Origin of the sequence: Roseovarius tolerans (assembly GCF_028885395.1) — a bacterium.
In the GTDB taxonomy this organism is placed as follows: domain Bacteria; phylum Pseudomonadota; class Alphaproteobacteria; order Rhodobacterales; family Rhodobacteraceae; genus Roseovarius; species Roseovarius tolerans.
Genome location: NZ_CP118494.1, coordinates 283,871 through 340,059, shown reverse-complemented (window position 1 = coordinate 340,059; position 56,189 = coordinate 283,871). Strand labels below are relative to the sequence as shown.

At 62.7% G+C, this 56,189-nt stretch carries 54 protein-coding genes, 2 pseudogenes and 1 riboswitch (2 of these 57 running past the window's edge); of the genes and pseudogenes, 28 read left to right on the top strand and 28 right to left on the bottom strand.

The window, feature by feature from the left end; all coding sequences use genetic code 11:
* Positions 1 to 565, top strand: partial view of an A/G-specific adenine glycosylase gene (gene mutY, locus PVU19_RS01580; protein ID WP_050663988.1) — the 3' portion only. It extends 497 nt beyond the left edge of the window; the window shows 565 of its 1,062 coding nt (coding positions 498-1,062); its start codon lies off the left edge, out of view; it ends in the stop codon at positions 563 to 565.
* Between the two features lie 33 nt (positions 566 to 598).
* On the top strand, positions 599 to 1,738 hold the full coding sequence (locus tag PVU19_RS01575) for an alkane 1-monooxygenase (protein WP_050663989.1): 1,140 nt from the start codon (positions 599 to 601) through the stop codon (positions 1,736 to 1,738).
* A gap of 96 nt (positions 1,739 to 1,834) precedes the next feature.
* Here PVU19_RS01575 and PVU19_RS01570 read toward each other — a convergent pair whose 3' ends face one another.
* The 7 genes from PVU19_RS01570 to PVU19_RS01540 form a co-directional block, all read right to left on the bottom strand.
* A complete protein-coding gene (locus tag PVU19_RS01570; RefSeq protein WP_050663990.1) occupies positions 1,835 to 2,503 on the bottom strand; it encodes a cupin domain-containing protein in 669 nt (222 codons plus the stop codon).
* A 42-nt stretch (positions 2,504 to 2,545) separates the two neighbouring features.
* Positions 2,546 to 3,586: a fatty acid desaturase gene (locus PVU19_RS01565; RefSeq protein ID WP_050663991.1), complete on the bottom strand. Its 1,041-nt coding sequence runs from the start codon at positions 3,584 to 3,586 to the stop codon at positions 2,546 to 2,548.
* Between the two features lie 183 nt (positions 3,587 to 3,769).
* Positions 3,770 to 4,621 carry a cytochrome c1 gene (locus PVU19_RS01560; protein ID WP_050663992.1) on the bottom strand — a complete coding sequence of 284 codons (852 nt, stop codon included), beginning with the start codon at positions 4,619 to 4,621 and terminating at the stop codon, positions 3,770 to 3,772.
* 10 nt (positions 4,622 to 4,631) lie between these two features.
* Entirely contained in the window at positions 4,632 to 5,954 is a 1,323-nt protein-coding gene (petB, locus tag PVU19_RS01555; RefSeq protein ID WP_050663993.1) for a cytochrome b, read from the bottom strand.
* 12 nt (positions 5,955 to 5,966) lie between these two features.
* Positions 5,967 to 6,527 (bottom strand): ubiquinol-cytochrome c reductase iron-sulfur subunit, encoded by a 561-nt coding sequence (gene petA / locus PVU19_RS01550; RefSeq protein ID WP_050663994.1) that lies wholly within the window; start codon positions 6,525 to 6,527, stop codon positions 5,967 to 5,969.
* A 179-nt stretch (positions 6,528 to 6,706) separates the two neighbouring features.
* Positions 6,707 to 7,315: a glutathione S-transferase gene (locus PVU19_RS01545; protein WP_050663995.1), complete on the bottom strand. Its 609-nt coding sequence runs from the start codon at positions 7,313 to 7,315 to the stop codon at positions 6,707 to 6,709.
* A gap of 124 nt (positions 7,316 to 7,439) precedes the next feature.
* Positions 7,440 to 8,552, bottom strand: a complete 1,113-nt coding sequence (locus PVU19_RS01540) for an S-(hydroxymethyl)glutathione dehydrogenase/class III alcohol dehydrogenase (protein WP_274789868.1) — start codon at positions 8,550 to 8,552, stop codon at positions 7,440 to 7,442.
* A gap of 135 nt (positions 8,553 to 8,687) precedes the next feature.
* Between PVU19_RS01540 and PVU19_RS01535 the strand changes: the two genes are divergently transcribed.
* The 5 genes from PVU19_RS01535 (at position 8,688) to PVU19_RS01515 (ending at position 12,274) form a co-directional block, all read left to right on the top strand.
* Positions 8,688 to 8,960: an I78 family peptidase inhibitor gene (locus tag PVU19_RS01535; protein WP_082237955.1), complete on the top strand. Its 273-nt coding sequence runs from the start codon at positions 8,688 to 8,690 to the stop codon at positions 8,958 to 8,960.
* An 81-nt stretch (positions 8,961 to 9,041) separates the two neighbouring features.
* A complete protein-coding gene (locus tag PVU19_RS01530; RefSeq protein WP_050664221.1) occupies positions 9,042 to 10,673 on the top strand; it encodes a Y-family DNA polymerase in 1,632 nt (543 codons plus the stop codon).
* 72 nt (positions 10,674 to 10,745) lie between these two features.
* Complete coding sequence (locus PVU19_RS01525) at positions 10,746 to 11,438, top strand: ArsR/SmtB family transcription factor (RefSeq protein WP_050664222.1); 693 nt, start codon at positions 10,746 to 10,748, stop codon at positions 11,436 to 11,438.
* The gene (locus PVU19_RS01520; protein WP_050664220.1) at positions 11,431 to 11,859 is read left to right on the top strand and encodes a YqfO family protein; all 429 of its coding nucleotides are present in this window, start codon (positions 11,431 to 11,433) and stop codon (positions 11,857 to 11,859) included. The genes PVU19_RS01525 and PVU19_RS01520 overlap by 8 nt, the downstream gene beginning before the upstream one ends.
* 70 nt (positions 11,860 to 11,929) lie before the next feature.
* Positions 11,930 to 12,274, top strand: coding sequence for a DUF2794 domain-containing protein (locus PVU19_RS01515; protein ID WP_050664219.1), 345 nt, complete (start codon positions 11,930 to 11,932; stop codon positions 12,272 to 12,274).
* Between the two features lie 20 nt (positions 12,275 to 12,294).
* Here PVU19_RS01515 and PVU19_RS01510 read toward each other — a convergent pair whose 3' ends face one another.
* From PVU19_RS01510 to coxB, 9 genes are all read right to left on the bottom strand, one after another.
* Positions 12,295 to 12,882: a GNAT family N-acetyltransferase gene (locus PVU19_RS01510; protein ID WP_050664218.1), complete on the bottom strand. Its 588-nt coding sequence runs from the start codon at positions 12,880 to 12,882 to the stop codon at positions 12,295 to 12,297.
* Positions 12,882 to 14,144 (bottom strand): M16 family metallopeptidase, encoded by a 1,263-nt coding sequence (locus PVU19_RS01505; RefSeq protein WP_050664217.1) that lies wholly within the window; start codon positions 14,142 to 14,144, stop codon positions 12,882 to 12,884. The genes PVU19_RS01510 and PVU19_RS01505 overlap by 1 nt, the downstream gene beginning before the upstream one ends.
* A complete protein-coding gene (gene thrC, locus PVU19_RS01500) occupies positions 14,141 to 15,529 on the bottom strand; it encodes a threonine synthase (protein ID WP_050664216.1) in 1,389 nt (462 codons plus the stop codon). The genes PVU19_RS01505 and thrC overlap by 4 nt, the downstream gene beginning before the upstream one ends.
* A complete protein-coding gene (locus tag PVU19_RS01495) occupies positions 15,526 to 16,209 on the bottom strand; it encodes an SURF1 family protein (protein WP_050664215.1) in 684 nt (227 codons plus the stop codon). The genes thrC and PVU19_RS01495 overlap by 4 nt, the downstream gene beginning before the upstream one ends.
* A 91-nt stretch (positions 16,210 to 16,300) precedes the next feature.
* Positions 16,301 to 17,101 carry a cytochrome c oxidase subunit 3 gene (locus tag PVU19_RS01490; protein ID WP_050664214.1) on the bottom strand — a complete coding sequence of 267 codons (801 nt, stop codon included), beginning with the start codon at positions 17,099 to 17,101 and terminating at the stop codon, positions 16,301 to 16,303.
* Between the two features lie 24 nt (positions 17,102 to 17,125).
* Positions 17,126 to 17,713 carry a cytochrome c oxidase assembly protein gene (locus PVU19_RS01485; RefSeq protein WP_050664213.1) on the bottom strand — a complete coding sequence of 196 codons (588 nt, stop codon included), beginning with the start codon at positions 17,711 to 17,713 and terminating at the stop codon, positions 17,126 to 17,128.
* The gene (locus tag PVU19_RS01480; protein ID WP_050664212.1) at positions 17,713 to 17,877 is read right to left on the bottom strand and encodes a hypothetical protein; all 165 of its coding nucleotides are present in this window, start codon (positions 17,875 to 17,877) and stop codon (positions 17,713 to 17,715) included. Before PVU19_RS01480 ends, PVU19_RS01485 begins: the two co-directional genes overlap by 1 nt.
* Complete coding sequence (cyoE, locus tag PVU19_RS01475) at positions 17,874 to 18,830, bottom strand: heme o synthase (RefSeq protein ID WP_050664211.1); 957 nt, start codon at positions 18,828 to 18,830, stop codon at positions 17,874 to 17,876. The genes PVU19_RS01480 and cyoE overlap by 4 nt, the downstream gene beginning before the upstream one ends.
* An 85-nt stretch (positions 18,831 to 18,915) precedes the next feature.
* Entirely contained in the window at positions 18,916 to 19,800 is an 885-nt protein-coding gene (gene coxB / locus PVU19_RS01470; RefSeq protein WP_050664210.1) for a cytochrome c oxidase subunit II, read from the bottom strand.
* 204 nt (positions 19,801 to 20,004) lie between these two features.
* Between coxB and tldD the strand changes: the two genes are divergently transcribed.
* Together tldD and PVU19_RS01460 are read left to right on the top strand one after the other, a co-directional pair.
* On the top strand, positions 20,005 to 21,426 hold the full coding sequence (gene tldD, locus PVU19_RS01465) for a metalloprotease TldD (RefSeq protein ID WP_050664209.1): 1,422 nt from the start codon (positions 20,005 to 20,007) through the stop codon (positions 21,424 to 21,426).
* A 207-nt stretch (positions 21,427 to 21,633) separates the two neighbouring features.
* Positions 21,634 to 21,927 (top strand): annotated as a pseudogene (locus PVU19_RS01460) (transposase); the annotation flags it as partial.
* A 343-nt stretch (positions 21,928 to 22,270) separates the two neighbouring features.
* Here PVU19_RS01460 and PVU19_RS01455 read toward each other — a convergent pair.
* Positions 22,271 to 23,329 carry a sterol desaturase family protein gene (locus tag PVU19_RS01455; RefSeq protein WP_274789867.1) on the bottom strand — a complete coding sequence of 353 codons (1,059 nt, stop codon included), beginning with the start codon at positions 23,327 to 23,329 and terminating at the stop codon, positions 22,271 to 22,273.
* Positions 23,330 to 23,693: 364 nt separating this feature from the next.
* Here PVU19_RS01455 and dprA point away from each other — a divergent pair.
* The 4 genes and pseudogenes from dprA (at position 23,694) to PVU19_RS01435 (ending at position 28,999) form a co-directional block, all read left to right on the top strand.
* Positions 23,694 to 24,756, top strand: a pseudogene (dprA, locus tag PVU19_RS01450) (DNA-processing protein DprA).
* A 99-nt stretch (positions 24,757 to 24,855) separates the two neighbouring features.
* On the top strand, positions 24,856 to 27,492 hold the full coding sequence (gene topA, locus PVU19_RS01445; protein WP_050664015.1) for a type I DNA topoisomerase: 2,637 nt from the start codon (positions 24,856 to 24,858) through the stop codon (positions 27,490 to 27,492).
* A 179-nt stretch (positions 27,493 to 27,671) separates the two neighbouring features.
* Positions 27,672 to 28,367 carry a CoA transferase subunit A gene (locus tag PVU19_RS01440; RefSeq protein WP_050663998.1) on the top strand — a complete coding sequence of 232 codons (696 nt, stop codon included), beginning with the start codon at positions 27,672 to 27,674 and terminating at the stop codon, positions 28,365 to 28,367.
* A 2-nt stretch (positions 28,368 to 28,369) separates the two neighbouring features.
* Complete coding sequence (locus PVU19_RS01435; RefSeq protein ID WP_050663999.1) at positions 28,370 to 28,999, top strand: 3-oxoacid CoA-transferase subunit B; 630 nt, start codon at positions 28,370 to 28,372, stop codon at positions 28,997 to 28,999.
* A 32-nt stretch (positions 29,000 to 29,031) separates the two neighbouring features.
* Here the strand turns inward: PVU19_RS01435 and PVU19_RS01430 are convergent, their stop codons facing one another.
* The gene (locus tag PVU19_RS01430) at positions 29,032 to 29,838 is read right to left on the bottom strand and encodes a lytic transglycosylase domain-containing protein (RefSeq protein ID WP_050664000.1); all 807 of its coding nucleotides are present in this window, start codon (positions 29,836 to 29,838) and stop codon (positions 29,032 to 29,034) included.
* Positions 29,839 to 30,220: 382 nt separating this feature from the next.
* On the opposite strand from PVU19_RS01430, the gene PVU19_RS01425 reads away from it, so the two are divergent.
* The 12 genes from PVU19_RS01425 to PVU19_RS01370 all read left to right on the top strand — a co-directional run bounded on the left by PVU19_RS01425 (position 30,221) and on the right by PVU19_RS01370 (position 42,171).
* Positions 30,221 to 30,460, top strand: a complete 240-nt coding sequence (locus PVU19_RS01425) for a Flp family type IVb pilin (protein ID WP_050664001.1) — start codon at positions 30,221 to 30,223, stop codon at positions 30,458 to 30,460.
* 243 nt (positions 30,461 to 30,703) lie between these two features.
* On the top strand, positions 30,704 to 31,573 hold the full coding sequence (gene cpaB / locus PVU19_RS01420; protein WP_050664002.1) for a Flp pilus assembly protein CpaB: 870 nt from the start codon (positions 30,704 to 30,706) through the stop codon (positions 31,571 to 31,573).
* A gap of 195 nt (positions 31,574 to 31,768) precedes the next feature.
* Positions 31,769 to 33,169, top strand: coding sequence for a type II and III secretion system protein family protein (locus tag PVU19_RS01415; protein WP_050664003.1), 1,401 nt, complete (start codon positions 31,769 to 31,771; stop codon positions 33,167 to 33,169).
* A gap of 15 nt (positions 33,170 to 33,184) precedes the next feature.
* Positions 33,185 to 33,838, top strand: coding sequence for an OmpA family protein (locus PVU19_RS01410; protein ID WP_050664004.1), 654 nt, complete (start codon positions 33,185 to 33,187; stop codon positions 33,836 to 33,838).
* A gap of 251 nt (positions 33,839 to 34,089) precedes the next feature.
* Positions 34,090 to 35,328, top strand: coding sequence for a CpaE/TadZ family protein (locus PVU19_RS01405; RefSeq protein WP_050664005.1), 1,239 nt, complete (start codon positions 34,090 to 34,092; stop codon positions 35,326 to 35,328).
* Between the two features lie 15 nt (positions 35,329 to 35,343).
* The gene (locus PVU19_RS01400) at positions 35,344 to 36,783 is read left to right on the top strand and encodes a TadA family conjugal transfer-associated ATPase (protein ID WP_050664006.1); all 1,440 of its coding nucleotides are present in this window, start codon (positions 35,344 to 35,346) and stop codon (positions 36,781 to 36,783) included.
* 5 nt (positions 36,784 to 36,788) lie between these two features.
* Positions 36,789 to 37,757, top strand: a complete 969-nt coding sequence (locus PVU19_RS01395; RefSeq protein WP_050664007.1) for a type II secretion system F family protein — start codon at positions 36,789 to 36,791, stop codon at positions 37,755 to 37,757.
* A 10-nt stretch (positions 37,758 to 37,767) separates the two neighbouring features.
* Positions 37,768 to 38,751, top strand: a complete 984-nt coding sequence (locus PVU19_RS01390; protein WP_050664008.1) for a type II secretion system F family protein — start codon at positions 37,768 to 37,770, stop codon at positions 38,749 to 38,751.
* 61 nt (positions 38,752 to 38,812) lie between these two features.
* Complete coding sequence (locus PVU19_RS01385) at positions 38,813 to 39,373, top strand: tetratricopeptide repeat protein (RefSeq protein ID WP_050664009.1); 561 nt, start codon at positions 38,813 to 38,815, stop codon at positions 39,371 to 39,373.
* 29 nt (positions 39,374 to 39,402) lie between these two features.
* Complete coding sequence (locus tag PVU19_RS01380; protein ID WP_050664010.1) at positions 39,403 to 40,257, top strand: tetratricopeptide repeat protein; 855 nt, start codon at positions 39,403 to 39,405, stop codon at positions 40,255 to 40,257.
* Between the two features lie 8 nt (positions 40,258 to 40,265).
* A complete protein-coding gene (locus PVU19_RS01375) occupies positions 40,266 to 40,766 on the top strand; it encodes a prepilin peptidase (RefSeq protein ID WP_050664011.1) in 501 nt (166 codons plus the stop codon).
* A 94-nt stretch (positions 40,767 to 40,860) separates the two neighbouring features.
* Positions 40,861 to 42,171 carry an ATPase gene (locus PVU19_RS01370; RefSeq protein ID WP_050664012.1) on the top strand — a complete coding sequence of 437 codons (1,311 nt, stop codon included), beginning with the start codon at positions 40,861 to 40,863 and terminating at the stop codon, positions 42,169 to 42,171.
* Between the two features lie 6 nt (positions 42,172 to 42,177).
* Here PVU19_RS01370 and PVU19_RS01365 read toward each other — a convergent pair whose 3' ends face one another.
* Both PVU19_RS01365 and PVU19_RS01360 read right to left on the bottom strand, forming a co-directional pair.
* Positions 42,178 to 42,447, bottom strand: coding sequence for a hypothetical protein (locus PVU19_RS01365; RefSeq protein ID WP_050664013.1), 270 nt, complete (start codon positions 42,445 to 42,447; stop codon positions 42,178 to 42,180).
* A gap of 94 nt (positions 42,448 to 42,541) precedes the next feature.
* A riboswitch (cobalamin riboswitch) is annotated at positions 42,542 to 42,743 on the bottom strand.
* A 105-nt stretch (positions 42,744 to 42,848) separates the two neighbouring features.
* Positions 42,849 to 43,634: a LytTR family DNA-binding domain-containing protein gene (locus tag PVU19_RS01360; RefSeq protein WP_274789866.1), complete on the bottom strand. Its 786-nt coding sequence runs from the start codon at positions 43,632 to 43,634 to the stop codon at positions 42,849 to 42,851.
* A 216-nt stretch (positions 43,635 to 43,850) separates the two neighbouring features.
* Between PVU19_RS01360 and PVU19_RS01355 the strand changes: the two genes are divergently transcribed.
* Entirely contained in the window at positions 43,851 to 44,219 is a 369-nt protein-coding gene (locus PVU19_RS01355) for a PaaI family thioesterase (RefSeq protein WP_274789865.1), read from the top strand.
* Between the two features lie 63 nt (positions 44,220 to 44,282).
* Positions 44,283 to 45,821 (top strand): murein biosynthesis integral membrane protein MurJ, encoded by a 1,539-nt coding sequence (murJ, locus tag PVU19_RS01350; RefSeq protein ID WP_050664489.1) that lies wholly within the window; start codon positions 44,283 to 44,285, stop codon positions 45,819 to 45,821.
* An 88-nt stretch (positions 45,822 to 45,909) separates the two neighbouring features.
* Here the strand turns inward: murJ and infB are convergent, their stop codons facing one another.
* The 6 genes from infB to PVU19_RS01320 all read right to left on the bottom strand — a co-directional run bounded on the left by infB (position 45,910) and on the right by PVU19_RS01320 (position 53,189).
* Positions 45,910 to 48,414, bottom strand: coding sequence for a translation initiation factor IF-2 (gene infB, locus PVU19_RS01345; RefSeq protein WP_274789864.1), 2,505 nt, complete (start codon positions 48,412 to 48,414; stop codon positions 45,910 to 45,912).
* 6 nt (positions 48,415 to 48,420) lie between these two features.
* A complete protein-coding gene (locus PVU19_RS01340) occupies positions 48,421 to 49,044 on the bottom strand; it encodes an RNA-binding protein (protein ID WP_050664155.1) in 624 nt (207 codons plus the stop codon).
* A gap of 23 nt (positions 49,045 to 49,067) precedes the next feature.
* The gene (gene nusA / locus PVU19_RS01335; RefSeq protein ID WP_050664156.1) at positions 49,068 to 50,681 is read right to left on the bottom strand and encodes a transcription termination factor NusA; all 1,614 of its coding nucleotides are present in this window, start codon (positions 50,679 to 50,681) and stop codon (positions 49,068 to 49,070) included.
* A 4-nt stretch (positions 50,682 to 50,685) separates the two neighbouring features.
* Positions 50,686 to 51,261, bottom strand: coding sequence for a ribosome maturation factor RimP (rimP, locus tag PVU19_RS01330; protein WP_050664157.1), 576 nt, complete (start codon positions 51,259 to 51,261; stop codon positions 50,686 to 50,688).
* 134 nt (positions 51,262 to 51,395) lie between these two features.
* Positions 51,396 to 52,127 (bottom strand): glycosyltransferase family 25 protein, encoded by a 732-nt coding sequence (locus tag PVU19_RS01325; RefSeq protein ID WP_082237940.1) that lies wholly within the window; start codon positions 52,125 to 52,127, stop codon positions 51,396 to 51,398.
* A 48-nt stretch (positions 52,128 to 52,175) separates the two neighbouring features.
* Positions 52,176 to 53,189 carry a P1 family peptidase gene (locus PVU19_RS01320; RefSeq protein ID WP_050664159.1) on the bottom strand — a complete coding sequence of 338 codons (1,014 nt, stop codon included), beginning with the start codon at positions 53,187 to 53,189 and terminating at the stop codon, positions 52,176 to 52,178.
* A 152-nt stretch (positions 53,190 to 53,341) separates the two neighbouring features.
* On the opposite strand from PVU19_RS01320, the gene PVU19_RS01315 reads away from it, so the two are divergent.
* Positions 53,342 to 54,550, top strand: coding sequence for an aminopeptidase P family protein (locus tag PVU19_RS01315; RefSeq protein ID WP_050664160.1), 1,209 nt, complete (start codon positions 53,342 to 53,344; stop codon positions 54,548 to 54,550).
* Positions 54,551 to 54,590: 40 nt separating this feature from the next.
* Here the strand turns inward: PVU19_RS01315 and PVU19_RS01310 are convergent, their stop codons facing one another.
* Complete coding sequence (locus PVU19_RS01310) at positions 54,591 to 55,733, bottom strand: saccharopine dehydrogenase family protein (protein ID WP_050664161.1); 1,143 nt, start codon at positions 55,731 to 55,733, stop codon at positions 54,591 to 54,593.
* 3 nt (positions 55,734 to 55,736) lie between these two features.
* Positions 55,737 to 56,189, bottom strand: partial view of a saccharopine dehydrogenase gene (locus tag PVU19_RS01305; protein ID WP_050664162.1) — the final stretch only. Its footprint extends 603 nt past the window's final position; 453 of the gene's 1,056 nt are visible here — the last part of the coding sequence; its start codon lies beyond the right edge, outside the window; its stop codon occupies positions 55,737 to 55,739.

Genomic DNA, 56,189 nt, shown 5'->3' with positions numbered 1-56,189 from the left:
CAAGCCCGAGTTGACCGAGGCAGCAGCGCACCTGACGCCCGAGACCCGCCCCGGAGATTACGCGCAGGCGGTGATGGATCTCGGTGCAACGATCTGCACGCCGAAATCGCCCGCCTGCGGCATCTGCCCGTGGATGGCGCCCTGCGCCGCGCGCCGCGCGGGCACGGCGGCGGACCTGCCCCGCAAGACCCCTAAAAAGCCCAAGCCGACCCGGCTGGGCTACGCCTATGTCGCCCGCCGCAGCGATGGCGCCTGGCTGCTGGAGGAGCGTCCCGACAGCGGTCTCCTGGGCGGCATGCTGGGCTGGCCCGGCAGCGACTGGAACAACGCGCCGGACCCCGCACCGCCCCTGAGCGCCGATTGGCACATGATCGACGCCGAGGCGCGGCACACCTTCACCCATTTTCACCTGCGACTGAGGATTCTCGTGGCCGAGGTCCCGAACGACACCCCGCCCGAGCGCGGCGCATTCCACCCGCATCACAGCTTTCGCCCCGCGCATCTGCCCACCGTGATGCGCAAGGTATTCGATCTTGCGCAGGGCGCGCTTGCGGATACAATCTGAACCAATCGGTCTAGCCGAACAGAGGAGTGTGTGATGATCCCCGCCCCGCAGGTCGCCAGGCTCAGCCGGGCCATGCCGTTCTGGATGTCGCTGCTGCTCATACCTGTCGCCATCCTCGGCGCGCTTCACGGCGGCTGGACGGTGGTCCTGTTGCCGGTCATGACGTGGTATTTCTTTTCCATCCTCGACGCGTTTCTGGGCCTCTACACTGAGAACGCCGATCTCGAAACGCCTGAGGATCAACTGACCTGGTACAAGGCGATCACGCTCATTTGGGCCCCGCTGCAATTCGCCCTGCTCTTCTGGATGATCTGGTACGTGACCGGGCCCGGTGACGCGCATCTGTCAGCGCTGGAAACCATCGTGCTGTTTTTCGGCATCGGCGTGATCACCGGCACCGTCGGGATCAATTACAGCCACGAACTGATGCACCAAAAAGACCGGGGCGAGCGATTTCTGGGCGATCTCCTGTTGGCCATGGTGCTCTATTCACATTTCCGCTCGGAACATCTGCAGGTGCATCACCGCCATGTCGGCACCCCGCGCGACCCGGTGACGGCGCGCTATAATGAGGGCTTCCACCGCTTCTTTCCGCGCGTGCTCCGGGGCAGCTTACTCTCCGCCTTCCGCGCCGAGCGCGACATGCTCGCGCGCAAGGGACAGCCCTGGCACAATTCGAGAAACCCGTTCTTCCGCTATTGGGCCTTGCAGGGGGTCATGGCCTTGCTGGCGGTTCTGATCGGCGGCTGGATCGGGCTTGCGCTCTTTGTCTGGCAGGCCTTCGTCGCCATCTGGCAGCTGGAACTGGTCAACTACATCGAGCATTACGGCCTGACCCGCAAACACTTGGGCAATGGCAAGTACGAGCATGTGCAACCCCGCCATAGCTGGAACGCCGCGCACAAGGCGTCGAACTGGCTGCTGATCAACCTGCAACGCCATTCCGACCACCACTACAAACCCGACCGCCGGTTTCCTCTTTTGCAGAATTATACCGAGGCGGACGCCCCGCAACTGCCCTACGGCTATCCGCTGATGACCATGGCGGCGATGGTGCCGCCCGTCTGGCGGCGGGTGATGAACCCGCGCGTGCGCCGCTGGCGGCAGATGTATTACCCCGAGATCACCGACTGGCGGCCCTATAACCGGGCGCAGAACCCGGTGCCGCGCTAGGCAGCGTGACGCCGTCGCGCGTCAGGACCAAGGCAAGAAAGTTTAAAACTTTCTTGATCGGAATTTTTTTAAAAATTCCGCCGCAGCCCAGCCCCGTCAGGCCGCCACCTGATCCAGCAAATGCCCCGTCTTCACGTAAATCAGACAGCCCTCATCAGAGAACGGCGTATGCTCGGACAGATGCGGGCTGCGCAGCCACGTCCCGGCGGGATAGTCGCCATGCTCATCCTGAAACGTCCCCTCCAGCACGAAAATCTCTTCCCCACCCCAATGGCGATGCGCGTTGAACCGCGTGCCGGGGGCCCAACGCACCAGCGCCACGGTCTCGTTCACCGCCGCATGCAGCGGCAGCACGCTCAGCCCCTCGACCTGCCCGGGCCGAAACGCGGCCTCGTTCGTGTCGATATGGAACTGTTCGGTATCCGACGGGTCGAACTGATGCAGCTTCACCAGGATGGTGCAACCCTCGCGCGTGTGCGGCTTGTGGCGGGTGCCGATGGGATTGCGCACATAGGTGCCCGCCGGATAGTCCCCCGATTCGTCCGAGAACACCCCGTCGAGCACGAGATATTCCTCACCCCCGCCATGGGTGTGCGCATCGAACCAAGAATCAGGCGCAAACCGCACGATGGTCGTGGCACGCGCCACCTCGTCGCCAATCCGGTCGAGCATCATGCGCTCGACCCCGCCGGCCGGCGATTGGACCCAGTCATAATCCTCGGGCCGGATCACGACCCGCTGTGAGAAATCTGCATTCAGGCGCATGTCAGTCCTCCTGAACCGGAAATAAGCGCCAGCCCCGCGAATTCAAGCAGCGTCCATCGCCGCCCGTGCCTCGGCGAAGGACAACAGCCGCCGGGCCTTTTCATCCCACAGATGCAGCCGCGCATTCGCAAGGCTCTCGCGGATGGTCATCCGGTTGATCTGCGCGAGGTGGACGTGATCGCGCAGCACCTCGGGCAGGCGGTAGAACGGGATCCGGCTGTTGACGTGATGGACATGGTGAATGCCGATATTGGCACTCAGCCATTGCATCCAGCCGGGCATCACGTAATGCGAACTGCCCTCAAGTGCCGCATCGTGCAATTGCCAGTTTTCCTCGGCCTCCCAATGGGTGGTCTCGAACTGGTGCTGCACGTAGAACAGCCACATCCCAGCCGTCGCCGCCAGCACGGTGGAGGGCAGGAAGATCAGCAGTATCGGCATCACCCCTCCGAACCAGCCCACCAGCGCCAGCACCACCAGAAGCACGGCATTGGTGGCCATCGCGCTGACCCAATAGCGCGCGCGGCCCATGAAGCCGAGCGGCAGCCGGTTCTCCAGCAGGAAGATATAGCCCGGCCCCAACCCGAACAGCACCACCGGGTTGCGGTAGAGCCGGTATTTCAGCCGCTGGAACGGCGTGAGGGCTGCATATTCCGCCACCGTCAGGGTCTGAATATCGCCGATCCCGCGCCGCCCCAGATTGCCCGAGGAACTGTGATGGATCGAATGCGAATGCCGCCAGACGTCATAGGGCGTCAGCGTCACCACACCCAGCGCACGCCCCAACCAGTCGTTGAGCGTCCGGCTCCTGAAGAATGCCCCGTGACCGCAATCATGCTGGATCGCGAAGAGGCGCAACAGGAACGGTGCCGCGCAGATCGCCAGCACAAGGGTCAGCGCATAGCTGACCGACAGCGCCCACCAGGCCAGCCCCCACAAGGCCAGGAACGGCCCAAGGGTGACGGCCAGCTCGAAGGCGGCGCGCGGCGAACTCGGCTCACGGTATTTCGCGAGGAGCTGCGCCCACTCCCTGCCAGCCCGAATTTCGGGCTGCGGCAGGACGGGATTGGAATGATCGGGCATGTGCCTGCTTTTTTTGTCTCGATGGCGAACTGAATAGAGGATTGGCGGGCGTTTGCAAACGCTGCGTTGATCCCAGCCCTGCGCTATTTGACCACGCCGGGACATTTTCGCCGCTCCCACCATGCAAAAGCCCCGCAGGGCAGACCTGCGGGGCTTTGAATCCTGCCTTGGGGGCCAGACCGGTCAGCTGGTCTTCTTGCCCTTGATCGGCGCCCAGATCCGCTTGTTGGTGAGATAGAGCAGCACCGACAGAACGGTCAGGAAGATCACCCCGGACAGACCCGCATGCTTGCGCGCCATCATCTTGGGCTCCGCCGTCCACATCAGGAACGCCGCCACATCCTCGGACTGTTGCTCCAGCGTCGCCTCGGTGCCGTCGTCATACTCGACATCGTCACCCCAGAGCGGCTGCGCCATCGAAATCCAGCTGCCGGGCACGGTCGGGTGACCATGCTCGTCCTTGCACTCGTCCGGATAGCCACCGGCGGTGAAGGCGGCGTTATAGCTGCCTTCGAAATCCTCCGGCGCACATTCCGGCGGCTCTTCATAGCCAACCATCAGCGAGTAGATATATTCCGCCCCGCCCATGCCCTTGAAGAGCTGCGCCAGACCGGTGCCGTAAGGCCCGTGGAACCCGGCCCGCTTTTTCGCCATCAGCGACAGGTCAGGCGCGTTTTCCAGCTGCGACATCGGGAAATGATCCACCGGCTTGGCCGCCCGGAAATCGTCGATCTCCTCGTCATAGACCTCGAACTGCCCGGCATAGGCGCGCATCTGATCGTCGGGCAGGTGCGGCCCGCCCTCATCCGAGAGCGTGCGCAGCGGCACGTATTGCAGCCCATGGCAGGCCGAACAGACCTGCGTATAGACCTTGAGGCCCCGCTGAAGCTGGTTCTGGTCGAACTTGCCGAACGGCCCCTCGAAGGAAAAGTCGACATCCTCGATATGCGCTTCTCCCCCGGCGGCCAACGCGCCACCGGCTGAAAGGGACAGCGCCACGAGGGCCGCAATGCCTGTTTTCTTGAACATTGTCATCCGTCCTTTCTTATTCGGCAGGCGTTTCGGCCTTGCCATAATGCGCATCGAAGTCCTCTTCGATGGTGGCAGGCGCGGCCTCGGGTTTCTCGATCACGCCCAGCAGCGGCAGGATCACCAGGAAGTAGGCGAACCAATAGGCAGACGCGATCAGCGATATCGTCGAATAGGGCGGTTCTGCCGGCATCGCGCCGACCCACATCAGGACCACGAAATCGATGCAGAGCAGCCAGAACCACCACTTGAACATCGGACGGTAACGGCCCGAGCGCACCGAAGAGGTATCAAGCCACGGCGCCAGCGCCATCACCGCGATCGCGCCGAACATCGCCAGCACGCCGAAGAACTTGGCGTCGATGATCCCGCCGGTGATCCAGCTTGCGAACATCACCACCCACACGTCCGAGGTAAAGGCGCGCAGGATCGCGTAGAACGGCAGGAAGTACCATTCCGGCACGATGTGCGCGGGCGTCACCAGTGCATCGGCCTCGATGTAGTTGTCGGGGTGCCCGAGGTAGTTGGGCATGAAGCCGACGATCGCGAAGAAGACGACCATGATCACGCCAAGCGCAAACAGGTCCTTGATCACGAAATAGGGCCAGAACGGCACGGTGTCCTTCTCGGCCTCGGCCTTCGACGTGCGGCGCACATCAACCCCGGTGGGGTTGTTGTTGCCGGTGGTGTGGAAGGCCCAGATATGCAGCGCCACCAGCGCCGCGATCACGAAGGGCAGCAGGTAGTGCAGCGAGAAGAAACGGTTGAGCGTGGCATTGTCCACCGCCGGTCCACCCAGAAGCCATGTCTGGATCGCATCGCCGATGAACGGGATCGCGCCGAACAGGCCGGTGATCACCGTGGCCCCCCAGAACGACATCTGCCCCCAGGGCAGAACATAGCCCATGAACGCCGTGCCCATCATGGCGAGATAGATCAGCATGCCGATGATCCACGTGACTTCGCGCGGGGCCTTGTACGACCCGTAATAGAGACCGCGGAAGATATGCAGATAGACGGCGACAAAGAACAATGAGGCACCGTTCATGTGCAGGTAGCGGATGAAATGCCCGCCATTAACGTTGCGCATGATATGCTCGACCGAGGCGAAGGCCATGTCGACATGCGGCGTGTAATGCATCGCGAGGATGATCCCGGTGACGATCTGCAACACGAGGCAGAAGGTCAGGACGATCCCCCAGATCCACATCCAGTTGAGGTTCTTGGGGGTCGGGATCATGATGGTGTCATAGAGCAGCCCGACGATGGGCAGGCGCGAGTGAAGCCACTTTTCGCCGCCGGTCTTGGGCTCGTAATGATCGTGTGGAATTCCGGACATATGCGCGTTTCCTTATCCCAGTTGGATCGTCGTATCGTCGACGAATTCGGCCACGGGAATCCAGAGGTTCTCGGGCGCGGGGCCTTTGCGGATGCGTCCCGCCGTGTCGTAGTGAGAGCCGTGGCAAGGGCAGAACCAGCCGCCGAAGTCACCGGCACCGTCCCCGATAGGCACGCAGCCCAGGTGGGTGCAGACGCCGATCATCACCAGCCATTCGCCCGCCTCGTCCAGCGTGCGGTTCTGGTCGGCAGCGTCCAGCGACATGTCGTTGCGGTTCTGCGCGTTCTGGTCGGGCAGGGCCGACAGTTCGACCTCGCGCGCAGCCTCGATCTCTTTTTCGGTGCGGCGACGGATGAAGACCGGCTTGCCGAGGAACTTGACGCTGATCTGCGAGCCCGGATTGACCCCGGCCACATCGACGCGGATCGAGGACAGCGCCTGCACATCCGCCGACGGGTTCATCTGATTGACCAGCGGCCAGACGGCCGCCCCTGCGGTGACGGCACCTGCGCCTGCGGTGGCGTAGTAGAGGAAATCCCTCCGGGTGCCTTCGTGATCTTCTGCGTGGGACACGAGGTTTACTCCATTATATCAGAGCCGCTTGCGGCCTCATACGGTGTTCGGGCCACAGGATTCCCGCGACCACTCTGCCCGGCTATTTAGCGGGGGTTTGCACACCCGTCCAGCCTCCATTGCCCCAAGATGCGGTCAGAGCGCGCATCTGTCGCGCTTGTTTTCCCGCCAGATTGCGCTCACGCGGCCTCCGGCGCGGTCAGCGCCATGCTCTCACGGGCAGAAAACCCGGCATACCATGTCTCCAGCGCCGGTCGCCCCGCGCGCCAGCCCCGCGCCTCATGGCGGAAATCGAGATAACCCAGCGCGCAGCCCATCGCGATATGGCTCATGTCCAAAGGCCCGGCCAGATGGCTCATCCAGCGCGCCTTGACCGCGTCGAGCGCCCGGGCGGCCTTGGCCCATTGCGCCTCGACCCAAGGGGCATATTGCATCTCTTCGGGGCGAAACCGCGCCTCGTAGGTCATGGCCAGCGCGGCCTCCATGATGCCCTCGGCGGTGGCCTCCAGCGTCAGCACCTCCCACAGCCGCGCCTGCGGATAAAGCCCGCCCCCCGCCAGATCATCGAGATAGCGGGTGATCACCCGGCTGTCATAGAGCGTGGCCCCGCCCTCGCGAACCAGCGCCGGGATCTTGCCCAGCGGATTGGCCGAGGCGGCGTTCGGGTCGGTCTCCAGCGGCGTGGTGGCGAGGTTCACCACCGTGACCTGATCGGCCAGCCCGGTCTCAAGCAGCAGGACGCGCACCTTGCGCACGAACGGAGAAAGCGGAGAGGCGATGAGTTGCATGGCTCGGGTCCTGTGAATGGGGGCACAGGCCGGACGCTAGGGGGCGGCAACCTGAGTGTAAAGCGGGATCGGCCTCACGACAGGCATCCCGGGGGCCGCGCGCGCGGTCCCCTCCGGCGTCACCTCAAAACTCCACCACGGCGCGGATCGACTCGCCCTTGTGCATCAGCTCGAACCCCTCGTTGATCTGATCGAGGCTCAGCTTGTGGGTGATCATCGGGTCGATCTCGATCTTGCCCTGCATGTACCAATCGACAATCTTCGGCACATCGGTGCGCCCGCGCGCGCCGCCGAACGCCGTGCCGCGCCAGCTGCGCCCGGTCACCAATTGGAACGGCCGGGTGGAGATTTCCGCCCCCGCCGGCGCCACGCCGATGATGATGCTCTCGCCCCAGCCCTTATGCGCCGATTCGAGCGCGGCGCGCATCACGCCGACATTGCCCGTGGCATCAAACGTGTAATCCGCACCACCCCCGGTCAATTCCACCAGATGCGCCACCAGATCACCCTCGACCTCCTTGGGATTGACGAAATCGGTCATCCCGAAATGCGTCGCCATCTCGACCTTGCCGGGGTTGAGATCGACGCCGACGATCTGATCCGCACCCGCCAGCCGCAGCCCCTGAATGACGTTCAATCCGATGCCGCCCAGCCCGAACACGATCGCGGTCGAGCCCAGCTCCACCTTGGCGGTGTTGATCACCGCGCCGATGCCGGTGGTCACACCACAGCCGATATAGCAGATCTTGTCGAAGGGCGCGTCCTTGCGCACCTTGGCAAGCGCAATCTCCGGCACAACCGTGTGATTGGCGAAGGTCGAGCAGCCCATGTAATGATGGATCGGCGTGCCATCGAGCATCCGGAACCGCGTCGTGCCATCCGGCAACAGGCCCTGGCCTTGGGTCGAGCGGATCGCCTGACAGAGGTTGGTCTTGGGATGCAGGCAATAGTCGCATTCGCGGCATTCTGGCGTATAGAGCGGGATCACGTGATCGCCCACCTCGAGGCTCGTCACCCCCTCGCCGACCTCAATGACGACACCGGCGCCCTCATGGCCGAGAATGGCCGGGAAAATCCCCTCCGGGTCATCGCCCGAGCGGGTGAACTCGTCGGTATGACACAGCCCCGTCGCCTTGATCTCCACCAGAACCTCACCCGCCCTCGGGCCGTCCAGCTCAACCTCCATGATCTCCAACGGTTTCCCGGCCTCAACGGCCACGGCAGCACGTGTGCGCATGATCTGTCCTCTCGTTTGATTTTTCCTGATTTTGGGCGAAATGCCGCAAGGTTTCAACACAATGTGCGACACCTGCTTGCGCGCCGCCGACGAATGCCATTGTCTCGGACAGAGGCCAGATCGGAGGGGCTGGATATGCGTCATGGTGTTGTCTTTATGGTCGCAGCGATCGCGCTCGCCGCCTGCAAAACCGCCGAGTCCCCACCGCCCGACAGGGCCGAAAGCTGCGGCGCAGAGGCGCTTCAGCACCTCGTCGGCCAGCCGCAAGCCGCGCTAGAGGACGAGACGATCAGCGCACCCACCCGCATTCTGCCGCCCGGTGCGATGAGGACAATGGACCACCGCCCCGACCGCCTGAACGTGGATCTCGACGACACCGGCACGATCCAGCGCCTTTGGTGCGGCTGACATCTGGGCATGAGTCGGAGCAGGACTCGACTCTGCACAACGGCAGCCCTAATTTAGAACAAATCATGAACAAGTGCTGCCATGCCTGCCCGCCGCATTCTCTCTGTCTGGTTTCCCCGGCTCGGGGCCGAACGTCTCCTGCGCCGCCGGGGCGATGCAGGTGCGCGGCCCTTTGCCGTGGTCGCCGATGACGGCCAGCGGCAGGTGCTCTCCTCCCTCTCCCCCGAAGCCGAGGCGGCGGGGCTCACCCAAGGTCAGCCCCTGCGCGAGGCGCTGGCCCTCTGCCCCGATCTGGCGACCCAAACCCAGCACCGCGCCGCCGAGGCCGCCTTCCTGCGCGCGCTCGCCCGTTGGGCCGATCGCTTCTCACCGCTCGTGGGCGTGGACGGCACCGACGGGCTGCGCCTTGATATCACCGGTTGCGCCCATCTCTTCGGCGGCGAGGCGGCATTGTTGGGCAGCCTCACAGACGAGGCCACGGCCCTCGGCCTGACCACCCGCTGCGGGCTCGCCGACACGCTCGGCGCGGCCTGGGCACTGGCGCGCTTTGCCGGGCAGGGCACCGCACCGGGCCGCTCCGGCGACGCCATCCAGCAAGAGGCCCGCGCCACCCGTTCCCGCGCCGCCAAGCGACCGCATTGGGCCCGCGCCCGGCCCCAATCAACCGGCACCGCGCAGATCGCCCCGCCGGGACAAATGCACGCCGCCCTCGCTCCCCTGCCCATCGCGGCCCTGCGCCTGCCCGAGACGACGCTGCACGATCTCGGCCGCCTCGGGCTGCGCCGGATCGGCGATCTCATCGGCCAGCCTCGCGCCGGGCTGGGGCGGCGCTTCGGCCCGCATCTCATGCAGCGGCTCGATCAGGCCCTCGGGCTGGTGCCCGAACCGCTCTCGCCCGCCGCCCCGCCACCGCATTTCGCCACCCGGCTGAGCCTCCCCGACCCGATCGGCCTGACCGAGGATATCCGCGCCGGGCTCGCGCGGCTCACCGACCGGCTCTGCACCCGGCTGCGCGAGCAGGGGCAGGGCGCGCGCCACCTGCGATTCGAGGCGTTCCGCAGCGATGGCAGCCTGCAGGTGCTCGAACTGCGCCTCGCCCGCCCCAGTCACGCCCCCGAGACGATCCTGCCGCTGATGGAGGGCCAGCTTGACCGGCTCGACGCGGGCTTCGGCATCGACGTGATGCGGCTCGAGGCGCGGGTGACCGAACCCACAGCCCCCCGCCAGCTGCGCAGCCCCGAGCATGACCCAGAGGCCGGGCACAGCGCGCAGGCCGCACTCGATGATCTCATCACCCGGCTGGGCGGGCGCATCGGACTCGATGCGATCACCCGCCGCCACCCCGCCGAGAGCCGCATCCCCGAGAAAACCGCCACCACCCTCGCCGCCGCCTGGTCCGACCCCGCCACCGGCCCCTGGCCCGCGCCCGAACATCCCCGTCCGCTGCTGATCTGGCGGCCCGAACCCCTGCGCGTGCTGGAACCCGCCCGCCCCTGCGCCGCCTTCCACTGGCGCGGGCGCGAACATCGCGTCACCGCCGCCATCGGCCCCGAACGCATCGCCCCCGAATGGTGGTTCGACGATCCCGATTGGCGCAGCGGGCTGCGCGATTACTGGCAGGTCGTCACCACCCGCGGCGAGCGGCTCTGGCTCTTTCAGGCGCATGGCGGACAGGTCTCAGGCGGCTGGTTCTGCCAGGGGCGGTTTGCGTGAGGCGCGAACGCTCAGGCAATGGACGAACCGTTGGCGCTGGACCTTGCCCGCACTCCGGCGCAGGCTGACAGCATGATAACACCCAGACTGGATATCACCGGCCATGCCCTTGCCAATGCAAGCCGCGCGCGGATGCTTTGCGCGATGATGGACGGGCGGGCATGGACCAACAAGGAACTGGCCGCCGATGCAGGCGTCACCCCGCAAACCGCAAGTGCTCATCTGCACCATCTCGAAGAGGCGGGGCTGATCACGCAGCGCCGCAGCGGGCGCTGCCTTTATCACCGGATCGCAGGGCCGGACGTGGCCGCGATGCTGGAGCATGTCGCCCGCCTGACACCCCTCGACCATCTGATCCGTGCGCAGCGCGCCAGGGCGGCGGGTCTCGCCCCGCTGCGGCGGTGTTACAACCATCTCGCCGGCGCCATTGCCGTGGCGCTCTGCGACGCGTTGATCATGAAGGGAGCGCTCCAGCGCGTCGATGAGGGGCTGATCGCCCAGCGCTCGCCACTCTGGGCGAGGCTCGGCGTCGTTGTGCCAGAAGGCGCATCGCCCCGCCCATCCCTCGCGCGGCCCTGTCTCGACTGGTCCGAGCGGCGCGATCATATCGGGGGCGCGCTTGGGCAGGCGATCCTGGAACACGCCCTGGCAGAGGACTGGATACAACCCGCAGGCTCCCGGCGCGGCCTGCGCCTGACCGCACATGGACGCAACACGCTTACGACCGTGATCGGCTGCGACCCGGACGGGCTGAGCCATGCCTGAACGCTACCAAATAGAGACCGGCCTACGTATCCTAGTGCAATGTCCTGCCGAAGCGCTACCGCGCGTTCAGGCGGCGGTGCTGGCCTGCGATCCGCTGGCACATGGCGACTACGACCGCGTGTCCTTTAGCAGCGCCGCTGGCGTGCAAAGCTTTCGCGCGCTCGGCGGTGGCCGGAATCGCGCCACGACAGACACGGTCACGGTGGATTGCCTTGAATGGCAAATCTTCACCACGGCACAAGACGCGGCGCTCGACGCTCTGCTTTGCGCGATCTACGACACCCACCCCTATGAAGAGCCGGTGATCCACCTGATCCCGGCACAGCGCTGCCGCCACCGTCGTGGCATGGACGAGGACAACCCAAACCGCTTCTGGAACCGTGAAACCGCCGATTGGGTGCCGCCCCAGCATCGCGGGTGATTCGGCTGCACCCGGACGCCTAACTTGATTTTTCCTTGATTTTCGAACCGGTGCGGGCGAGACTTTCTCTATGAACGCGCAACCGCCAATCCCTATGATGTCTTACCGGGGACCCGAACAGGTGGCATTCCAGCGCGACGAGTTGGGCGTGATCCTGTCGCTCTACGGGCGCATGGTGGCGGCGGGGGAATGGCGCGATTACGGCATTTCCTGCCTGCGCGAGGTGGCGGTCTTCTCGATCTTCCGCCGCACCGCCGAACAGCCGCTCTACCGGGTCGAGAAACGCCCCAAGCTGCGCGACAAGCAAGGGCAATACAGCGTCATCGGCATGGATGGCCGGATCCTTAAACGCGGCCACGACCTGCGCACCGTGCTGCGCGTGCTCGAACGCAAGCTTATCCGCGCGGTCGACTGAGGCTCAGGCCCGCCAACCCCCTATCCCACATCCGTCCGCCCGCGCCGGTCCGGGCGCAGCGCGGCATAAAGAACATGGGTCCGCCAGCGCCCGTTAATCTGCAGATAGCTTTGCGCGACCCCCTCATATTTGAAGCCGCATTTCTCCAGCAACCCGCGCGAGGCGTGGTTCTCCGGCAGGCAGGCCGCCTCGATCCGGCTCAGGTCCAGCCGGTCAAAGGCGTAATGCACCACCCCCGCAATCGCCTCGCCCATGTAACCCTGCCGCGCATGCGGCTGCCCGATCCAATAGCCCAGCGTGCCCGCCTGCGCCGGGCCGCGCCGGATATGATCCAGCGTGATCGCCCCCAGAAGGGTCTGATCGTCGCGCCGGGTCAGGAACAGCGGCAACGCCGACCCATTGGTGATCGACCGCTGCGCCCAGAACACCCGGTTGGAAAACCCCTTGCGCGCCAGATGATCGGCGGCCCATGCCGGCTCCCACGGCATCAGGAAATCGGCGCTCTGCGCGCGCAGGCCGCTCCAGTCCCGGAAATCGCTCATCGCCGGTTGCCGCAGGGTCAGACGCTCGGTCTCGATCCTGAGCTTCCGGCGTGGCAAGAGCAACATCAGGCCGCGCGCCTCGCATTGAGGCTGTCGAGCGTCGGCGATTTCGACACCGGACCGTAAAGCGCCAGCGCCGTGGGCGCGCGCGTCACCGTGTGCTCGGCCAGACGCCGCACATCCGCCAGCGTCACCGCGTCGATCCGCTCCACCACTTCCGGCAGGTCGGGCACCCGGCCCCAGATCTGCAACATCCGCGCCAGCCGTTCGGCGCGGTTAGACGGGCTTTCCAGCCCCATCAGCAGCCCCGCCTTCATCTGCGCCCGCGCCCGCTCGACCTCCGCGTCACTCATATCCTCAGCCGCACGCTTCATCTCGTCCACCGTGATCCCCGCCAGATCGCCCATCTGATCCTCGGAGGTGCCCGCATAGATCGTCAGCATGCCGGTATCGGCATAGGCCCCGGCCTGCGCGAAGATCGTATAGCACAGCCCGCGCCGCTCGCGGATTTCCTGAAAGAGCCGCGATGACATCGACCCGCCCAGCGCCGAGGCATAGATCTGCGCGGTATAGATATCGGGATGCCCGTATTCTGGGCTCTCGAACGCCAGCGCGAAATGCGCCTGCTCCAGATCCTTGACATGCCGCGTCTCGCCACCCGCGAACTGCGCCTTGGGCGGCTCGATCGTGTCGCTCGGGATCATGTCGCCATAGGTCGCCTCGGCCATCTTCACCAAGGCGTCATGGTCCACCGCACCCGCCGCCGCCAGCACCATCTGCCCGGGCCGGTAATACTGATCGACGAACCCCTCCAGATCGGGCTTGCCAAAGCCGCGCACCCGCGCCTCGGCGCCCAGAATGGTGCGGCCCAGCGGATGATCGGGATAGGCCTGCTCCTGCAACCAGTCAAAGATGATGTCATCGGGCGTGTCGGCGGCCTGCCCGATCTCCTGCAGGATCACACCGCGCTCCACCTCGATCTCGCGCGGATCGAATACCGGATTGCGCAGGATATCGGCGACCACATCCATCGCCAGCGGCACATCGTCCTTCAGCACGCGGGCATAATAGGCGGTCACCTCGCGGCTCGTATAGGCGTTGATATAGCCGCCCACATCCTCGATTGCCTCGGCGATCTGCAAGGCGCTGCGCCGCTTGGTGCCCTTGAAGGCCATATGCTCCAGAAAATGCGCGATGCCGTTTTGCTCGGCCCGCTCATGGCGCGCGCCCGCCATGACCCAGACACCGATAGCCGCCGATTCCAGTCCGGGCATATACTCGCTGGCAATGCGAAATCCGTTCGGCAGCGTGGTCAGTTCTACACTCAATGCGTGATCCGTTCCTTGATCAATGTTTCGATAGCGCCAAGGTCATTGGCAATGCGCGTCACGCGCTCATCCCGCTCATACAGGTCCGCCATACGCTCGGGCAAGGGGGGGTGAATGCCGCTCGCCTCTTCGACAGCCGCCGGAAACTTGGCCGGATGCGCCGTGGCCAGCGTGATCATCGGCACGTCCGCACTGCGATGGTCCTCGGCCACATGCAGGCCCACCGCGCTATGCGGACAGAGCAACTCGCCGGTGCGATCCCATGTCTGCCGGATCGCGGCGCGCGTCGCATCCTCGTCACAGCGCCCGCTCTCAAACGCCTCGCGCAAAGCCTGCAACGCGCCCTGACTGACGGAGAACCCCCCGGCCCTAAGCTCGTCCATCACCTGCGCCACGGCCCCGCCATCCTGCCCATAGGCATAATAGAGCGCGCGCTCGAAGTTGGAACTCACCTGAATATCCATCGACGGGCTGATCGACGGGATTACCCCGTCGGGCCGATAGTCCCCACTGCTCAGACAGCGATGCAGGATGTCGTTCTGATTGGTCGCCACCACCAGCGTGTCGATGGGCAACCCCATGCGCCGCGCGATATAGCCCGCAAAGATATCCCCGAAATTTCCCGTCGGCACGGTGAACGATACCTTGCGATCGGGCGCGCCAAGGCTCACCGCAGAGGTGAAATAATACACCACCTGCGCCAGCACCCGCGCCCAGTTGATGCTGTTCACCCCGGCCAGCCGCACCCCGTCGCGGAATTCGAAATCGTTGAACATGTCCTTCACGCGCGCCTGCGCATCGTCGAAATGCCCGTCAATCGCCAGCGCATGCACATTGCTCTCACCCGGCGTCGTCATCTGCCGCCTCTGCACCTCGCTGACCCGGCCATGCGGATAAAGGATGAACACATCCACCGCATCAAGCCCCCGAAACGCCTCGATCGCCGCCGACCCGGTATCGCCGGAGGTCGCACCCACAATGCTCACCCGATTGCCCGAGCGTTTGAGCGAGAATTCGAACATCTGCCCGATCAGCTGCATGGCGAAATCCTTGAACGCCAGCGTCGGGCCGTGGAACAGCTCCAACAGGAAATGCCCAGCATCCAGCTGCTTCAACGGCGCCCGCGCCGCGTGACCAAACCCCGCATAGGCCCGCGCGATGATCTCGTGAAATTCGTCATCGGTAAAGGCATCGCCGATGAACGGCCGCATCACCCGGAACGCGGCCTCCTCATAGCTCACCCCGTGCAGCGCGCGGATATCCTCGGCGCTCATCTGCGGAATGCTCTCGGGCAGGTACAGCCCGCCATCGCGCGCCAACCCGGTCAGCATCGCCTCTTCAAAGCTCAAGCTTGGCGCACGGCCCCTCGTCGAGATGTATTTCACCGCTGCTGCCCTTCCCTTGGCTGGCGCATCCGCCAGATGAAAAACCCGGTCATCGCGGCCCATATGGCGGCCAGCGAAAACCACGTGATCGCGTAACTCAGGTGATCGTTCGGAATCCCGCTCGTGTCTACCGGCAGCGGCGTCACGCCCTGTTCCGGCGGCGACGCCTCGCGCGCGATGATCATCAGCGGCTCGGTCTCCAGCACCTCCGCCATCTGCGCGATATCCCGGGCGAACCACATGTTGCCCGGCACATCGTTCTCGGGTGTCGAACTCAGCCGGTCATCAGGCCAGTGCAGGTTGCCGACAACACGCACCGCGCCCTCGGTCTCGGGGATCTCGCCCGCCACCTTGACGAACCCGCGGTCCAGCAGCACCCGCCGCCCCTCGGTCTCGAAGGCCGAAATCACCCGGTATCCCGCGCCGACCTGCTTCTGACTGACCAGCACCCGCAACGCCCGCGCGCCGATCTCACCCGCCGCCTGAACCGGCAGATACCGGTCGGCCTCCGGCTCCACCCCCTCGGGCAGCGGCACCGGCTCGGCGGAAATCCGGCCCTCGATCTCGGCCAGCACACCCTCTTTCCAGGCCAGCCGCTCGACCTGCCACTTGCCCAGCGACACCAGCACCGCCACACCGGCAATGCCAAAGATCAGCGGCACCAGAACACTCTTTCGCATGGGTCCCTCTCAAAAGGAAAATGCGGGAGGGCCAAATCCCCCCGCATCTTCATCTTGCCAAAAATACTCGCGCGCGACGCGCGAAATCCCGTCAGCCGCCCCAGACGTAGACCGCGGCGAACAGGAACAGCCAGACCACATCGACGAAGTGCCAGTACCACGCCGCCGCCTCAAAGCCGACATGCTGCTCGGGCGTGAAATGCCCCTTCATCACCCGGATCAGGCAGACAAACAGAAAGATCGTGCCGATCACCACATGCGCGCCGTGAAAGCCGGTGGCCATAAAGAAGTTGGCGCCGTAGATATTGCCCGAAAAGCCGAACGCCGCATGGCTGTATTCATAGGCCTGGAACACGGTAAAGATCGCGCCCAGCGCAATCGCGATGATCAGGCCCCACTTGATGTCGTTGCGGTTGTCCTCATGCACCAGCGCATGGTGCGCCCAGGTCGCCGCACAGCCCGAGCATAGCAGGATCAGCGTGTTGATCAGCGGCAGGTGCCACGGATCAAACGTCTCGATCCCGGCAGGCGGCCAGATCGCATCGACCATCGGGGAGTTTTCGCCCATCGGGTACATGGCATGCTTGAAAAAGCTCCAGAACCACGCCGCAAAGAACATCACCTCGGACATGATGAACATGATGAAGCCATAGCGCAGGCCGATCCGCACCACCGGGGTGTGATCGCCGGTCTCGCCCTCATGCACGACATCGGCCCACCAGCCGAACATCACGTAGAGCACACCGACCAGACCGGCCAAAAGCATCCAGGGCCCGTGATCGTGGAAAAACAGAACCGCCCCGAAGAGCATGACAAACCCCGCCAGCGAGCCAAGCAGCGGCCAGATGGAGGGGGGCAGAATGTGGTAATCGTGGTTTTTCGCGTGTGCCATCTTGGTTTATCCCTCGTCGAAGGCTCAGTTCAGGGTTTTATCGGTTTTCTTGGCAGGCTCAAGCGCCGCCTGCTGGTCTGTCTCGGGCAGGTCGATCTCGTGGAACGTATAGCCCAGCGTGATCGTGTGGATATACTGCCCTTCGCGATCGTCGACAATCGCCGGGTCCACGTAGAACGTCACCGGCATCTGCACCCGCTCGCCGGGTTGCAGCACCTGCTCTTCAAAGCAGAAACAGTCGATCTTGGTGAAAAAGCCGCCCGCATCGTAAGGCGCGACATTGTAGCTGGCCGATCCGGCGACAACGCGGTCGGTTGGGTTATAGGCCTCGTAGAACGCCAGCCCGGTCTCGCCGATGCGCAATTCCATCTCGCGCTCGACCGGCTTGAACTCCCACGGCATGCCGCGCTCGCGGCTGGCATCGAACCGGACCTTGATGGTCTGATCGAGGATTTCGTCGCTCGCCACCTCTGACACGCCGGTCACACCGCCAAATCCGGTGACGCGGCAGAACCAGTCATAAAACGGCACCGACGCCCAGGCGAGGCCGCCCATCAGAACCACCACACCCACGGTCTGGGTCAATGTCTTGATCTTCGGATCAAGCGCCATCAGTTCCCCTCCTGCTGCTGCGTCGGCACCATGAAATCGTCATCGGTCACCTTGGCCACGGTCAGGCCGAATATCAGCGCGACAAACCCCGCCAGCACCAGACCAAGGCCAAGATTGCGGCCAAACCGCCGCTTGTGCAGCTCATGTTCCTCGCGAAAACTCATGCCCAGCCCCCAAGGCCAAAGCCCGACAGCGCAGCCTCGGCCAGAATGGCGGTGAAATGCGCGAAGAGATACCACAGCGACAGCCGGAACGCGCGCTTCTCGACGCGGTAATTATCGGCCTCCGCCTGATCCTCGTCGCGCCGCCAGATCGCCACCGCGTCGCGCAGGAAGAGCGCGTTGAACACCAGCGCCACGCCCAGATAAACCGGCCCGCCGATGCCGGTGAACGCGGCCCCGATCGCCATGATCGCCAGCAGCACCGTGTAGACGAGGATATGCAGCCGCGTCGACTTGCGGCCATGCGTGACAGTCAGCATCGGCACGCCGGCCGTGTCATAGTCGCCCCGCATGAACAGCGCGAGCGCCCAGAAATGCGGCGGCGTCCACATGAAAATGAGCGCGAACATCAGCACTGACTCGATGCTCACCGTGCCGGTCGCGGCGGCCCAGCCGATCATCGGAGGAAACGCCCCTGCAGCGCCCCCGATCACGATATTCTGCGGCGTCCAGCGTTTCAGGCCGATGGTGTAGATCACCACGTAGAAAAAGATGGTAAAGGCCAGGATCGCAGCCGCCAGCGCATTGGTGGCCAGCCACAGCATCACCACCGAAAAAACCGCCAGCGTCATGCCGAACCCGAACGCCTCGTCACGGCTCACATTGCCCGCCGGGATGGGGCGCTTCGCGGTGCGCTTCATCACCGCGTCGATGTCCGACTCCCACCACATGTTGAGCGCGCCAGCCGCACCGCCACCCACGGCTATAAAGAGGATCGCGGCCAGCCCCACCACCGGATGCACCGCCACGGGGGCGGCCAGCAACCCGACCAGCGCGGTGAACACCACAAGCGTCATCACCCGCGGCTTCAGAAGCGCGAAGAAATCCCCGAACCCCGCATCGCCGGTCTGCGCGGCGGGGGCTTGGCTGGCTGTGTTCACGCTGGCATCGCTCATCTCGGTCTCCTGTCAGGCGGCGCATCGGCGCGCCCGCCCGGCGGGGTCATTTCGGACGCGCCCCAAGGGCCGCGCCCGGCTCATGTCACTCGGCGGCAGCCACCTGGCGCGCACGCGGCGTGCCGGCATAGTCCTCGATCGCCCCGTCGAGCCACTGCTGATAGGCCTCTTCGCTCACCACCTTGACGGTGATCGGCATATAGGCATGCGCCTGCCCGCAAAGCTCCGAACACTGGCCGAAATAGACACCTTCCTTCTCGGCCTCGAACCACAGCTGCGCCAGACGCCCCGGCACCGCATCCTGCTTCACGCCGAAGGCGGGGATCGTCCAGCTATGGATCACGTCGGCACCGGTCACGGTCATCACCACGGTCTTGCCCACCGGCACGACCACGGCGGTATCGGTCGCCAGCAGGAACTCGTCACGGCTATAGCCCGCCTCGACCAGCTGCTCCTCGACCTCGGGCGTCAGGCGATTGTCGCCCCCGGTTGCCGGCGACCCGATCATGTAGCTGTCAAAGGCAAACTCGTGATCGGTATACTCATAGCCCCAGTACCACTGATAGCCCGTGACCTTGATGTTGATATCCCCCTCGGGGATTTCCTGCTGCTTGAACAGGATCGGCAGCGAGAACGCCCCGATGAACACCAGGATGACGATCGGGATGATCGTCCAGGCAATCTCCAGCGGTGAATTGTGGGTGAACTTCGCCGGGGTCGCATTGGCGCGACGGTTATACCGCACCGCCGCAAGCGCCAGCAGCGCGGTCACGAACAGCACGATGGCGATGATTATCACGTTGATCATCCCGTCCAGCCATTGCAGATCGCGCGCCAGTTCGGTCGCGGCCGGCTGAAAGCCCATCTTGCCCTGCTCGGGCTTGCCGACGATCTCAAGACCTTCCTGCGCCGCGGCAGGAAGGGTGGAAAGGGCGGCCAGAACGGCCAGAAGGCTGGAAGTTAGTCGCATTTTACACCCTGATCGGTTGAAGCGGTTCATGTCTTTGTGGCAGGTCTTGCGCCGCACGCGGCGGAATCCCGTTGTCTTGGTGCTGTCTAAAACCATATTCTGCCGCAAACGACAAGAAAGAGCATTGCGGCAAACGGACGCTTTTTTGATCTGGATCAAATTCGCACGGCCCCCGCACCCCGCCACCATATAGGACGCGCCCCCATGACTGACACCGCCTTCCGCCCCTTCGACAGCCTGCTTGACCGGGATGCGGCGCTGTCGCACCTGCAAGAGGCCACGCGCGGCGCCGATGACGGAGAGCTCTTTCTCGAACGCCGCCGCGCCGAGGCGCTCACCTTCGACGATGGCCGGGTCAAGACCGCCTCCTACGACGCCTCCGAAGGCTTCGGCCTGCGCGCCGTGCGCGGCGAGGTCACCGGCTACGCCCATTCCTCCGAAGTGAACGACGCCGCCCTCAAGCGCGCGGTCGAGACCGCCCGCCTCGCCGTGGGCGACGGCGGCGGCAGTTTGTCGGCGGCCCCCGCCCGCACAAACCGCCACCTCTATACCGACGATGACCCGATTGCCGGGGCCGCCTTCCCGGTCAAGCTCGATACATTGCGCGAGATCGACGCCTTCGCCCGCGATCTCGATCCCCGCGTCGTGCAGGTCACCGCCTCCATCGCCGCCTCACTGCAAGAGGTGGTGATCCTGCGCCCCGACGGCACGCAAGTGGCCGATATTCGCCCGATGACCCGCGTCAACGTCTCGGTGATCGTCGAACAGGACGGCCGCCGCGAGAACGGCAGCGCCGGGGGCGGCGGGCGCATCGGCCTCGACGGCCTGCTGATGCCCGCCGACTGGCAGGCCAAGACCCGAGAGGCGCTGCGCATCGCGCTGGTGAACCTTTCCGCCGAAGCCGCCCCCGCAGGCGTGATGGACGTGGTCCTAGGCCCCGGCTGGCCCGGCATCCTGCTGCACGAGGCCATCGGCCACGGGCTCGAGGGCGATTTCAACCGCAAGGGCTCCTCCGCCTTCGCCGGTCTCATGGGCCAACGCATCGCCGCCCCCGGCGTCACCGTGCTTGACGACGGCACTATCCCGGATCGGCGTGGCTCGCTCACCATCGACGACGAGGGCACCCCCTCGGCCAGGAATGTCCTGATCGAGGACGGCATCCTTGTGGGCTACATGCAGGACCGCCAGAACGCCCGCCTGATGGGGGTAGAGGCCACCGGCAACGGCCGCCGCGAGAGCTACGCCCACGCCCCCATGCCGCGCATGACCAACACCTACATGCTCGGAGGCGACGCCACCCCCGGCGATCTGGTGTCCGAGATGAAGGACGGCATCTATGCCGTCGGCTTCGGCGGCGGGCAGGTCGACATCACCAACGGCAAGTTCGTCTTTTCGTGCACCGAGGCCTACCGCGTCAAAGACGGCCAGATCGGCGCCCCCGTCAAAGGCGCCACCCTCATCGGCGACGGCGCGACGGCTCTGCAACAGATCCGGGGCCTCGGCAACGACATGGCCCTCGACCCCGGCATGGGCAATTGCGGCAAGCAGGGCCAATGGGTGCCCGTCGGCGTCGGCCAGCCCACGGTGCTGATCGGCGGTCTGACGGTCGGGGGATCGGCGGCTTAGGGGGTGGAACGCGGCATGCTGCCGCTTGCGGGAATGGTCCCAAGGCGCAGATAGTAACCTTCGCAAAGTTTGGGTAGTTTCCCGACAGAGGCCTTTCGTGTGGCAGCGGCGAATGCCCGGTGAGGGCCTATTCTGTTGAAAAGCTCTGCTTGATTGCCCCGCTGATCGCTGATTCACTTTCGTTAGGGTTGGCGGAACTGCATGTCTATGATGGGACCGCGGCAAGACACACAAGGCGCACTGCTTTACGAGTTCTCGATCGAAGGACATGTTCCGCCAGACCACATGCTTCTCTCGGTCAACCGGTCCGTCGATCTGTCCGGTATCCGCCAACATCTCGCGCCCTTCTACAGCTCCACGGGGCGGCCTTCGGTTGACCCGGAGATGATGATCCAGATGCTGCTCGTTGGTTACATTATTGGTATTCGGTCGGCGCGCCGACTTTGCGAAAAGATTCATCTCAACCTTGCGTATCGATGGTTCCGCCATCTTGATCTTACCAAGCCAGTTGATGTGCTTGTCGGTCATACTGAATTCAATCCCGAGTTTATCAAAGGGTACAGGCCACATGCTACGATGCAGCATCTCACACCAATTTTGAATCGGTTTCATGTCCGCTTCTCGTGAAATGACGTAAAGATCGCACAGTTGAAACGAACTGCCATTTCCCTTGTAGGATCGGCCTTCGTCTTGCAAGACATGGCCAATATGCCAATCTTGTCCCAATAAACCGGAGGCATCCGTGTCTTTGAAACAAGCCACGAACATTGGCTATCATGCATTTCGTCAGTTACTCGATCGAATGTAAACAGTTTGCAGATCGGCTCTTACAGTGTTTCGCCGCTCATTCGGCAGGGTGTGTTTTTCTGTCCTGCACCGGCTTAGGCTTGGACATGTTAAACGGCACGCCTTTGATCTGAGCCATCATGATGCGAAAGGCATCCCGGAACGGCACCCAGTAAAGGCGGACGCACGACGTCAGATCTTCTGCGTTACCGTCACCGATCCCGAAAGTTACATCCCTATTATCTTCAGGCATATGGTACGTTTTAAAGATTACGTCCCAGATCGGAAACATGAACGCGAAGTTTTTGTCTAAGTGATCGGGGTGCGAGCTGTGGTGCACGTGATGGTGCGCAGGGGATGGGAAGATCATCGACAGAATGCCGGGCCAGCGCAACCACACGTGGCTGTGGCGCAAGTTGTAGCCAACCAAATTGAACGCCAGCATCAACAGCGGCACACCCAAAAGCGTCGGCATGCTGGGCATGTAGCCGAAAATGCGTAAAGCCGCACCCAAGATAACGCCATACCCTGCACCAAGCACGGTATTGTAGAACACATTATCTATCGGGTGCTCACGGTAGTTAGAAACGGGATGCATGACCTCTGCACTGTGGTGGACTTTGTGAAACTGCCACAGCAAGGGCGATTTATGTTGCAAATAGTGACAGGACCAAGCCAGAAAATCAGAAATGAGCATGGCGACACACATGAAACCAAACGAAATCGCAATGCCAGCACCGGCCGATATAGTGCTTTGACTGGTCGCCTGCGTAATCGGAATGCCGCCAGAAGCCCAGCGGAAGGTCAGCGTTGTTGCCCAAGCAGTCAGGCCAAGAATTAGGAATTTTCCAAAAAAGCTATGAAAGAAAAAATACCTCAAATCGAGCCAAGCGGAAGGATGATTCCAGACCTTCTTTGGAAACAAAAACCGCAAAAAGGTCTCTTCATCCAAAATCGCCCGCGACTTTGCCCGTTTATAAATGACGTAGGCGATTATGACCGACGACATCAGGTAGACAATGAAAATCCGGTGATTCGGGTTATATACTGCAGAGATAGTGCTTTCTACATTTCGCAGAAAACTATGCCCCACCTCAAAAAAATATTCCATAATCATCTGATCCTGTCTTGAGCCATCCTAGTCCAATTTCATGATATTTTGGCAGCAGTATGGAATATTGATGACCTTGGTGCACAAAGCCCTCACTGATTGCCGGAGCCATTCCGTGTTATAGGAAATCGACAGTGAGGTTTATCACCGGCGGTAGTTGATTTGATGTTGCGGACATCTGTGCGTCGCGCAGCGAATGCCAGCAGTCCACAGGTTCTACGGAAAACAACGCCTTGCTGGTGTAGAAAGTGGTACTTTGAACCGAGCGCGAGTGCCTTTCTGGTCAGGCTTTTCGCGTTTACGGAGGCGCAGGCTAGATCTTTGCCAGTTTCCGAAGGTTCTTGGCAGTTTCGGCGAGGAGGAATTCGTCATTTGCGCCACATGGGCCTCTCGTCCTAGCCCGAGTAACCGTCTCCTCAGCGAACACGGCACAGCCCAGGCGGCCCTCGAGGCCCTGCCCGAGGTAGCCCGCGCCGCCGATGTCACCGACTACATCCCCCGCCCACCGGCGTGGCCGAGGGCGACTTGCGCGCAGGCCAAACCGCAGACACGACGATGCTAACCTGCACGGATGCTAGGTATCCCAAGGCCTTACGCGATCTGCCCGACGCCCCGCTCTTCCTTTGGGTGATGGGCGACCTTGCCGTGCTCGACCGCCCGATGATCGTCCTCGTGGGCGCGCGCAACGCCTCGTCGCTCGGCACCCGCATGGCCCGGTCCCTCGCGGCAGAGCAGTCGGAACATGGCTATACCATCGTCTCCGGCCTCGCCCGCGGCGTCGATACCGCCGCCCATCTCGCCAGCCTCAAGGGCGGCACCGTGGCCGTCATGGCCGGCGGCGCCGACGTGATCTACCCCCAAAAAACACCCCCCTTGCCGCCGATATTCTCAAGACCGGCCTGCGCCTCTCGGAACAGCCCCTTGGCCTCATCCCCCAGGCCCGCCACTTCCCCAGCCGCAACCGCCTGATCAGTGGTCTGGCACATGCTGTGGTCGTGGTCGAGGCCGCCGCTAAATCCGGGTCCCTAATCACCGCGCGCACCGCTCTCGATCAGGGCCGCGAGGTGCTCTCCGTGCCCGGTCATCCAATCGACGCCCGCGCCAGCGGGTGCAACATGCTGATCCGCGACGGGGCCACACTGGTACGCAGCGCCGCCGACGTGATCGAGGCATTGCCATCTGACAAGCCTCAGGAAACACAAGTCGAAATTCCGCTGGAGACATCCCCGGAGCCCCCCGCCCGCAGCCTGCGCGACACCGCCGCGCTGCACCAGCAGATCCTGCAGCGCCTCGGTCCCTCGCCCCTGGCCGAGGACAAGTTGATCCGCGACCTCGGCGCCCCCGCGCGTAGCGTCGCCCCGGTTCTGGTCGATCTCGAACTCGACGGCCGGATCACCCGCCAACCCGGCGGGTTGCTCTCCCTCGCCCGCTGACCCCGCGTCGGCAGGTCACAAGGGTCACATTGACAATTCCCCTTGCCAGCCCACATGTTGCGCCGCCATAAGCTGCGACCTGAGTCGGAAGGAGTGCCCATGCCCGTTGTCGTTGTCGAATCGCCCGCCAAAGCCAAGACGATCAACAAGTATCTGGGCGACGGCTATACGGTTCTGGCAAGCTATGGTCACGTCCGAGACCTGCCGCCCAAGGATGGCTCGGTCGATCCCGAGAACGGCTTCGACATGACATGGGAAGTGGGCGCTGACAGCCGCAAGCACGTCAAGGCCATCGCTGACGCGCTCAAGGACGACAATGCCCTCATTCTCGCCACTGACCCCGACCGCGAGGGCGAGGCGATCAGCTGGCATCTCGAGGAAACCCTGCGCAAACGTAAGGCCATCAAGAAAGACACGCCGGTCAGCCGCGTAGTGTTCAACGCGATCACCAAGACCGCCGTCACCGAGGCGATGAAGAACCCCCGGCAAGTCGATGCGCCGCTGGTCGAGGCCTATCTGGCGCGCCGCGCGCTTGATTATCTCGTCGGCTTCAACCTCTCCCCGGTGCTCTGGCGCAAGCTGCCCGGCGCGCGCTCGGCGGGGCGCGTGCAGTCGGTCTGCCTGCGCCTCATCGTCGAGCGCGAGATGGAAATCGAGGCGTTCAACGCCCGTGAATACTGGTCCGTGAAGGCGCTGCTCGCCACCCCGCGCGGTCAGGAGTTCGAGGCGCGGTTGGTGACACTCGCGGGCAAGAAGCTCGACAAATTCGATCTGGAGAACGCGACGCAGGCCGAAATGGCCGTGCAGGCCGTGGCCTCACGCGCTCTGACAGTCACCTCGGTCGAGGCCAAGCCCGGCACGCGCAACCCCTCGGCCCCGTTCATGACATCGACGCTGCAACAGGAGGCCAGCCGCAAGTTCGGCATGGGCGCCAAGCAATGCATGAGCGCGGCGCAGCGCCTCTATGAGGCGGGCTATATCACCTATATGCGAACCGATGGCATCGACATGGCCCCCGAGGCGGTGATGTCGGCGCGCGACGCGATCAAGGACCGCTTCGGCGAGGACTATCTGCCCAAAAGCCCGCGCATGTACAAGAACAAGGCCAAGAACGCGCAGGAAGCACATGAATGCATCCGCCCGACCGAGATGACGCGCGACGCGGGCAAGATCAAGAGCACCGACGCAGATCAGCGCAAGCTTTATGATCTGATCTGGAAGCGCACCCTCGCCTGCCAGATGGCCGCCGCCCGGCTGGAACGCACGACAGTCGAGATCGGCAGCGACGACGGTCAGGTGGGCTTGCGCGCCACCGGGCAGGTCATGCTCTTCGACGGCTTTCTCAAGGTCTATGAAGAGGGCCGCGACGACGTCGTGGGCGACGATGACGACCGCCGCCTGCCGCAGATCATGCAGGGCGACCAGGCGGTCTTCGCCAAGTCCTCGCTGCGTCCTGAATTCGCCAAGGCGCAGGACGGGGCCGAGACGACCGCCGCCGTGATGTCGGACAACGAATCCGTCCTAAGCCTGCAACATTTCACCCAGCCCCCGCCCCGGTATACCGAGGCGACGCTGGTCAAGAAGATGGAAGAGCTGGGCATCGGTCGCCCTTCGACCTATGCCAGCGTGCTCGGCACGATTCAGGACCGCGAATATGTGCGCAAGGAGCAGAACCGCCTCTATCCCGAGGACAAGGGACGGATCGTCACGATCTTCCTGATCAACTTCTTCCGCAAGTATGTGGGTTATGAATTCACCGCCAATCTCGAGGAAGACCTCGACCGCGTGAGCGCAGGCGAGGCGGATTACAAGGACATCCTCAACCGGTTCTGGCGCGATTTCTCGGCGGCCATCGCCGAGACCTCGGAACTGAGGATCTCCGAGGTGCTCGACGTGCTCGACGACGCGCTCGCCCCGACGCTCTACCCACCCCGCGAAGATGGCGGCGACCCGCGCCAATGCCCGCTCTGCGGCACCGGGCAGTTGCACCTCAAGACCTCGCGCTCGGGCGGGTTCGTCGGCTGTGGCAACTACCCCGAATGCCGCTACACCCGCCCCATCGGCGGCGATGCGGCGGAAAACGGCGACCGGATTTTGGGCGAGGATGAGGACGGCAACGAGATTTCGCTGCGCTCTGGCCGGTTCGGCCCTTACGTGCAACGCGGCGAGGCGACAGAAGAAAACAAGAAACCCGAGCGCGCCAGCCTGCCCAAGGGCTGGAAAGCCGAAGAAATGACGCTGGAAAAGGCGCTGACGCTGCTCAGCCTGCCACGTGAGGTGGGCGAGCATCCCGAGGGCGGCACAATCAAGTCGAATTTCGGGCGCTTCGGCCCCTATATCATGCATCAGGGCCCCGAGGACGCGAAACCGGTCTATGCCAATCTCAAGGATCCGGCGGATGTGTTCGAGATCGGGATGAACCGGGCTGTGGAACTGCTCGCAGAAAAGCGCGCCAATCCCGGTGGGCGTGGACGCGGCGCGGCCAAACCGTTGCGCGATTTGGGCGAGCATCCGGGCGAAGGCGGCCCGATCCATATCATGGACGGGCGCTTTGGCCCTTATGTCAAATGGGGCAAGGTCAATGCGACGCTTCCGAAGGACGTGCAGCCCGCTGATGTGACGCCGGACATGGCGGTCGAACTCATCGCCGAGAAGTCGGCGAAGAAGGGAAAGCCGCGCAAGACGGCGAAAAAGCCTGCCGCCAAGAAGCCAGCCGCCCACAAGAAGACCGGCTGACGCCGGGCGCGCCCGAAATCTTGAAAGGATTTCGGTCCGCGTTCTTTGCAAGAAAGCGGCTCCTTGCAACGGCTACGTAGTAATCCCTATTTCGTGGCATTTCGCCGCTGCCCCGCGTTGACTCCACCCCGTGATCCGCCTGATACCGGGGACGATCAAACTTCAGGAGGAGTTTCGCGATGAAGAAGGTCTATGGCTCAGCGGCCGAGGCGCTGGACGGGCTGCTGTTCGACGGGATGACGATTGCGGCGGGCGGCTTTGGCCTCTGCGGCATTCCCGAGTTACTGTTGCAGGCGATCAAGGAGGCTGGCACGCAGGACCTGACATTCGCCTCCAATAACGCAGGCATCGACGATTTCGGCATCGGCATCCTTTTGCAGACCAAGCAGGTAAAGAAGATGATGTCGTCCTATGTCGGCGAAAACGCCGAGTTCATGCGGCAATATCTCAGCGGCGAGTTGGAGCTGGAATTCAACCCGCAAGGCACGCTGGCCGAGCGCATGCGCGCCGGTGGCTGCGGCATTCCGGGGTTCTACACCAAGACCGGGGTCGGCACGCAGATCGCCGAAGGCAAGGAACACAAGGAGTTCGACGGCGAGACCTATATCCTGGAGCGCGGCATCTTCGCCGATCTTTCGATCGTCAAGGCGTGGAAGGCCGACACCACCGGCAACTGTATCTTCCGCAAGACCGCGCGCAATTTCAATCCGCCCGCCGCGATGTGCGGCAAGACCTGCATCATGGAGGTCGAGGAGATCGTCGAGCCCGGCGCGCTGGACCCCGATCATATCCATATGCCCGGCATCTACGTGCATCGCCTGATTCAGGGCGAACATGAAAAGCGCATCGAACAACGCACTGTGAGGGAGGCCTGATCATGCCCTGGGATCGCAATCAGATGGCCGCGCGTGCGGCAAAGGAGCTTGAGGACGGCACCTATGTGAACCTCGGGATCGGCATCCCGACGCTGGTGCCCAATTACATACCCGAGGGCGTGCAGGTCACGCTGCAATCGGAAAACGGGATGCTCGGCATGGGGCCGTTTCCGGTCTCTGGCAACGAGGACCCCGACCTGATCAACGCGGGCAAGCAGACCATCACCGAACTGCCCCATACCAGCTACTTCGACAGCGCCATGTCCTTTGGCATGATCCGGGGCGGCAAGATCGCGATGGCGATCCTCGGCGCGATGGAAGTGGCCGAGAACGGCGATCTGGCGAATTGGATGATCCCCGGCAAGCTCGTGAAGGGCATGGGCGGCGCGATGGACCTGGTCGCAGGCGTGCGCCGTGTGGTGGTGGTGATGGACCACACCAACAAGCATGGCGACAGCAAGCTGCTGACAGAATGCACGCTGCCGCTGACAGGCACCGGGGTGGTCAACCGGATCATCACCAACCTGGGCGTTCTGGATGTGATCGAGGGCGGGCTAAAGATCGTCGAGACCGCCGAGGGCGTGACCGAGGACGAGATTCGCGCCGCCACCGAGGCGACCATCGTCAACTGACGGGCTGGCCCGGTCCTTCGGGGTCGGGCCGTCTAATTCGACGCGAGGGTCAGGGCGCAAGCGTCGGTGATCAACTCCGGCCGCGTCTTGCACAGTCCGCGCGCCACCTCATAGGCCGCAAGCACCTTGGGGATGTAATCACGCGTTTCGGCGAAGGGCGGCACGCCCGCATGCGACTTCACTGCGTTCTCACCCGCGTTGTAGCCTGCAAGTGCGAGCAGCACGTCGCCCCCGAATTCCCCGATCAGCCAATCGAGATAGGCAACCCCGCCCTTGATGTTGTCTCCGGCTTCGAACACATCGGTAACGCCAAACCGTGCCGCAGTGGCGGGCATGAGCTGCATGAGACCCTGCGCGCCTGCGCTGCTGACGGCCTCGGGCGTACCCGAGGATTCGACCGCGATCACGGCAAGGACGAGGGCAGGCGAGACGCGGGTACCAATGGTAGCGCGCAGGATATGCGCACCATTCTCTCGCGCCACCTGCTGGATTGCCTGCAGGCGTGGGGCAGCGACCCCTTTGCCCTCGGGCGGGCGAGACAGGTGTTTCGTGGCTGCCGCGAGGCGCGAAGTGGCGTCGCTATCGATCTGCCACGGCACCGCCTCCCAGAACCAGGCGTGACGCGCCTGTTGAGGTGGCGCATCCGCCTTGGGTGCGGGTCGGACCGCACCCGCGTTATCCTCAGGCGTGATCTGCACGAGCGGTTTGCGCCGCTCGCCGGGCTTCGGGGCTTTCTCGCGCTTGAAGGTGAAGTCCGGAAAAGCAGGCGCATCCTCGGCCCGTGCGTCATGACCCGCCAGAAGGCATATCGCCACCACAGTCAGGATCAGGTTCTTCATCTGGGCTCTGCTCTGCCTCTGATTAATTGATGACAGGATTCTGCCTCTGATTAATTGGTGAAAGGATCGCAAAAATCGATGCACAACGCCAGTATTGTCTTTGATTGCGAGCAATGATCTGGCGATTTAAAGCCACATTCTGCACCCTATGCGTGTTTATAGTTACGGTGGTATTTTTTTATTTGTTTAATTTCATATGGTTGCCGAAATTCTACCGAAAATCTTAAACTTCACGAAAATGGCTTTAATACCGCCAAAATCCCGCCTGATTTGCTTGGCTATATGCAATTACACCACGCCGGCAGCGGGCCATTAAAAATGAACGGGTCCAAAACCGGGGTGGATGTGACAACTGAGCAAATGATCCTTTGGAGGGACCAAAATGAACACCTTTATCCAAAACTTCCTGAAAGACGAAGACGGCGCCGTTACGGTTGACTGGGTCGTGCTGACCGCAGCAGTCGTGGGCTTGGGCATCGCCGGCGTGACCGCCGTGAACAACGGCATCGGCACGCTCGCCACCTCAATCGGTGACGAAGTGGGTGGTATCACAGTCGCAGCGCCCGATTCGCTCGGCTTCACCGGCGCGGCACCGGCTCCGGCACCGGCACCGGGACCCTAATAGCCCCATGGTGCATCAGGGCGGCCACCAATCCGCGTGACACGCCCCGGATGACCACAGTCTGACAAGACCACAGATGACCGCAGACCCCTTGGCTCTGCGGTCATTTGCTTTCGCAATACCAGGCGTCCGGCACGATAAGGCCAACGCACTTCCCTCATTTCGCCACATTGCGACGCTATCAAAATGCCATGAGGGCACGTCGTTTCGGCAGGCGCCTCCAATATACGAGAGGGATACACCATGCGTATGGTATTCGGATTGGTACTGGTTCTGGGCCTCGGGCTCGCGGGCTTTGCCGCATACATGGCGAAAACCTATATCGACGGGTATCAGCGACAGCTGGCCATCGAACGTCAGCAGCGCGCGCCCAATATCGAAACGGTCGACGTCTATGTCGCCGCGCGCCCGCTCGCCTTTGGCGAAGCCTTGCGCGAAAAAGATGTGCGCCTCGTGGCCTATCCCAAGACCGCCCTACCAGAAGGCGTATTCACCAAGCCCGAGCAATTGTTCATCGCCGGGGCCGGGATGGAGCGTGAAGTCTTGCGCAGCATGATAGAACGCGAGGTGATCCTTTCGATGAAGGTGACCAAACCCGGCGAGGACGCGGGCATCACCTCGCGCCTCGATGCGGGCATGCGCGCCTTTGCCATCAAGGTGGATGCGACGAGCGGTGTGTCGGGCTTCCTGCGGCCAGGGGATCTGGTCGATGTCTACTGGACCGGCTCAATCGGCAAGGGAAATATGCGGACAGAAGGGGATTCCTCGGGCGAGGTGACCAAACTGATCGAAACCCGAATGAAGATCATCGCCGTGGACCAGAACGCCGATATGGACAACATGGAGGCCCGCATCGCCCGCACAGTGACCGTATCCGCCACCCCGCAAGAGGTGGCAGCCCTTGCACAGGCTCAATCAACCGGACGTCTCGCTCTGTCTCTCGTGGGGGCGCTGGACGAGTCCCTTTCCGAAGTGATCGAGGTCGACCAGCGTCGCCTGCTCGGGCTGCAGGCACAGGTCGTGGAAGAACCGGAACCGGAGGCCGCCCGCTGCACGGTGCGCACACGCCGCGGCGCGGAGGTCATCGAAACCCCCATCCCCTGCACGAACTGACGGGCTTGATGAAGCTTCGGAGAAGGGCGGCCCATCGGCCGCCCTTTCTCTTTGCGACGTCAATGCGCAACACAAGCGACAAAAAACGTGAAAATTGTATTGATTCTTGCAAAATTTGAGAAACTACCTCACAGTGCATATAAGTTCAGGCGTCAAGACCTGAGAAAATGAGGCGTGATCGGAAAGGCAGGTCACATGAAAATGAGAAGTTACGCAATCGCCGCCCTATTCGGGCTGGCAGTCGGCGCGAGTCCGCTTGCGACCGTATCGCAGGCACAAGACGTGCGTGTCCTGCGCGGCGGAGCAACGAGCAACCTCAGTGTTTCAATGAGCCGCGCAGTTGTCGTCGAAAGCGAAGTCCCGTTTGCGGAACTCAGCATCGCCAATCCGGCGATCGCCGATTTCTCGACCCTGTCGGATCGCACCATCTATGTACTCGGCAAGGCACCGGGGCGCACCACGCTCAGCCTGTTCGATGGAACAGGGCAGCTGATCACGAATATCGAGGTGCATGTCAGCACCGATATTTCCGAATTCAAGGAACGCCTGCGGCAAGTCCTGCCCGGAGAGCAGATTGAGGTGCGCACCGCCAATGACGGCATCGTTCTGTCCGGTACGGTGTCGAGCGCGGGCCGGTTGGAACGCGCGCTTGAACTCGCCGAGCGCTACGCGCCCGAGCGGGTGTCGAACCTGATGTCGGTCTCCGGCAAGCAGCAGGTCATGCTCAAGGTGCGCTTTGCGGAAATGCAGCGCAACGTCGCCAAATCTCTGAGCGCCGCTCTTTCGGTAAGCAATCTCACCAACAGCGGCGTTTTTGGAGCACTCGAGTCAGGCAACCTTATTGCCAACAGCACGCCGCCGGTCACGTTGCAACCATCCTCACAGGCCGGTCTGTTCCTGGGGCTGGACATCGGGTCTGCCGAACTGGGCATCCTGATAGAGGCCTTTGAGCAAAAAGGCATCGTGAGAACCCTTGCTGAGCCGAACTTGACGGCCCTCTCCGGGCAGGAGGCCACGTTTCTTGCCGGTGGCGAGTTTCCGATCCCGGTTGCGCAGGATAACGATACGACCTCCATCGAATTCAAGCCTTTTGGCGTCGAGTTGAATTTCATTCCCCGTGTTCTCGAGGAAGATGTCATCAACCTTGAAATGGCGGCGGCCGTGTCCTCTATCGACACTGCAAACTCGCTCACGACCAACGGACTAAACGTGCCGGCCTTCCGCCGTCGCGATACCTCGACCACGGTCTCGCTGCGCGACGGCGAGAGCTTTGCGATTGCAGGCCTTTTGCAGGACGATTTCCGTGACAATAACGCGCAGGTGCCTTGGCTCGGTGACATTCCGGTGCTTGGAGCCTTGTTCCGCAGCGCCGAATACAATCGCTCGCAAACAGAACTGGTTATCATCGTCTCCGCGCATCTCGTTTCGCCCACACGGGGTGAGGCACTCGCACTGCCGACGGACCGGGTGAAACTGCCGACAGAGGCCGACCTGTTCCTGAACGGTCGTGTCGCGCGCGGTGCGAAACAGAGCGGCGCGGTCGGCGAGGTTGCCAAGCAGGACTTCACCGGCTCTTATGGCTACGTGATGGACTAGGGAAAGGGTTGGGCGATGAAGAACTATCTTGCAATCACTGGCCTGATCGCCGTCACGGCCTGTGCGCCGCCCGACGGCGACGTCTACCGCTCCTACTTCGGAGAGGCGGGCTCGCTGGTGGATAACGGCAGCTTCGGCGCGGCGGCCATGAACAACCACATGGTCATGACCGGGGACCGCAGCTACGTACATGACCTGTCGCGCCGGTTTTCCAACGAGGTGCTGAGCACGGTGAATTTCGCCTTCAATTCGGCCGTCCTCGACGAGGGCGCTCGCGACACCCTGCGCGAACAGGCCCATTGGATCAGGCAGTTCCCCGAGGTGCGGTTCCGCGTCTACGGTCATACCGATGCGGTCGGTTCAAACAGTTACAACAAGTCGCTCGGCATGCGCCGCGCGCAGGCGGTGGTGGCCTTCCTCACCAGCCAGGGTATCAGCCGGTCGCGCCTGGAGGCGGTGGCTTCGTTCGGCGAAACGCAGCCGCTGATCGTTACCGATGGCCGCGAAAGACGCAACCGTCGCACCGTGACCGAGGTGACTGGTTTCGTTAAATCGCACCCGATCATCATGGACGGAAAATACGCGTCGGTCGTCTACCGCGAGTATGTTGCCAGCGGCACAGCCCAGTCCAATGTGAAAACCTCTAGTGCGGAAACCTCCGGCGAATAGACACGAGGCCACGAATCTCCACGTCCGGTTTGGTCCGGACCACCTCGAACCCGCCCTGAAATGGCGGGTTCTTTTGTATCCATCGATCCAACAATTACGATCTTTTGGCCCAAATGTCGCCAATATTTCCAGTCATGTTCATCGGTATCGAGCGTCCCCGCCACATGATGCGCGCGGCTCGGGCCATGCCGTAAAGGCTGGGCGATCCGCGTGAAACTCTCATTGAGTGGGGCAATTACAGGACGGATTCAATGACGAGTAGTGTGATGAAGCAGACCGATCCGGCACCGATCCTTGCCTGCACCATCAGTCGGGATGTGCAGAACTTTGATCTGTTGATCGAGGATATGGAGACCGCCCTTGGCGAGAGCTGGGGTGACCTTGGATTTGCCGAGGCCCTCGCCTTTCTCAATCAGCCCGAGGCGGAATCCCTCGAATTCGTCGCGATCGCAATTGACCAGACGGACGAGGAAGATCTTTCCTTGCTGGGCGAAGTCATCGCCCTTGCCAGCAAGAGCGGGATCAAGACCATCCTGATCGCCGAGGATGTCAGCCCGGCCGCCCTGCATCAGTTGTTGCGCAACGGCGCGGATGAGTTCGTGCCATACCCACTGCCCGAGGGCGAATTGCAGGCGGCAATTGATCGCCTCAAGAAACCCTCCACGACCGTTGTATCGCACGCGACCAAGGCCCAACATGCCCCTCCGACCGAAGGTGATGGCGTGATCCTCGCCGTGCAGGGCCTTGCCGGGGGCACCGGTGCCTCCACATTTGCCGTCAATCTCGCATGGGAACTGGCAAATGCGGACAAGGCAAAGCCGCCGCAGGTCGGAATCCTCGATCTCAGCCTTCAGTTCGGCTCTGTCTCGACCTTCCTCGATCTGCCGCGCCGTGATGTCGTGTTCGAGATGTGGTCGGATACCGAAATTCTGGACGACGACGTGTTCCGGCAGGCCCTCGTCAGCTTCGAGGACAAGATGCGTGTGCTGACCGCGCCTGCGGATATCCTGCCCCTCGACATGATCAACTCCGAGGATGTGACGCGGGTTCTGAACATGGCACGCAGGCATTTCGACTACGTGATCGTCGATATGCCGAATACCCTGGTGCAATGGACCGAGGCGGTGCTCAACAACTGTCAGATCTACTTCGCCACAATGGAGCTCGACATGCGCTCGGCGCAGAATGCGGTGCGGGTGAAACGCGCGTTGCAATCGGAAGATCTGCCGATCGAAAAGCTGCGCTACTGTCTCAATCGCGCCCCGAAATTCACCGATCTCAACGGGAAGAGCCGCGTGAAACGCATGGCTGAAACCCTCGAGATCGCAATAGAGATCCAACTGCCCGATGGCGGGCGTGCGGTCTCGCAAAGTTGCGATCATGGTCTGCCGCTTGCGTCGAGTGCCGCCAAGAATCCCTTGCGTCGCGAAATCGCCAAGCTCGCCGCATCGCTGCACGCGCTTGGCAAGGATGACGCCGAAGCGGCGTAAGAAAGGACTGAGCCGATGTTCTCGCGCTACAAGAAATCGACACCGACGAAGGTCACGACCGCATCTCCGGTCGCCGAAGTTGCCAAGACCGCGCCTCTTGAGGCAGCGGCGGCACAGTCGTTTCGCAAACCCCCGCAAAAGCCTGCCGCGGTGTCAGAGCCGATGGACAAGGAGCGCAAGCGCAAGGAGCGGATGGGCGAGATCAAGATCGAACTGCACCGTGCGCTTCTGGACCACCTGAACCTCGCCGCGCTCGACACCGCGACGGAGACCGATCTGCGCGCCGAGATCAGCTCCATCGCCGGCGAAATCCTCGAGGAAAAGGGCATCGTCTTCAATCGCGAGGACCGGGCCGTTCTCACGCAGGAACTCTACGACGAGGTCAAGGGGCTCGGTCCGCTTGAAACTCTGCTCAAGGACGACACGGTCAACGACATCCTCGTGAACGGGCCACATCAGATTTTCATCGAGCGCGCGGGCAAGCTCGAACTCAGCGACGTCACCTTCAAGGATGAACGTCACCTGCTGCGCATCATCGACAAGATCGTCAGCGCCGTGGGCCGCCGCGTGGACGAATCGAACCCCTATGTCGATGCCCGTCTCGCGGACGGCTCGCGATTCAACGCGATGGTGCCACCGGTCGCGGTCGATGGCAGCCTCGTCTCGATTCGTAAGTTCAAGAAAGACAAGTTGGGGATCGACGATCTGGTAAGCTTCGGGGCCTTCTCCGAGGAAATGGCCGCCTATCTTCAGGCCGCCGTCGCGACCCGGCTGAACATTGTCGTCTCTGGCGGTACGGGCTCGGGTAAGACCACGACCCTCAACGCACTGTCGTCCTTCATCGACAATGCGGAGCGTATCCTCACCATCGAGGACACCGCCGAACTCCAACTGCAACAGATTCATGTCGGCCGGATGGAAAGCCGCCCGCCGAACGTCGAGGGCAAGGGCGAGGTGAGCCCGCGTGACTGTCTCAAGAACGCACTGCGCATGCGCCCCGACCGGATCATCGTCGGTGAGACGCGCGGCGAGGAAGTGATCGACATGCTGCAGGCCATGAACACCGGCCACGACGGCTCGATGACGACGATCCACGCCAACAACCCGCGCGACGGCATCAGCCGGATGGAGAACATGGTCGCAATGGCGGGTATCGAAATGCCGCTCAAGGCCGTGCGCAGCCAGATCGCGAGCGCCGTCAACCTCATCGTACAGGCCAGCCGCCTTCAGGACGGCTCGCGCCGGATGACCTCGATCACCGAGGTTACCGGGATGGAGGGCGACGTGATCTCGATGCAGGAAATCTTCCGCTTTCAGCGTGTCGGCCTGACACCGGACAACAAGATCATCGGCCATTTCACCGGCACGGGCGTGCGCTCCAACTATTCCGAGCGCTTCCGCCTTTGGGGCTACGACCTGCCCCCGGCCATCTATGAACCGATTGCAGCGGAGTAACGCAGATGGCCCTCAATGCAGAAGTAATCATTTACGGCCTGATCTTCATCGGCGTTCTCGTCCTTGTCGAAGGTATCTACCTCACGGTTTTCGGGCGCTCCATCAGCCTGAACAACCGGGTCAACCGGCGTCTGGAAATGCTGGACAAGACCGGTAACCGCGAAGAGGTCATGGAGAAATTGCGCAAGGAGATGCAACAGCATCTCAAGGCGCGCAAGGTTCCGCTATACTCGATCCTGTCGAACAAGGCGCAGAAGGCGGCCATCGCCTTTACCCCCAAACAGCTGATCCTGCTGATGATCGGGGTCAGCATTCTGGCCTTCCTTGGCCTGACCATCGGGACCGGCACGGCACTTCCGGTGCGTATTCTTGTGTCCATTGGCATGGGCGTGGGCGGCATATTCACCTGGATCAACATGAAGGCCGGCAAGCGTATGGCCCTCCTGGAAGAACAGCTGCCCGATGCGATCGAACTCATGGTGCGAAGCCTGCGCGTGGGGCATCCGTTTTCGTCTGCCGTGGCCATCGTGGCCAGTGAGGTATCCGATCCTCTCGCCACCGAGTTCGGCATCATCGCCGATGAGGCAACCTATGGCCGGGACATGGGCGAGGCGCTCAAGGATATGGCAGAACGTCTCGACATGCAGGACGTGCGCTTTCTCGCGGTCGCGGTGACCATTCAGCAGCAATCGGGCGGCAACCTCGCAGAAATCCTGGCCGGTCTGGCCAAGGTGATCCGTGCCCGGTTCCGTCTCTTCCGCCGGGTCAAGGCAATCACCGCCGAGGCAAAGTGGTCGGGGAACTTCCTCTCGGGGTTTCCCCTCTTTGCACTGATGGGCATCCAGCTGCTCAAGCCTGATTACTATGACGAGGCGATGCTGCACCCGTTCTTCATCCCCGCCGTTCTGGTGGTTGGCACGTTCCTTGTGCTTAATCTGATCGTCATGCGCGCACTTGTGAACATCAAGGTCTGAGGGGCCCAAAATGCAATTCCTAACCACAATCAACACTATGCTGACCGATACGTTTGGCGACTTCGGCCCGATGATCGCCGTTGGCGCGCTCGGGCTGATGCTGGTGCTCCTCGTCATTCCTCTGATGATCAACCAGCGGCAGGACCCGCTCGAAAAGCTCAAAAAGAGCAACGCCGCAGGCGCAACACAAGATTTGGGCAAGGCCAGCCTGCGCGCCGGGGCAAAGAACAAGAAGCTCGACAAATATGCCGGGTTCCTCGAACCGCAGGACGCCAAGCAACTCAGCGCGATGCGTCTCACGCTTATGCAGGCAGGCTATCGGCATAGCGACGCGGTGCGTTACTTCCACTTCGTGCAACTGACGCTCGCCCTCGGGCTGCTCGTGCTCGGGCTGATCTATTTCCTGGTGTTTGTGTCAGGCGACGACACCGGACCGAAAGAGATGGTGCTCTACGTGCTCGGGCCCGGCGGCGTGGGATACATGCTGCCGAAATATTGGGTGACCAAACGCCAGCAACAGCGCCAGGAAGAAATTCAGGACGGCTTTCCCGACAGTCTCGACATGATGCTTGTGTGCATCGAGGCGGGACAGTCTCTCGATCAGGCAATCATCCGCGTCTCGAAGGAAATCCAGGCATCCTATCCCGCCTTGGCCGAGGAATACGAGATCGTGGCCTTGCAGATCAAGGCCGGCCGGGACAAGGCATCGGTGCTCAACGAGATGGGTGAACGCTGCGGCGTGCAGGATATCTCGAGCTTTGTCACCGTTCTGATCCAGTCGCAGACCTTCGGCACATCGATCGGCGAGGCGCTGCGCGTCTATGCAGCCGAGATGCGTGACAAACGGGTCATGCGCGCCGAGGAAAAGGCCAACAAGCTGCCGACCAAGATGACATTGGCGACAATGATGCTTACAGTGCCACCATTGCTGATCATTCTGGTCGGTCCATCCGCGCTCGGGATCATGGAACTGTTCGCGATGGCCGAGAGATAAAAAACGGGGCGACATGACAGGGCATTTTCGGAGAGGGCAGCAACGGGCTTTCCGCGCGAAAATGCAACAGGCCAGCCCGAAAGCGGCGCTTGTTCTGCTCACCTGTCTCTTCCTTGCCGGATGTCTGGGTCAGCAGCCGGATAATGGCCCCTTCGCCCCTGGCCCCGCACCCGGCGCAACAGGCGTCGACGGCCTTCTCGTTGGGCATCGATTGATGGATGCGGGCGAGTTTGAATTGGCGCAAAAGGCCTATAGCCGCGCCGCTCTGGACCAAGGCATGACAGCGGATGTCCTGGCGGGCCTGGGCAGCGCCAATCTTGCCCTCGGACGGCTTGGCAGCGCAGAACGCCTCTTGCGGCGCGCGATCGAGGGCGACGATGCAACGCCCGAGACCTGGAATAATCTGGGCGTCGTTCTTGTCGAACAGGGCAATTATCCCGAGGCTGAACAGATTCTGAGGCGGGCCTATGCGCTCGATGATGGCGAAAGCGACGCAATTCGCGACAATTTGCGTTTGGCACTCGCAAAATCGGAAAATTCCGAGTATGGTGCTGACGAAGAACAAGACTATAAAGTGGTACGGCGGGGCAGCAGCGAATACCTGATCCGCAAGATACCATGACGAGGCCGAGGCAGTAAAAGGACGCAAAAATGCGCCACCCTATCCTGATTTCCCTGTGTGCAGCAGGGGCATTCGCCCTGTCTGCATGTGAGCAAACCGCTGGCAACGAGGTTGATCGCGCCTTTCAGGACATCAACGTCATTGATGAAACCAATCTCAACGATGTGATGCTGACAGCCTCTGACCCAAATGAGGCGGTATCCTATTTCCAGCGCGCGGTTGGGGAAAAGCCTGACCGGCTTGACCTGCAGCGCGGTCTTGCCAGCTCGCTCGTCCGGGCGAAACGCAACACCGAAGCCGTTGCCGCATGGGCCAACGTGACCAAGCACAAAGACGCGACCCATGCCGATCACGTGAACCATGCCGATGCGCTGATCCGCAACAACGAATGGGAGCGTGCGGGCGACGTGCTCGACGGTGTTCCGCCAACCCACGAGACATTCAAACGCTACCGCCTCGAAGCGATGATCGCCGATAGCGAGAAGGATTGGAAAAAGGCCGACAGTTTCTATGAGACGGCCGTCGGGCTGACGACACAGCCCGCCAATGTGATGAACAACTGGGGATATTCCAAACTCTCGCGCGGGGATTTCGAAGGGGCCGAGCGACTCTTTACCGATGCCGTACGCCAGGATCCATCGCTGTTCACTGCAAAGAACAATCTCGTTCTGGCACGCGGGGCGCAGCGCAACTATGCCCTGCCGGTCCTGCCCGTCACGCAGGTGGAACGCGCACAGCTGCTCTATACGCTCGGTTTGTCCGCAGTGAAACAAGGTGACACCACCATTGGACAAGGCCTGTTGAAGGACGCGGTCGAAACCCATCCACAGCATTTCGAGGAAGCGGTGCGCAGCCTGCGGGCACTTGAGAACAAGGCCGGCTGACAGACGCCATGACACTCGAAATCACCGCCCGCGCCGCGCTCTGGTTCCTGCCATTTGTCGTGCCGATCTGCGCCTGGGTTGCCCTGAGCGACATGCGTAGCATGAAGATTCCCAACATCGCGGTTCTGGCGCTGCTGGCGACCTTTGTGCTGGTTGGTCTTTGGGTCTTGCCCCTGCCGGAATATGCTTGGCGCTTTTCACATCTCGCGGTTCTGCTGGTGGTGGGGATGCTGGCCAATGCGATCGGTGTCATGGGGGCGGGGGATGCCAAGTTCATCGCGGCCGCAGGCCCCTTTGTCGTGCTGGGTGATGCAGCACTCCTCTGCCTGCTCTTCGCGGCGGTCCTGATCGCCGCTTTCGCGACGCACCGGATCGCGATGTATAGCCCTTTACGCCGGATCACGCCGGACTGGGCAAGCTGGCAGATGACCAAGAAGTTCCCTATGGGACTGGCGCTTGGCCCGACACTGGCGCTCTATCTCGGGCTTGGTACCATATACGGGAGCTGAGCGCCCCCGATCCGCCCGATGCTCTCCTTAATTTCTGCACGATTGGTGGTCATGGTTCTTGCGAGTCGATGACCACGCAGGGCAGGCAATTACCATGAACATGCAAGTCTCCGCGGGCGTGCAGCCCCCACCGCCACCAACCAGCATCGAGGACATGCAAATTCCTGTCGTGATGATGCGCGACATTCTTCTCAAGACGATGTTCCGCAAGAACCTCGACATGGTCAGCGAGCTAGCCGAAGCGATCTGCCTGCCGCGCGCGGTCACGCAGGAACTGGTGGACATGGCACGCACGCAGCGCCTACTCGAGGCGACCGGCACACTCAACGCCACCTCCGGCGGCGAGATGGGCTATCAGTTGACCGATGCGGGCAAATCCCGCGCGCTCGACGCCCTAAGCCAGTCGGAATATTTCGGCGCAATGCCCGTACCGCTTGCCGTCTACCGTGAGCAGGTAAAGCGCCAGTCGATCCGCAATATCCAGATTACCCGCGAACAGCTGACCAACGCAATGGGGCATCTGATCCTGCCCGAATCTTTGCTCGACCATCTCGGGCCGGCCGTGAGCGCCGGGCGCTCGGTGCTGATGTATGGTCCGCCGGGCAACGGTAAATCCTCGATCTCGAACGGTATCCGTGACGCCATGGGGGACAAGATCTATGTGCCCCGGGCCATCGAATATTCCGGCCAGGTCATCACCGTCTATGACCCGATCGTACATTCCAAGGCCGAGGTCGAGGTGGACGACCCCAACTCGCTGCGCCGCAAACGCACCTTTGATACACGCTATGTGCGCTGCGAACGGCCCACGGTGATCACCGGCGGCGAACTCAGCCTGTCGATGCTCGATCTGGTCTACAACCCGACCGCGCGCACCTATCAGGCCCCGCTTCAGCTCAAATCGACCGGCGGCATCTTCATCGTTGACGACCTTGGCCGTCAGGCGGAACCGCCGCAGGCACTGGTCAACCGCTGGATCGTTCCACTGGAAGAATCCAAGGACATTCTTGCCCTTCAATCGGGCGAGAAATTCGAGGTGCCGTTCGACACGCTGGTGATCTTCTCGACCAACTTCCACCCCAACAAGATCTTCGACAAGGCCGCACTGCGCCGGATTTTCTACAAGATCAAGATCGACGGCCCCTGCCAATCGGATTTCCTCAAAATCTTCGCCATGGTGGCCCGCAAGAAGGGCATCCCCCTCGACGAAGAGGCGCTCATCCACCTGATCAAGGAAAAATACCCGACGATCGACAACGTCTATGCCAACTATCAGCCGATCTTCCTGATCGACCAGATGATTGCGATCTGCGAATTTGAGGGCATCCCCTACCAGATGTCACCAAACCTAATTGACCGGGCGTGGGACAACATGTTCGTCCGTGAGGAAGAGATCATCCACTGACGGCGATCAGTGCACCAACTGCCCGCGCCTGCGTCGCGCGGGCCGCGCCCCAATAGAGGCGCAGGCCTCTTCGAGAAACCCCACAAAGGCCCGTGCAGCCGCGCTCTTGGGGGCCTGAGCCGCCGGTTCGGCAAGCGCCTCACGGGCCATCTGCGCGGTCACCGGTCCCGGCGTGTCAAACACCCATTCCAGAAAACCCAGTCGCCCGGCCGCACAGGCCTGCGCCCCCGCTGCGGGACTTTCTTCAAGGGCGTCGATGATGCGTGTTACAGTCATGGCTTCTTCTCCCCGGCCACACCCCGGGCCAGATGGGGCGAAGAGCAGGCTGAGGGTCGCGGCGCAGGGCGCACACGCCCGCATCGCCCCCCGCGATTCGACGTTTACCATGGCTGGTTTCCGGGCTTGAGTGGCGGGCGATCAACCCATGCAGCACGGCACCTTCCCAAGCCCTTGCGCGGCTCAGTGGCGTATTGCCGTGATGCCCTCCCTTACCGTTGCGGGGGCAGCGCCGGTCTTTCACCGGCTTCCCAATTCTCCGCCTCAGGGGCGGCACCATGATGTATCGAGATTAACAGCACGCCATGACCTCGCAAGGCCAAATGCGAAACCCCCGGTTGAAAACCGGCAAGGCGCCTGATCCACAGACGCGCATCGCAGTCACCGAAGCCGCAAGCCGGTTATCCGCCTTGACCTGCCCCGTCCTGACGTTCCAAAAGACCGACATCCTCCAGCCTTACGCGGTACTTGCGGCTGACAGGAACACGATCCCCATTGCGCAGGATCACATATATCTTTCCTGCATCGCGTTCGATCCGGTCGATTGCCCGCAGCGCGACCCAATGCGAGCGATGTGTGCAGACCCCTTCGACCGGCTCCATCTCCGCAATCGCGTCGCTTAGCCTGAGGCGGAGTGTCTCGACGCCATGCGGCGTCGCCACATCAACGAAATGATCATTGGCCGACAGGCGCATGATTTCGGAATCGGGCCAGTCGGACATACGTCGATGCAACCGAGTCACCGGCACATCTGACAAACGGGTCCGCCGCCAATAGCTGGTCGGTTGCTCCGCCCCGATCTGGCGACGCAGCACGAAAATACCGGCAACGATCAGCAGGGTATTGAAACCGATACTGACGATATTGAGATCCGTGTGCGACAGGACAGGGTCGAACGCGCCTCGAAGAAACCAGATGACGGGGGCGAGAGCCGCGCTGGTCATCACACTGGCCCCGATGTCGAAAATCGCCGGGTGACTCGAATGACAAACCGTTTTCTTGATTGCCCGAACGAAACCGCCAATCAGAATGCCAAGCCCGATCACGAGTCCCCAATAGGCAAGACGCGTCGGCCACATCATCGTGTCGTAGGTGCCGAACGGCCCGGCGACCACCGCAGTGACGCAGGCCGTTGCCAATATCGACAGCGTCAACGGAGAGACCAACCCGGCCCAGGTCTCTGACATATGCTGTCTGAGCTCAGACCACTTCAAACCAAGACCCTTACCATTTATCGCTAGACGTGCATTTATCAGCGACGAAATCCAAATCCAAGCATTCACACGATTGCTTGACCACAATATCGTGACATCTGAAACGAAAGATGGGCAATGGGAATTGATCAGAAATTATCCCCTGACATAGAAAGGGCCATTCATCGAAGCTTTGATGCACAGGCGATGATGGCCACGCTCGGCGCGAAACTGATCGCCGTGCTGCCGGGTCATGCCCGAATCGAAGCCCCGATTCTGCCAGGCAGCCTGCAACAGCACGGCTATGCCCATGCAGGCCTGACCTTTGCCATCGGCGACAGTGCGGCAGGCTATGCCGCGCTTGGCGTCATGCCCGAAGGATCCGAGGTTCTGACCACCGAAATGAAGATCAACCTGCTTGCGCCAGCACGGGGCGAACGCCTGATCGCGCGGGGCCGCGTGATCAAGCCGGGACGTCGTCTGGTGATCGTGCAGGCGGATGTGCATGCGGTTGAAGACGGGCAAGAGACACACGTGGCCCTTCTCACGGGCACGATGATTCCGCTGTTGCCGGGCTAGCCTCTTTCCCCCTTACCACCAATCGGTTAAGCCTGCCGCATTGCCCAGTCCGGAGCACCGCCCATGAAACCCGTCCGTCTGCTTTCCGGCATCCTTACCGTCGGCGGCTGGACCATGATGAGCCGCATTCTGGGCTTTGTCCGCGACGTGATGATTGCCAGTTTTCTGGGGCCGGGCGTCTTGATGGACGCCTTTGTCGCCGCGTTCCGCCTGCCCAACATGTTCCGTCGCTTCTTTGCCGAGGGCGCGTTCAACGCCGCCTTCGTGCCGATGTTCTCCAAGCGGCTGGAAGCCGACGAGAACCCGTTGGGCTTTGCCTCGCTCGCGCTGTCCGGGCTTGGGCTTGTCCTTTTGGCGTTGACCGGGCTGGCAATGGTGTTCATGCCCGCGCTGGTATGGGCCACAGCCGAGGGTTTTGCCGGAGACGCGCGTTTCGGGATCACAATCGAATACGGGCGCATCGTTTTTCCCTACATCCTCTTCATTTCAATGGCGGCGCTCTTTTCCGGGATGCTGAATGCTGCCGGGCGCTTTTCGGCTGCGGCGGCGGCGCCTGTTCTACTCAACGTGATGCTCATCGCCGCCATGGGGGCCACTGCCTTTTTCGGGGGCGGGGTCGCCAATGCTCTGGTCTGGACGATTCCATTTGCAGGTATCGCTCAACTGGCTCTGGTCTGGCATGCCGCCAACCGCGCCGGTCTGCGCATCCGCCCGGTGCGTCCGCGCTGGACACCCGAGATGGCGCAACTGGTGCGCATCGCGGTGCCGGCAGCCCTCGCCGGTGGGGTGGTGCAGATCAATCTGGTAGTCGGGCAGCTTGTGGCCTCGAACTATGACAAGGCGGTAAGCTGGCTCTATTCCGCCGACCGCCTCTACCAGCTGCCTCTCGGGGTTGTCGGGATCGCGGTTGGCATCGTCCTGCTGCCTGACCTGTCCCGGCGGCTCAAGGCCGGGGACGATACCGGCGCGCGCTACGCGCTGTCGCGGGCGGGCGAGGTGGCGCTCGCGCTGACTGTGCCATGCGCCGTCGCCCTTGTCGTCATCCCGCTTCCACTTGTAACGGTGCTGTTCGAGCGTGGGGCGTTTGGCGCCGACGACAGCGCGGCCACGGCGATCGCGGTGGCGATCTATGGCCTCGGGCTGCCCGCGTTTGTGCTGCAAAAGATCCTGCAACCGGTGTTCTTCGCACGCGAAGACACCAAAAGCCCGTTTCGCTACGCGGTCGTGGCAATGGTCGTCAACGCGGCGCTCGCTGTCGGCCTCTCGGTCGTGATGGGCTGGATTGCCGCAGCTCTGGCAACCACAGTCGCGGCCTGGGTCATGGTCTGGCAACTGGCAATCGGCGGGCGCGCCTTTGGGGAGGTTGCGCGCTTTGATCTGCAGTTCCGGCGGCGGCTGTGGCGGATCGTATTGGCCTCGGCCTTGATGGGGGTCGCAGTCTGGGGCGCAGGTGCCGTGCTCGGGCCCCTTTTTGCTGCAGCCGGATGGCGTTGGCTGGCGCTTTTGCTGCTGATCACCGCCGGCATACTGTCCTACGGTCTGTTCGGGCAGGCACTGGGGGCATTCCGCCTACAGGAAATCCGGGGACGTCTGCGCCGCTGACGCATCATCCCCCGTCACCAGCGGTTTTCCACCCGGCATGAAAAAGGGCGGCTGAAACCAGCCGCCCTTTCCTGTTAAGTCCTGCCAATCAGGCAAGTGTGCGGGTGATTTCTTCCCGCTCGAAGATCTCGATCACGTCGCCTTCGCGGACATCCTCGTAGGCCTCGAACGCCATGCCGCATTCCTGACCCGAGATCACCTCGGCAACCTCATCCTTGAAGCGCTTGAGCGTCTTGAGCGTGCCTTCGTGGATCACCACATCGTCACGCAGCAGACGCACACCGGCAGAGCGGCGCGCCACGCCTTCGGTGACCAGACAACCCGCGACACGACCAACCCCGGAGACCTTGAAGACCTCCTTGATGGTCGCATAGCCGATGAACTTCTCGCGAATTTCCGCACCCAGAAGGCCGCTGGCTGCCGCTTTCACGTCGTCCACGAGGTCATAGATCACCGAGTAATAGCGGATCTCCACACCCTTCTGATTGGCGCTGTTGCGCGCGGGCGCATTGGCCCGGACGTTGAAGCCCAGAACCGGCGCGCCCGAGGCCTCGGCCAGACCGATATCGGATTCGGTGATCGCACCGACGCCCGAATGCAGCACGCGGACGCGCACCTCTTCGTTGCCGATCTTCTCCATCGCCTGCACGATCGCCTCGGCAGAGCCCTGCACGTCGGCCTTGACCACGATGGGCAGTTCCTTGAGGTTCTCGTCTTCCTTGGCCTTCGCCAACAGCTGCTCGAGCGAGGTGCCCGCCCCGGCAGCGGCGCGTTTTTCCTTGGCCGCGTCGGCGCGGTATTCAGCGATCTCACGGGCCTGACCCTCGGTCTCGACGACGTTGAGAACGTCACCCGCCTCGGGCGTGCCGTTCAGGCCCAGAACCTCGACCGGCACCGACGGTCCGGCCTCCTTGACGCGCTCGCCACGGTCGTTGATCAGCGCGCGAACCTTGCCGTATTGCTCGCCCACCACAAAGATATCACCCTGCTGCAGCGTGCCTTTCTGGACCAGAACAGTCGCAACGGGGCCACGGCCCACGTCAAGCTGCGCCTCGATCACGGCCCCCTCGGCGGCACGGTTCGGATTGGCCTTGAGTTCGAGTATCTCGGCTTGCAGCGCGATCGCTTCGAGCAGTTCTTCCAGACCCTGGCCAGTAACCGCCGACACTTCCACATCCTGCACATCGCCCGACATCGCCTCGACGATCACCTCGTGACGGAGCAGATCGGCGCGCACCTTGTCGGGATCGGCGGCAGGCAGATCGACCTTGTTGATCGCCACGATCATCGGCACCTTGGCCGCCTTGGCATGGTTGATGGCCTCGACGGTCTGCGGCATCACGGCATCATCGGCTGCAACGACAAGCACGACAATATCCGTCACCTGCGCCCCGCGAGAGCGCATCGAGGTAAAGGCCGCGTGGCCCGGCGTGTCGAGGAAGCTGAGCACGGCGCCGCTGTCGGTGGTGACCTGATACGCCCCGATATGCTGGGTGATACCACCAGCCTCGCCAGCGACGACCTTGGCATCTCGGATCGCGTCCAGAAGCGAGGTCTTGCCGTGGTCAACGTGACCCATGATGGTGATCACCGGAGGCCGCGACACGAGATCCTCGGCCTTGTCCTCGACCTGCGCGATGACGTCCTCCACATCCGAGTCGCTGACACGCACGACGCGGTGGCCGAATTCCTCGATGATCAATTCTGCGGTATCCGCGTCGACCGACTGGTTCTGCGTGACCATCATGCCATTCTGCATGAGGGCCTTGACCACGTCACCGACGCGCTCGGCCATGCGGTTCGCCAGTTCCGAGACAACGATCACCTCGGGCAGCTGCACGTCGCGCACGACCTTTTCACGCTCTTGCGCACCGCCCATGGCCTTCTGACGCGCGCGCTCTTGCTTGCGCTTCATCGCCGCCATGGATTTCTGCCGCCCGCCTTCGCCGCCCGAAAGCGCCTGGTTGAGCGTCAGCTTGCCGGAGCGGCGGGCATCCTCACCACCACGCCCCTTGCCACGACGACTGCTCTTGTCGTCATCCTCACGCTTGCGCGCAGCCGGGGCCGCCTTGGAGGGTGCCTGTCGTGCAGGTCCGGGGGCCACGTCCGGCTCTGAGGGGGGCGGTGTCGCGGCCTGAACTGCGGCCTGCTCGGCTTCAAGCTTCTTGCGCTCGTCGTCTTCTGCCTTGGCGCGGGCACGCTCTTCGGCCTCGCGCTGCTCGCGCTCCTTTGCCTCGGCTTCTTCGCGACGGCGCAGACGCTCTTCCTCGCGGGCCTTTTCCTCGGCCTCGCGCTTGGCGGCATCTTCGGTCTCGCGCGCCTTGGCGGCGGAGAGCGCCTTCATCCGGCGCTCCATCTCGGCGTCGGAAATCCCGGCAGGACGCTTGGCAGAGCTTGCCGGACCGGACGATTTGCCCGACCCACCCGCGCCAGCGGATGCACCCGGGCTCGCCTTCGGCACGACCACGCGCTTGCGCTTGGTTTCCACCACGACGTTCTTGGTCCGGCCATGGCTGAAGCTCTGCTTCACGTTCCCCGGCCGGGACCCGCCGCCACGCACACCCAAAGGTTTCTTTCCGTCGTTGTCGCTCATATTCTCTTACTTTCCTTTCCGGCGCGCAGTCTCGCCGTCCGAGACGCGCAGACCTTTCAGTCTTGCCGCCTCCTCTACAACACGTTTGCACAAACCTCCAGCACCCAGTGCCGCATGGATTGTGCTTTGACGCCCAAAGGCCTGACCCAGTTCATCCGCCGTCAGCCAGCCGATGAACGAGCCGCCGTAGGGCGTGCTCAGTTTCGATTTTCCGCGCTCCGAGCCGTCGCTGGCCTGGATCAGAACCTCGGCCTCGTCCTTGGCCAGCCAGTCCTTGACCCGCTCATAGCCCGAGGTCGCAGCACCGCCCTTGCGCATGAGGCTGATCAGGTTCAGCACCCGTTGCGTCAGAAGCGTCTCGACCTGATCCACCAGGTCCTCGGGCACGTTCACCGGCTGCCGCGCGGCGCGGGCGAACAGCCCTTTCTTGGCGGCCTTGGCCAGTGCCGCAGGGTCCGCCGACACCCAGATGCCACGTCCCGGCAACTTTTCAGCAAGGTCAGGGGCAATCTGGCCCTCGGGGCCGATCACGAAGCGGATCAGCCCATGCTTCGGTTGCACCTCGCCCGTGGCGATGCATTTACGCTCAGGACCGTCGCTCCGGTCTTTGGGTTGCCCGCTGCGCCCCATCAGGTGCCTCCGAGGCCTGAAAATCAGGCCTCGGCCTCCACGTCGTCGCCGTCGGTCTCATCGACTTGGGGCTCCAGATCCGCAGGATCGACCCAGCCAAGCATGACGCGTGCCGTCATAACCATGTTTTGCGCTTCTTCGAGCGAGACGTCAAACTTCTCCAGAATGCCTTCGTCCTTGACGCGCTCACCGTTCACGGTGGTCCAGCCACCTGCCAATTCCCAATCGGCACAGGTTGCGAAATCCTCGAGCGATTTGACATCGTCCTCGGCCAACGCCTGCACCATCTGGGGTGTCAAACCCTCAAATTCAATGAGGCTGTCCTCGACCCCCAACTCGCGCGCTTTGGCGAGCGCCGCGGCGGCCTGCGCCTCGAGCACGTCACGCGCCCGTGCCTGAAGCTCACCGGCAGTGTCCTCGTCAACACCGTCGATCACCAGAAGCTCGTCCAGTTCGACATAGGCGACTTCTTCCAGCGTGGTGAACCCTTCGGCCACCAGAAGTTGCGCGAAAAACTCGTCGAGATCGAGCGTGTCCATAAAGAGCTTGGTCCGCTCTTCGAATTCCTTCTGACGGCGTTCGCTGTCCTCGGCTTCGGTCATGATGTCGACGTCGAGTCCGGTCAGTTGGCTGGCCAGACGCACGTTCTGACCGCGCCGCCCGATGGCGAGGCTCAGCTGCTCTTCGGGCACGACCACCTCGATACGCTGCGCGTCCTCGTCGATCACCACCTTGCTGACCTCTGCGGGCTGCAAGGCGTTGACGAGGAACGTGGCCTGATCCTCATTCCACGGGATGATGTCGATCTTTTCACCCTGAAGCTCGTTGACCACCGCCTGCACGCGGCTGCCGCGCATGCCGACGCAGGCACCGACTGGATCAATCGAACTGTCATAAGAGATCACGGCGATCTTGGCGCGGCTGCCGGGATCGCGGGCCACGGCCTTGATCTCGATGATGCCGTCGTAGATTTCCGGGACTTCCATCTTGAAGAGTTCGGCCATGAATTGCGGCTCTGTCCGGCTGAGGAAGATCTGCGGACCACGCTGTTCGCGGCGCACGTCCTTGACGTAGCAGCGGATGCGGTCATTGGGGCGATAGGCCTCGCGCCCGATCTTTTCGTTGCGCCGCAGGATACCCTCGCCCGCGCCCACATCGACGATGACGTTGCCGTATTCCTCGCGCTTGACGACACCGTTGATGATGGTGCCCGCGCGGTCCTTGAATTCCTCGTATTGGCGATCGCGCTCGGCCTCGCGCACCTTCTGCAGGATCACCTGCTTGGCGCTTTGCGCGGCGATGCGGCCCATCTCGACGGGCGGCACTTCCTCGACGAAGGTATCGCCGACCTTGGGCTCCTCGAGATACTGCTTGGCCTGCTCCACGGTCATCTCGGCCTGATAATTCTCAAGCTCTTCGTCCTCGACCACGGTGCGCACACGCGTGAACTTGGCGCGACCGGTCTTTCGGTCGATCTCCACACGGATATCCATCTCGCTGCCGTAGCGGCTCTTGGCGGCACGGGCGAGGCTTTCTTCCATCGCCTCGACCACGAGGCCCGGATCGATCATCTTCTCGCGCGCCACCGCCTCTGCGGTCTGCAACAGCTCAAGCTGGTTGGCCGATGTGATTGCCATGGTCTCAGTCCTCCTCAGAACCGCTATCGGTTTCGATCTCGTCAAAATTTTCTTCGTTGATGGCGCCTGCCGCCTTGCGCTGTCGCAGCATCTCGCGGATCAACTCGTCGGTCAGCACCAGCTTGGCGTCGCTCAGCCAGTCGAAATCGAGCCCGATGGTGCCCTCTTCGACATTGATCAGCACCTCGTTGCCCTCGACCCCGGCCAGCATGCCCTTGAAGCGCTTGCGCCCGTCGATCATCTCCGAAGTCTCAAGCTTGGCCTCATAGCCCTCGAACATCTCGAAATCCTTGAGCCGGGTCAGCGGCCGGTCGATACCGGGACTCGACACTTCGAGCGTGTAGGCGTCGATGATCGGGTCCTCGACATCGAGAATGGCGCTGACAGCGGTGCTGATCTCGGCACAATCATCCACCTCGATCCCGCCGTCGGGCTTGTCGGCCATGATCTGCAACGTGTGCGTCTTGCCGCCCATCAGGCGAACGCGCACCAGTTCATAGCCCATGTCCTCGATCACCGGGGTGATGATCTCGGCCAGTCTGCGATCAATCGCGGCTTTGGCAATCAGGTCGTTGGTCATCGTTTCCAAGCACAAAAAAACGGGCGCGCGGCCCGTCACACTTTCCGGTGGAGCCTTCGGAGTGGACCCGAAAGCGCCGCTATTGACGGGGATATAGGCGGCTTGGCGCGGATTTGCAAGCGGGGTTTTCGCGGCTACCGCATCGCGCCGCGCCAACGCCGATAAAGCTGCGCCGTATCGCGCACGACCGGCACGCGGTCAAACCAACGCAAATCATGGACATCGGTGCGCGACGGCCGCTGCACCCCAAGCGTCGGCGACACCGAGAGTGTGACCATCTGCGGATGATCTGCCCGGAAATGCGAATAGGCCCCGTCGACATGCATCGGCCCACCCGCCGGATCGCCGACCTCACGTTCGGTGATGGCCGTCAGGTAAGGCACCAGCGCATGGATGGCCGGACGACGCAAGGCCATGAAGTGACTGCACAAAACATTCTGCTTGGGGTCGAGCGAGATCAGACCGGGCGCGGCGTCCATGCCATGTGCCGCGGCATCGAACCCGCCGTAGAACATATCCCAATCGCGTGCAGCCAGCGTCTCCAGCAGGGCAGGCGCGCGGCTTGTGAAATCGTCACTGAAATCCAGATCGTCCTCGCAAATCGCGATGCTTGGCAGGTCCGCGTCACGGGCGGCACGCAGGATTTCGAGGTGGCTCAGGAAACAGCCACGCGCGCCTAGCGTGGGAAAACCGGCCAGGCTGTCAGGCCGGATCGCATCAAAGATCGACACCTGCGGATGATCAAAGCCGAGCCCGATTCGCGCCAGTTGTACCGCTAATTCGCGACGGCGGTCGGGACGGGAGGGCAAATTGACGACGCGGATCGGGCCGAGGCACTCCACCATGCGTGATCCCAGAGACGTCATATCGCGGTCTTTCCTGCTCAGCCTGCGTCGGCATGACCATATGGCGCGTCAGTCCCCCGCACAAGCGGCGCCGCCGAACCGCGCCTGCCACGCCGGCAGGGCGTCGCCGGGCAGGCTGCGCGCGCTGAATACCGCCCGCGCAATCGCCCGCGCCATGACGCACGCCGCCGCATGGCCTAGCACCACCTGCGCCGCCAGATCAGGGGCCGGTCGCGTGCCCGTCGCGGCGGCAAAGATCAGGTCGCCATCCATCAGTGTATGCGACGGCACCAACGCGCGGGCGAACCCGTCATGCGCGACCGTGGCCAGCCGCGTGCATTGCGCTTGGGTCAGCGTCACATCGGTGGCGATGATCCCGATGGTGGTATTGGCGTGCTGTGCCAGCTTGGTGGGGGCCAGCATCGGATCGGCATTGGCGGGTGCCATCCCCAATCCGCCGAATTCCTGCCCCAGCTCGAACGGAGCAGCCCAGAACTCCGGCCCCTCACCCACCGTCGCCGAGCCGAGCGCGTTCACGGCGACCAGAGCGCCCACCGTGCTGCCGTCGGGCAGAAGGGCCGACGCCGAGCCAAGCCCGCCCTTGAGGGTTGCCGTGGTCGCCCCCGCGCCTGCCCCGGTGCTGCCGATCTCGAACGCATCCGACGCCGCCTGAAGGGCCGAGCGGCCAAGCGCCTTGTAAGGGTTGTCGGTCCAGTCCTTGTCGCCGCCGTTCAAGAGATCGAACAGGATCGCCCCCGGCACGATGGGCACGCGCATATCCCCCACGGCGAAGCCGCGCCCCAAGTCGCGCAACCCGTCCGCCACGCCCGAGGCGGCATCGAGGCCAAAGGCTGACCCACCCGAGAGCACCAGCGCATCGACCTGCTCGACCACCCGGTCGGGGCTGAGCAAATCCGTCTCGCGCGTTCCCGGCGCGCCGCCCATCACCTGCACCCCGGCCGTGAAAGGTGCATCGGCCAACAGAACCGTCACACCCGAGCGCAGGCGCATATCCTGCGCATTGCCGACCCGAAGACCAGCAATATCGGTGATCAGATTTCGCGCGCCCACCTGCGTTTTCATGCCGCAAATCTCCCTTTGGGTCGCAAATCATCTTGCCAGAGCGCGCGCTTTACGCAAGGAGAGGCATCAGGCCCGGGCGATGGCGTCGTCCCGATCAGGGCCTTTCCCAACAGTCCTGAACGCCGGGACCTTCTTTTGCAAGGAGGGTCACTATGACTGCACGTCCAGATTTCTATCGCTTCCACAACGGTGAAAAGGCCCCGCTGCCCTTTGCCATTTCCGAATACGAGGCCCGGGTCGCGTGCCTGCGCGCGTTCATGGAGGAGGCGGGCGCAAGCGCCATCGTCCTCACCTCGATGCACAACATCGCCTATTACTCGGGCTTTCTCTATTGTTCCTTTGGTCGGCCCTATGGCCTTGTCGTGACCGAGACCGAGTGCGTCACGATCAGCGCGGGCATCGACGCGGGGCAACCGTGGCGGCGCTCGTTCTGCGACAACATCACCTATACCGACTGGCAGCGCGACAATTTCTGGCGTGCGGTGCGCGAGGTGGCAGGCGAGGGCGGTGTCATCGGCTACGAGGGCGACCACCTGACGCTGATGCAACGCGACGGGCTGGAGGATTTTCTCAAGCCGGTGACGATGGTCGACCTTGCCCCGGCAACGATGCGCCAGCGGATGCGCAAATCCGAGGCCGAGATCGCGCTCATCCGCTCCTGCGCGCAGGTGGCCGATGTGGGCGGCTACGCCATCCGCGACGCGGTGAAGGTTGGGGCGCGCGAGATCGACATTGCCATGGCAGGCCGGGACGCAATGGAAGTGGAGATCGCCAAGCGTTTCCCCGACGCTGAATACCGAGACACATGGGTGTGGTTTCAGTCGGGGATCAACACCGACGGCGCGCATAATCCGGTGACGGCGCGGGCCATCGAACGCGGCGATATCCTGTCGCTCAACACCTTCCCGATGGTCTCGGGCTATTACGTGGCGCTGGAGCGGACCATGTTCGCGGGCGAGGTGGACGCGGCGAGCCGTGCGATCTGGGAGGCCAATGTCGCCGCCCATGAATACGGCATGTCGCTGCTCAAGCCCGGTGTAAGCTGCGCCGAGGTCACGCATCAGATCAACGCCTTCTTTGAGGGACGCGACCTGTTGCAATACCGCACCTTCGGCTATGGCCACAGCTTCGGCATCCTGAGCCATTATTATGGCCGCGAGGCTGGGCTCGAACTGCGCGAGGATATCGACACGGTGCTGGAGCCGGGCATGGTCATCTCGATGGAGCCGATGCTGACGCTTGGCGCGGGCCAGCCCGGCGCAGGTGGCTACCGCGAGCACGACATCCTCGTGGTCACCGAGGACGGCAACGAGAACATCTCCGGCTATCCCTACGGCCCCGATTTCAACGTGGTCGGCTGAAGCATCTGCGGGGCGGTCACTCACCGCCCCGCACTCGATCTCATGTGAGGTGATCCACCACCTGCAAATGCTGCGCAAGGTGGCCCACCTCACCCAGATACCGCGCGAGCAGCTTTGGATCATGCGGGGCCGGGGTTACGCCTGCCGGGATTTCGCGGTTCAGCACCGATTCGATGGCCAGCGAGACCGGTATCGACACCAGCCGCGCCATCGCCGTGCCGCGCGCATCGCCCCAGGCGTCCATCACGTAGGTCTTGTGCCAGACCGGTTGCCCGGCCTGTTCTGCCTTGAGATCGACGCAAAGGACAACACGGTCGGCCTCGCCCTCGTCATACGCATGCTCTTGCCAGAACTGATCCGACATCTCCTTTAGTCGCGCGTCACCAGCCGCGCCCTCCAGCGTTTCGATCTCGGCAAAGATATCCTTCCAAGCCTCCGACCAGCCATTCAGCCGCAGCGTGCCGCGCACGAAATCCTTGATCCGCCAGTCGGGATCGAACCGGTAATCCGCAATGAACGGGATCGAATCGCGATTGGGATAAACCTCGAAGGTTTCAGGCGTCGGAAGCGGCGCGTCATAGGATGAGAGCGCATCCCAGGGCCGCGCGACGTTGAGTTCAGAAAAGTCCCGGATCGACCGCGAGGGCGAACGAAGCGCCTTGAGCACGCCCAGGGGCGACCAGCTGAACTTGTAGCGGAACGGGTTGGGCACTTTCGGCACGCCGCCGCAATAGGAGGTGAACGACAGGTCATTGGCCGGATCGAACGCCCCGGACGCGCGATACTCGGCCACCAGATGATGCGCCATCAGGTGGTCGATGCCGGGATCGAGGCCGATCTCATTGACGAGGCACAGCCCCTTGTCGCGCGCGGTGGCGTCCAGTGCCCGCATCTCGGGGGCGATGTAGGAGGATGAGACGAAATGCGCATCCTTGGACAGGCACAGCTCCGCAAGCGGCACGTGCCAGTCGCCGGGCAGCATCGAAACGACCACATCGCCGGGCTTTAGCACCTCGGCGAGCGCGTCCTTGTCAAAGGCGTTGATCCGGTCGGTCAGGTCGCCCACGGCCGTCTCTGCCTTGTCGGTCGAGCGGTTCCAAACGGCCACGTCATGGCCCGCCTCGATCAGCCGCCGCAAACCCGGAATGGCCGAAAGGCCGGTGCCGCACCATTGGATTGTCATGTCTCAGACCTCCTTCATATGTGTCTTGTAAGTCTCTTCGGCCCGCGCCCAGACCCCTTGATCGAGCGCGTCGAGCGTCAGCAGGGATTGCAGCAATTGCCCTGCGTAATCCGTTGAGGATTCCACCGGCAAGAGCGAGGGCAGGTTGTCGATCGCCATCACGTCGAGCGGCGGCGCATCATGGACGCGCGTCGCGGGCTCTGCCCACGTGGTAGCTGCGTCATAAACCGGCACCGGGTTGTAATCGCTGTCGGGATCGCAGGCGACGTCGCCGATCACGGTCAGACGGCGGTCTTGAGCAAGCGCGGATTTCGGCATGAAGACCGGCGTGCCGGGCCGCGCGAAGATGCAATTGAGGAAGATGTCGTGGTCGAGAATTTCGGGGAATGGCCCACCCTTTGCGGTCTCGGCCATGTCCCACCGGGTCACAGACATGCCCATGGCATCGCACAGGTC

Excerpts from the sequence above, each read along its gene's own strand:
- PVU19_RS01575 (WP_050663989.1), top strand. The coding sequence starts at position 599 with ATGATCCCCGCCCCGCAGGTCGCCAGGCTCAGCCGGGCCATGCCGTTC.
- PVU19_RS01570 (WP_050663990.1), bottom strand. The coding sequence starts at position 2,503 with ATGCGCCTGAATGCAGATTTCTCACAGCGGGTCGTGATCCGGCCCGAG.
- PVU19_RS01565 (WP_050663991.1), bottom strand. The coding sequence starts at position 3,586 with ATGCCCGATCATTCCAATCCCGTCCTGCCGCAGCCCGAAATTCGGGCT.
- PVU19_RS01560 (WP_050663992.1), bottom strand. The coding sequence starts at position 4,621 with ATGACAATGTTCAAGAAAACAGGCATTGCGGCCCTCGTGGCGCTGTCC.
- petB (WP_050663993.1), bottom strand. The coding sequence starts at position 5,954 with ATGTCCGGAATTCCACACGATCATTACGAGCCCAAGACCGGCGGCGAA.
- PVU19_RS01545 (WP_050663995.1), bottom strand. The coding sequence starts at position 7,315 with ATGCAACTCATCGCCTCTCCGCTTTCTCCGTTCGTGCGCAAGGTGCGC.
- PVU19_RS01540 (WP_274789868.1), bottom strand. The coding sequence starts at position 8,552 with ATGCGCACACGTGCTGCCGTGGCCGTTGAGGCCGGGAAACCGTTGGAG.
- PVU19_RS01535 (WP_082237955.1), top strand. The coding sequence starts at position 8,688 with ATGCGTCATGGTGTTGTCTTTATGGTCGCAGCGATCGCGCTCGCCGCC.
- PVU19_RS01530 (WP_050664221.1), top strand. The coding sequence starts at position 9,042 with ATGCCTGCCCGCCGCATTCTCTCTGTCTGGTTTCCCCGGCTCGGGGCC.
- PVU19_RS01525 (WP_050664222.1), top strand. The coding sequence starts at position 10,746 with ATGATAACACCCAGACTGGATATCACCGGCCATGCCCTTGCCAATGCA.
- PVU19_RS01520 (WP_050664220.1), top strand. The coding sequence starts at position 11,431 with ATGCCTGAACGCTACCAAATAGAGACCGGCCTACGTATCCTAGTGCAA.
- PVU19_RS01515 (WP_050664219.1), top strand. The coding sequence starts at position 11,930 with ATGAACGCGCAACCGCCAATCCCTATGATGTCTTACCGGGGACCCGAA.
- PVU19_RS01510 (WP_050664218.1), bottom strand. The coding sequence starts at position 12,882 with ATGTTGCTCTTGCCACGCCGGAAGCTCAGGATCGAGACCGAGCGTCTG.
- PVU19_RS01495 (WP_050664215.1), bottom strand. The coding sequence starts at position 16,209 with ATGCGAAAGAGTGTTCTGGTGCCGCTGATCTTTGGCATTGCCGGTGTG.
- PVU19_RS01490 (WP_050664214.1), bottom strand. The coding sequence starts at position 17,101 with ATGGCACACGCGAAAAACCACGATTACCACATTCTGCCCCCCTCCATC.
- PVU19_RS01485 (WP_050664213.1), bottom strand. The coding sequence starts at position 17,713 with ATGGCGCTTGATCCGAAGATCAAGACATTGACCCAGACCGTGGGTGTG.
- PVU19_RS01480 (WP_050664212.1), bottom strand. The coding sequence starts at position 17,877 with ATGAGTTTTCGCGAGGAACATGAGCTGCACAAGCGGCGGTTTGGCCGC.
- cyoE (WP_050664211.1), bottom strand. The coding sequence starts at position 18,830 with ATGAGCGATGCCAGCGTGAACACAGCCAGCCAAGCCCCCGCCGCGCAG.
- coxB (WP_050664210.1), bottom strand. The coding sequence starts at position 19,800 with ATGCGACTAACTTCCAGCCTTCTGGCCGTTCTGGCCGCCCTTTCCACC.
- tldD (WP_050664209.1), top strand. The coding sequence starts at position 20,005 with ATGACTGACACCGCCTTCCGCCCCTTCGACAGCCTGCTTGACCGGGAT.
- PVU19_RS01455 (WP_274789867.1), bottom strand. The coding sequence starts at position 23,329 with ATGATTATGGAATATTTTTTTGAGGTGGGGCATAGTTTTCTGCGAAAT.
- topA (WP_050664015.1), top strand. The coding sequence starts at position 24,856 with ATGCCCGTTGTCGTTGTCGAATCGCCCGCCAAAGCCAAGACGATCAAC.
- PVU19_RS01440 (WP_050663998.1), top strand. The coding sequence starts at position 27,672 with ATGAAGAAGGTCTATGGCTCAGCGGCCGAGGCGCTGGACGGGCTGCTG.
- PVU19_RS01435 (WP_050663999.1), top strand. The coding sequence starts at position 28,370 with ATGCCCTGGGATCGCAATCAGATGGCCGCGCGTGCGGCAAAGGAGCTT.
- PVU19_RS01430 (WP_050664000.1), bottom strand. The coding sequence starts at position 29,838 with ATGAAGAACCTGATCCTGACTGTGGTGGCGATATGCCTTCTGGCGGGT.
- PVU19_RS01425 (WP_050664001.1), top strand. The coding sequence starts at position 30,221 with ATGAACACCTTTATCCAAAACTTCCTGAAAGACGAAGACGGCGCCGTT.
- cpaB (WP_050664002.1), top strand. The coding sequence starts at position 30,704 with ATGCGTATGGTATTCGGATTGGTACTGGTTCTGGGCCTCGGGCTCGCG.
- PVU19_RS01415 (WP_050664003.1), top strand. The coding sequence starts at position 31,769 with ATGAAAATGAGAAGTTACGCAATCGCCGCCCTATTCGGGCTGGCAGTC.
- PVU19_RS01410 (WP_050664004.1), top strand. The coding sequence starts at position 33,185 with ATGAAGAACTATCTTGCAATCACTGGCCTGATCGCCGTCACGGCCTGT.
- PVU19_RS01405 (WP_050664005.1), top strand. The coding sequence starts at position 34,090 with ATGACGAGTAGTGTGATGAAGCAGACCGATCCGGCACCGATCCTTGCC.
- PVU19_RS01400 (WP_050664006.1), top strand. The coding sequence starts at position 35,344 with ATGTTCTCGCGCTACAAGAAATCGACACCGACGAAGGTCACGACCGCA.
- PVU19_RS01395 (WP_050664007.1), top strand. The coding sequence starts at position 36,789 with ATGGCCCTCAATGCAGAAGTAATCATTTACGGCCTGATCTTCATCGGC.
- PVU19_RS01390 (WP_050664008.1), top strand. The coding sequence starts at position 37,768 with ATGCAATTCCTAACCACAATCAACACTATGCTGACCGATACGTTTGGC.
- PVU19_RS01385 (WP_050664009.1), top strand. The coding sequence starts at position 38,813 with ATGCAACAGGCCAGCCCGAAAGCGGCGCTTGTTCTGCTCACCTGTCTC.
- PVU19_RS01380 (WP_050664010.1), top strand. The coding sequence starts at position 39,403 with ATGCGCCACCCTATCCTGATTTCCCTGTGTGCAGCAGGGGCATTCGCC.
- PVU19_RS01375 (WP_050664011.1), top strand. The coding sequence starts at position 40,266 with ATGACACTCGAAATCACCGCCCGCGCCGCGCTCTGGTTCCTGCCATTT.
- PVU19_RS01370 (WP_050664012.1), top strand. The coding sequence starts at position 40,861 with ATGAACATGCAAGTCTCCGCGGGCGTGCAGCCCCCACCGCCACCAACC.
- PVU19_RS01365 (WP_050664013.1), bottom strand. The coding sequence starts at position 42,447 with ATGACTGTAACACGCATCATCGACGCCCTTGAAGAAAGTCCCGCAGCG.
- PVU19_RS01360 (WP_274789866.1), bottom strand. The coding sequence starts at position 43,634 with ATGTCAGAGACCTGGGCCGGGTTGGTCTCTCCGTTGACGCTGTCGATA.
- PVU19_RS01355 (WP_274789865.1), top strand. The coding sequence starts at position 43,851 with ATGGCCACGCTCGGCGCGAAACTGATCGCCGTGCTGCCGGGTCATGCC.
- murJ (WP_050664489.1), top strand. The coding sequence starts at position 44,283 with ATGAAACCCGTCCGTCTGCTTTCCGGCATCCTTACCGTCGGCGGCTGG.
- infB (WP_274789864.1), bottom strand. The coding sequence starts at position 48,414 with ATGAGCGACAACGACGGAAAGAAACCTTTGGGTGTGCGTGGCGGCGGG.
- PVU19_RS01340 (WP_050664155.1), bottom strand. The coding sequence starts at position 49,044 with ATGGGGCGCAGCGGGCAACCCAAAGACCGGAGCGACGGTCCTGAGCGT.
- nusA (WP_050664156.1), bottom strand. The coding sequence starts at position 50,681 with ATGGCAATCACATCGGCCAACCAGCTTGAGCTGTTGCAGACCGCAGAG.
- rimP (WP_050664157.1), bottom strand. The coding sequence starts at position 51,261 with ATGACCAACGACCTGATTGCCAAAGCCGCGATTGATCGCAGACTGGCC.
- PVU19_RS01325 (WP_082237940.1), bottom strand. The coding sequence starts at position 52,127 with ATGACGTCTCTGGGATCACGCATGGTGGAGTGCCTCGGCCCGATCCGC.
- PVU19_RS01320 (WP_050664159.1), bottom strand. The coding sequence starts at position 53,189 with ATGAAAACGCAGGTGGGCGCGCGAAATCTGATCACCGATATTGCTGGT.
- PVU19_RS01315 (WP_050664160.1), top strand. The coding sequence starts at position 53,342 with ATGACTGCACGTCCAGATTTCTATCGCTTCCACAACGGTGAAAAGGCC.
- PVU19_RS01310 (WP_050664161.1), bottom strand. The coding sequence starts at position 55,733 with ATGACAATCCAATGGTGCGGCACCGGCCTTTCGGCCATTCCGGGTTTG.